Origin of the sequence: Ruegeria arenilitoris, assembly GCF_013030985.1 — a bacterium.
Lineage (GTDB): Bacteria > Pseudomonadota > Alphaproteobacteria > Rhodobacterales > Rhodobacteraceae > Ruegeria > Ruegeria arenilitoris_B.
The window spans coordinates 221,063-278,733 of the sequence record NZ_WPYP01000006.1; the positions used below are offsets into that span (position 1 = coordinate 221,063).

Annotated in this window: 51 protein-coding genes and 1 pseudogene (2 of these 52 running past the window's edge); 19 read left to right on the top strand and 33 right to left on the bottom strand. The window is 59.3% G+C overall.

All coding sequences use genetic code 11. From position 1 onward, the window contains the following. On the bottom strand, positions 1-762 hold the 5' portion of the coding sequence (gene ppk2 / locus GOX88_RS14020; protein ID WP_254436232.1) for a polyphosphate kinase 2. It extends 156 nt beyond the left edge of the window; only the first 762 of its 918 coding nucleotides appear in the window; the start codon lies at positions 760-762; the stop codon falls past the left edge of the window. Positions 763-1,045: 283 nt separating this feature from the next. Here ppk2 and GOX88_RS23765 point away from each other — a divergent pair, with 283 nt between their 5' ends. Then, positions 1,046-1,885 carry a CPBP family intramembrane glutamic endopeptidase gene (locus tag GOX88_RS23765; RefSeq protein WP_170402917.1) on the top strand — a complete coding sequence of 280 codons (840 nt, stop codon included), beginning with the start codon at positions 1,046-1,048 and terminating at the stop codon, positions 1,883-1,885. A 3-nt stretch (positions 1,886-1,888) separates the two neighbouring features. Here GOX88_RS23765 and GOX88_RS14030 read toward each other — a convergent pair whose 3' ends face one another. After that, complete coding sequence (locus GOX88_RS14030) at positions 1,889-2,347, bottom strand: Lrp/AsnC family transcriptional regulator (RefSeq protein WP_170327260.1); 459 nt, start codon at positions 2,345-2,347, stop codon at positions 1,889-1,891. A gap of 138 nt (positions 2,348-2,485) precedes the next feature. Here GOX88_RS14030 and ald point away from each other — a divergent pair, with 138 nt between their 5' ends. Continuing rightward, positions 2,486-3,601, top strand: coding sequence for an alanine dehydrogenase (gene ald / locus GOX88_RS14035; RefSeq protein WP_170402920.1), 1,116 nt, complete (start codon positions 2,486-2,488; stop codon positions 3,599-3,601). A 192-nt stretch (positions 3,602-3,793) separates the two neighbouring features. On the opposite strand, the gene GOX88_RS14040 is transcribed toward ald, so the two are convergent. From GOX88_RS14040 to GOX88_RS14080, 9 genes are all read right to left on the bottom strand, one after another. After that, the gene (locus GOX88_RS14040) at positions 3,794-4,600 is read right to left on the bottom strand and encodes a mechanosensitive ion channel family protein (RefSeq protein WP_170402923.1); all 807 of its coding nucleotides are present in this window, start codon (positions 4,598-4,600) and stop codon (positions 3,794-3,796) included. A 176-nt stretch (positions 4,601-4,776) separates the two neighbouring features. Then, positions 4,777-5,226: a YtoQ family protein gene (locus tag GOX88_RS14045; protein WP_170402925.1), complete on the bottom strand. Its 450-nt coding sequence runs from the start codon at positions 5,224-5,226 to the stop codon at positions 4,777-4,779. Positions 5,227-5,330: 104 nt separating this feature from the next. Continuing rightward, positions 5,331-7,727, bottom strand: coding sequence for a phenylalanine--tRNA ligase subunit beta (gene pheT / locus GOX88_RS14050; RefSeq protein WP_170402928.1), 2,397 nt, complete (start codon positions 7,725-7,727; stop codon positions 5,331-5,333). 78 nt (positions 7,728-7,805) lie between these two features. Next, complete coding sequence (locus GOX88_RS14055) at positions 7,806-8,600, bottom strand: alpha/beta hydrolase family esterase (protein WP_170402931.1); 795 nt, start codon at positions 8,598-8,600, stop codon at positions 7,806-7,808. Positions 8,601-9,341: 741 nt separating this feature from the next. After that, positions 9,342-10,415 (bottom strand): phenylalanine--tRNA ligase subunit alpha, encoded by a 1,074-nt coding sequence (gene pheS / locus GOX88_RS14060; RefSeq protein ID WP_170402934.1) that lies wholly within the window; start codon positions 10,413-10,415, stop codon positions 9,342-9,344. A 70-nt stretch (positions 10,416-10,485) separates the two neighbouring features. Then, positions 10,486-11,856: a glutamate--cysteine ligase gene (locus tag GOX88_RS14065; protein WP_170402936.1), complete on the bottom strand. Its 1,371-nt coding sequence runs from the start codon at positions 11,854-11,856 to the stop codon at positions 10,486-10,488. A gap of 65 nt (positions 11,857-11,921) precedes the next feature. Further along, the gene (locus tag GOX88_RS14070; protein WP_170402938.1) at positions 11,922-12,449 is read right to left on the bottom strand and encodes a hypothetical protein; all 528 of its coding nucleotides are present in this window, start codon (positions 12,447-12,449) and stop codon (positions 11,922-11,924) included. After that, the gene (locus tag GOX88_RS14075) at positions 12,446-13,294 is read right to left on the bottom strand and encodes a GNAT family N-acetyltransferase (protein ID WP_254443334.1); all 849 of its coding nucleotides are present in this window, start codon (positions 13,292-13,294) and stop codon (positions 12,446-12,448) included. Before GOX88_RS14075 ends, GOX88_RS14070 begins: the two co-directional genes overlap by 4 nt. Next, positions 13,291-14,016, bottom strand: coding sequence for a 16S rRNA (uracil(1498)-N(3))-methyltransferase (locus GOX88_RS14080; RefSeq protein ID WP_170327272.1), 726 nt, complete (start codon positions 14,014-14,016; stop codon positions 13,291-13,293). Before GOX88_RS14080 ends, GOX88_RS14075 begins: the two co-directional genes overlap by 4 nt. 12 nt (positions 14,017-14,028) lie before the next feature. Here GOX88_RS14080 and ubiA point away from each other — a divergent pair, with 12 nt between their 5' ends. The 3 genes from ubiA to GOX88_RS14095 all read left to right on the top strand — a co-directional run bounded on the left by ubiA (position 14,029) and on the right by GOX88_RS14095 (position 17,294). Further along, positions 14,029-14,991, top strand: coding sequence for a 4-hydroxybenzoate octaprenyltransferase (ubiA, locus tag GOX88_RS14085; RefSeq protein WP_170402941.1), 963 nt, complete (start codon positions 14,029-14,031; stop codon positions 14,989-14,991). 64 nt (positions 14,992-15,055) lie between these two features. Then, complete coding sequence (locus tag GOX88_RS14090; RefSeq protein WP_170402944.1) at positions 15,056-16,972, top strand: OmpA family protein; 1,917 nt, start codon at positions 15,056-15,058, stop codon at positions 16,970-16,972. Position 16,973: 1 nt separating this feature from the next. Further along, positions 16,974-17,294, top strand: a complete 321-nt coding sequence (locus GOX88_RS14095) for a hypothetical protein (protein ID WP_170327275.1) — start codon at positions 16,974-16,976, stop codon at positions 17,292-17,294. On the opposite strand, the gene GOX88_RS14100 is transcribed toward GOX88_RS14095, so the two are convergent. The 4 genes from GOX88_RS14100 to pgsA form a co-directional block, all read right to left on the bottom strand. After that, positions 17,291-17,899 (bottom strand): hypothetical protein, encoded by a 609-nt coding sequence (locus GOX88_RS14100; RefSeq protein WP_170430568.1) that lies wholly within the window; start codon positions 17,897-17,899, stop codon positions 17,291-17,293. The genes GOX88_RS14095 and GOX88_RS14100 overlap by 4 nt on opposite strands. Before the next feature lie 139 nt (positions 17,900-18,038). Next, on the bottom strand, positions 18,039-18,482 hold the full coding sequence (locus GOX88_RS14105; RefSeq protein ID WP_170402950.1) for a molybdenum cofactor biosynthesis protein MoaE: 444 nt from the start codon (positions 18,480-18,482) through the stop codon (positions 18,039-18,041). A gap of 1 nt (position 18,483) precedes the next feature. Beyond that, positions 18,484-18,729 (bottom strand): molybdopterin converting factor subunit 1, encoded by a 246-nt coding sequence (gene moaD, locus GOX88_RS14110; RefSeq protein ID WP_010443581.1) that lies wholly within the window; start codon positions 18,727-18,729, stop codon positions 18,484-18,486. Between the two features lie 3 nt (positions 18,730-18,732). After that, entirely contained in the window at positions 18,733-19,401 is a 669-nt protein-coding gene (pgsA, locus tag GOX88_RS14115; protein WP_170402954.1) for a CDP-diacylglycerol--glycerol-3-phosphate 3-phosphatidyltransferase, read from the bottom strand. Positions 19,402-19,584: 183 nt separating this feature from the next. Here pgsA and GOX88_RS14120 point away from each other — a divergent pair, with 183 nt between their 5' ends. Beyond that, complete coding sequence (locus GOX88_RS14120; RefSeq protein WP_170402957.1) at positions 19,585-20,469, top strand: DMT family transporter; 885 nt, start codon at positions 19,585-19,587, stop codon at positions 20,467-20,469. Here the strand turns inward: GOX88_RS14120 and uvrC are convergent. The 6 genes and pseudogenes from uvrC to GOX88_RS14150 form a co-directional block, all read right to left on the bottom strand. Beyond that, on the bottom strand, positions 20,466-22,340 hold the full coding sequence (gene uvrC, locus GOX88_RS14125; protein ID WP_170402959.1) for an excinuclease ABC subunit UvrC: 1,875 nt from the start codon (positions 22,338-22,340) through the stop codon (positions 20,466-20,468). The two genes, GOX88_RS14120 and uvrC, sit on opposite strands and share 4 nt — an antisense overlap. Before the next feature lie 290 nt (positions 22,341-22,630). Continuing rightward, positions 22,631-23,413 (bottom strand): annotated as a pseudogene (locus tag GOX88_RS14130) (SDR family oxidoreductase); the annotation flags it as partial. Positions 23,414-23,431: 18 nt separating this feature from the next. Further along, entirely contained in the window at positions 23,432-24,394 is a 963-nt protein-coding gene (locus tag GOX88_RS14135; RefSeq protein WP_170402965.1) for a calcium/sodium antiporter, read from the bottom strand. Positions 24,395-24,562: 168 nt separating this feature from the next. Next, positions 24,563-25,360: a S49 family peptidase gene (locus GOX88_RS14140; RefSeq protein WP_170402968.1), complete on the bottom strand. Its 798-nt coding sequence runs from the start codon at positions 25,358-25,360 to the stop codon at positions 24,563-24,565. Between the two features lie 113 nt (positions 25,361-25,473). After that, entirely contained in the window at positions 25,474-26,235 is a 762-nt protein-coding gene (locus GOX88_RS14145; RefSeq protein WP_170402971.1) for an ABC transporter permease, read from the bottom strand. After that, the gene (locus tag GOX88_RS14150; protein WP_170402973.1) at positions 26,232-27,161 is read right to left on the bottom strand and encodes an ABC transporter ATP-binding protein; all 930 of its coding nucleotides are present in this window, start codon (positions 27,159-27,161) and stop codon (positions 26,232-26,234) included. The genes GOX88_RS14145 and GOX88_RS14150 overlap by 4 nt, the downstream gene beginning before the upstream one ends. Positions 27,162-27,315: 154 nt before the next feature. On the opposite strand from GOX88_RS14150, the gene GOX88_RS14155 reads away from it, so the two are divergent. Continuing rightward, positions 27,316-28,425: a CaiB/BaiF CoA transferase family protein gene (locus tag GOX88_RS14155; RefSeq protein ID WP_170402975.1), complete on the top strand. Its 1,110-nt coding sequence runs from the start codon at positions 27,316-27,318 to the stop codon at positions 28,423-28,425. A gap of 61 nt (positions 28,426-28,486) precedes the next feature. Here the strand turns inward: GOX88_RS14155 and hemE are convergent, their stop codons facing one another. Continuing rightward, positions 28,487-29,521: a uroporphyrinogen decarboxylase gene (gene hemE / locus GOX88_RS14160; RefSeq protein ID WP_170402978.1), complete on the bottom strand. Its 1,035-nt coding sequence runs from the start codon at positions 29,519-29,521 to the stop codon at positions 28,487-28,489. Positions 29,522-29,629: 108 nt separating this feature from the next. Between hemE and hemC the strand changes: the two genes are divergently transcribed. Next, positions 29,630-30,589, top strand: a complete 960-nt coding sequence (gene hemC / locus GOX88_RS14165; RefSeq protein ID WP_170402982.1) for a hydroxymethylbilane synthase — start codon at positions 29,630-29,632, stop codon at positions 30,587-30,589. Positions 30,590-30,812: 223 nt separating this feature from the next. Here the strand turns inward: hemC and GOX88_RS14170 are convergent, their stop codons facing one another. From GOX88_RS14170 to GOX88_RS14200, 7 genes are all read right to left on the bottom strand, one after another. Then, positions 30,813-32,090 (bottom strand): aspartate aminotransferase family protein, encoded by a 1,278-nt coding sequence (locus GOX88_RS14170; protein ID WP_170402985.1) that lies wholly within the window; start codon positions 32,088-32,090, stop codon positions 30,813-30,815. A 1-nt stretch (position 32,091) separates the two neighbouring features. Then, positions 32,092-33,195, bottom strand: a complete 1,104-nt coding sequence (locus GOX88_RS14175) for a mandelate racemase/muconate lactonizing enzyme family protein (protein ID WP_170402988.1) — start codon at positions 33,193-33,195, stop codon at positions 32,092-32,094. A gap of 112 nt (positions 33,196-33,307) precedes the next feature. Next, on the bottom strand, positions 33,308-34,423 hold the full coding sequence (locus GOX88_RS14180) for a mandelate racemase/muconate lactonizing enzyme family protein (RefSeq protein WP_170402991.1): 1,116 nt from the start codon (positions 34,421-34,423) through the stop codon (positions 33,308-33,310). After that, positions 34,420-35,526, bottom strand: a complete 1,107-nt coding sequence (locus GOX88_RS14185) for a mandelate racemase/muconate lactonizing enzyme family protein (protein WP_170402994.1) — start codon at positions 35,524-35,526, stop codon at positions 34,420-34,422. The genes GOX88_RS14180 and GOX88_RS14185 overlap by 4 nt, the downstream gene beginning before the upstream one ends. Further along, positions 35,523-36,101, bottom strand: coding sequence for a dimethylsulfonioproprionate lyase family protein (locus GOX88_RS14190; protein ID WP_170402997.1), 579 nt, complete (start codon positions 36,099-36,101; stop codon positions 35,523-35,525). The genes GOX88_RS14185 and GOX88_RS14190 overlap by 4 nt, the downstream gene beginning before the upstream one ends. After that, positions 36,098-37,180, bottom strand: coding sequence for an alcohol dehydrogenase family protein (locus GOX88_RS14195; RefSeq protein ID WP_254443335.1), 1,083 nt, complete (start codon positions 37,178-37,180; stop codon positions 36,098-36,100). Before GOX88_RS14195 ends, GOX88_RS14190 begins: the two co-directional genes overlap by 4 nt. Further along, positions 37,180-39,633 carry an FAD-dependent oxidoreductase gene (locus GOX88_RS14200; RefSeq protein ID WP_170403000.1) on the bottom strand — a complete coding sequence of 818 codons (2,454 nt, stop codon included), beginning with the start codon at positions 39,631-39,633 and terminating at the stop codon, positions 37,180-37,182. The genes GOX88_RS14195 and GOX88_RS14200 overlap by 1 nt, the downstream gene beginning before the upstream one ends. 68 nt (positions 39,634-39,701) lie before the next feature. On the opposite strand from GOX88_RS14200, the gene GOX88_RS14205 reads away from it, so the two are divergent. Genes GOX88_RS14205 through GOX88_RS14225 form a run of 5 tightly spaced genes read left to right on the top strand, consistent with a single transcriptional unit; the run spans position 39,702 to position 43,671 of the window. After that, on the top strand, positions 39,702-40,589 hold the full coding sequence (locus tag GOX88_RS14205) for a MurR/RpiR family transcriptional regulator (protein WP_170403003.1): 888 nt from the start codon (positions 39,702-39,704) through the stop codon (positions 40,587-40,589). Next, positions 40,586-41,674, top strand: a complete 1,089-nt coding sequence (locus GOX88_RS14210) for an aromatic ring-hydroxylating oxygenase subunit alpha (protein ID WP_170403006.1) — start codon at positions 40,586-40,588, stop codon at positions 41,672-41,674. Before GOX88_RS14205 ends, GOX88_RS14210 begins: the two co-directional genes overlap by 4 nt. A 19-nt stretch (positions 41,675-41,693) precedes the next feature. Beyond that, complete coding sequence (locus tag GOX88_RS14215) at positions 41,694-42,512, top strand: hypothetical protein (RefSeq protein ID WP_170403009.1); 819 nt, start codon at positions 41,694-41,696, stop codon at positions 42,510-42,512. A 17-nt stretch (positions 42,513-42,529) separates the two neighbouring features. Beyond that, positions 42,530-43,270 carry a sulfotransferase family protein gene (locus tag GOX88_RS14220; protein WP_170403011.1) on the top strand — a complete coding sequence of 247 codons (741 nt, stop codon included), beginning with the start codon at positions 42,530-42,532 and terminating at the stop codon, positions 43,268-43,270. 17 nt (positions 43,271-43,287) lie between these two features. Beyond that, positions 43,288-43,671 (top strand): carboxymuconolactone decarboxylase family protein, encoded by a 384-nt coding sequence (locus GOX88_RS14225; protein WP_170403013.1) that lies wholly within the window; start codon positions 43,288-43,290, stop codon positions 43,669-43,671. A 92-nt stretch (positions 43,672-43,763) separates the two neighbouring features. Here GOX88_RS14225 and GOX88_RS14230 read toward each other — a convergent pair whose 3' ends face one another. Then, the gene (locus GOX88_RS14230; protein WP_170403016.1) at positions 43,764-44,732 is read right to left on the bottom strand and encodes a formylglycine-generating enzyme family protein; all 969 of its coding nucleotides are present in this window, start codon (positions 44,730-44,732) and stop codon (positions 43,764-43,766) included. Between the two features lie 262 nt (positions 44,733-44,994). Between GOX88_RS14230 and GOX88_RS14235 the strand changes: the two genes are divergently transcribed. From GOX88_RS14235 to GOX88_RS14250, 4 genes are all read left to right on the top strand, one after another. After that, positions 44,995-45,465, top strand: a complete 471-nt coding sequence (locus GOX88_RS14235) for an aminoacyl-tRNA deacylase (RefSeq protein WP_170403018.1) — start codon at positions 44,995-44,997, stop codon at positions 45,463-45,465. A gap of 219 nt (positions 45,466-45,684) precedes the next feature. Continuing rightward, entirely contained in the window at positions 45,685-48,996 is a 3,312-nt protein-coding gene (locus tag GOX88_RS14240; RefSeq protein WP_170403020.1) for an ATP-binding protein, read from the top strand. Positions 48,997-49,088: 92 nt separating this feature from the next. Continuing rightward, on the top strand, positions 49,089-50,618 hold the full coding sequence (locus GOX88_RS14245) for a DUF1963 domain-containing protein (RefSeq protein ID WP_170403022.1): 1,530 nt from the start codon (positions 49,089-49,091) through the stop codon (positions 50,616-50,618). Between the two features lie 543 nt (positions 50,619-51,161). Then, a complete protein-coding gene (locus GOX88_RS14250) occupies positions 51,162-51,308 on the top strand; it encodes a hypothetical protein (RefSeq protein WP_217354236.1) in 147 nt (48 codons plus the stop codon). Positions 51,309-51,496: 188 nt separating this feature from the next. Here GOX88_RS14250 and GOX88_RS14255 read toward each other — a convergent pair whose 3' ends face one another. The 3 genes from GOX88_RS14255 to GOX88_RS14265 form a co-directional block, all read right to left on the bottom strand. Beyond that, positions 51,497-53,953 (bottom strand): hypothetical protein, encoded by a 2,457-nt coding sequence (locus GOX88_RS14255; RefSeq protein WP_170403027.1) that lies wholly within the window; start codon positions 53,951-53,953, stop codon positions 51,497-51,499. After that, entirely contained in the window at positions 53,953-54,636 is a 684-nt protein-coding gene (locus GOX88_RS14260; RefSeq protein ID WP_170403030.1) for a hypothetical protein, read from the bottom strand. Before GOX88_RS14260 ends, GOX88_RS14255 begins: the two co-directional genes overlap by 1 nt. Positions 54,637-55,198: 562 nt before the next feature. After that, a complete protein-coding gene (locus GOX88_RS14265; protein ID WP_170403033.1) occupies positions 55,199-55,552 on the bottom strand; it encodes a hypothetical protein in 354 nt (117 codons plus the stop codon). Positions 55,553-56,073: 521 nt separating this feature from the next. On the opposite strand from GOX88_RS14265, the gene GOX88_RS14270 reads away from it, so the two are divergent. Together GOX88_RS14270 and GOX88_RS14275 are read left to right on the top strand one after the other, a co-directional pair. Further along, entirely contained in the window at positions 56,074-56,451 is a 378-nt protein-coding gene (locus GOX88_RS14270) for a hypothetical protein (protein WP_170403036.1), read from the top strand. Positions 56,452-56,479: 28 nt separating this feature from the next. After that, positions 56,480-57,671, top strand: the 5' portion of a protein-coding gene (locus GOX88_RS14275; RefSeq protein WP_170403039.1) for a hypothetical protein. The gene runs 527 nt beyond the window's last position; only the first 1,192 of its 1,719 coding nucleotides appear in the window; the start codon lies at positions 56,480-56,482; its stop codon lies off the right edge, out of view.

Sequence of the window (57,671 nt, forward strand, 5' to 3'; positions counted from 1 at the left end):
CTTGTCGTTGCCTTCGACAATGTACCACGGCGCCTCGGCAATGTTGGTGCGGAACAACATGTCTTCTTTGGCCTTGGTGTAGGCCTCCCAGCGGATACGCGATTCCAGATCCATCGGCGACAGCTTCCACTGTTTCATCGGATCGTGAATGCGCATGAGGAATCGCAACTGCTGTTCCTCGTCAGTGATCGAGAACCAGTATTTCAACAGGATGATCCCGGACCGCACCAGCATCCGTTCAAATTCCGGAACGTCTTGAAAGAACTGTTCGACCTGGTCTTCGCTGGCAAAGCCCATCACCCGCTCGACCCCGGCGCGGTTGTACCATGAGCGGTCGAACAGAACGATTTCGCCCGCCGCAGGCAGGTGCGGAACGTAGCGCTGGAAATACCACTGGCTTTGTTCACGACGGCTGGGCGCAGGCAGAGCAACCACACGGGCCACCCGTGGGTTCAGGCGCTGGGTGATGCGCTTGATCACCCCCCCTTTGCCCGCACTGTCGCGGCCTTCGAACAGGATACAGACCTTGGCCCCGGTGTGTTGCACCCAATCCTGAACTCTGATCAGTTCAGCCTGCAATCGCAGCAGGTTTCGAAAATAGACTTTGCGATCCAGCATGTTCGGATGCTGATCTTTATAGATCTTGCGGACTTCCATCGAGAGCATAGGCTCGCTGAACTCAATCTCGAAATCTTCGTCCAGCGTGTCTTCCAACTCGGCTTCCAGCCAGTCTTTGGGGGCATCATTGTTTTCGTAAGCCAAGGTCATATCCTTATCGTCTATCGGGTCCGGACCGTACAGGGCGCGTGTAACCGCCTGATGTCATCAGAGAAATTGATGAAACCCTCGCCAATCATGCGCTGCGGACGCTGATACATGCAACGCAGGCGGGCGTTCGGCCTTTCCCTATTTGAACGCGCAAGCGGTGGGATACAAGCGTCAGAATTGACGCATTGCCAACGGGTTGGTGTAAAGCTGCCGTTTCCACCCTTGCCACGGACCACAATCCAACGGCAAAAATGGCCCGTCAAAGCATGAGACCACCGTGGCGCATTTTCTGTCCCTTCTGCCCGCTATTTGGCCCTGGTTCATCCTGATTGCCGCGCAAACGGGCGCGGTGTCAGGTCGACGGGGGCTGGGCCTGACCTTGCTGGCCATGCTCGGATGCATCGCTCTGGCACTTGGACTGGTCACGCCGCTGGCGGTGGGAATTGCAAGCCTTGGATTGCTGGGGGCTGCAGGGTTGCGACACATGTCCGGGCCTGTGGCTCTGGCGGGTCATCTGGCGCTGATCCTGTGGTGTCTTGCTTTGGGGGCGCATCTGGTTCCCGGGTTTCACAACCTGCTGGTGCTGGATCAGGTGCAGGCCGGGGCGGACAGCACCGTCTTCACCATGTATCTGAATCTGGACAAACCGCTGGTTCTGTTCGCGGTTCTGCTGGCCTGGCCCGGCATGATCCAAGGTGCAAAGCCGACAAAAGCCGCGCCACTGGTGGTCGGCCTGTTGCTGCTGCCCGCGCTGTTCCTGCTGGGGCTTGCCATAGGCGCGGTCCGGCCCGAGATCGGCCTGCCCCCGTGGTGGTTGGTTTTTGCGTTATCAAACCTGTTTTTAACCTGCCTGACCGAAGAGGCGTTCTTCCGCGGTTATCTGCAATCGATCATAACCTCAAAATCCGGGGCCACCTTCGGGATCGCAGCGGCCAGCCTGTTATTCGGTCTGGCACATGCGGGTGGAGGCCCGGCGCTGGTGGTGTTCGCGTCGGTCCTCGGGGCGGCCTGCGGGTTAGGCTACTTTGCGACCGGGCGACTTTGGGTCCCGGTTCTGATGCATTTCGGTTTCAACGCCTTGCATCTGGCCCTGTTCACCTATCCCGGCCCGGTCTGAACATCACACCGGCAAGGCAGTGGTCTTGAACACCGTGCGCAACGCGAATGAGCTTTGCATCTGAGCCACCCCCGGCAAGCGTGACAGGTACTGGCGATGGATGCGGGCAAAATCCTCGGTGTTTTCGGCGACGACCTTCAGGATGTAATCCGCCGTGCCTGCCATCAGATGACATTCCAGCACGTCGGGAATACGGGCCACGGCCTTTTCGAACGCGTCCAAAAGTTCTTCGGCTTGCCCCTGCAACGTGATCTCGACAAACACCGTCGTCGGCACATTCATCTTGCGCGCGTCCAGCAGCGCCACATAGTTGCGGATATACCCGTCAGCCTCCAGCCGTTGCACCCGCCGGTGGCAGGCGGATGGAGACAGATTCACCTGCTCGGACAGTTCGGCGTTCGACATGCGGCCGTCTCGCTGAAGGGCCGCCAAAATCTTTCTATCCGTCGTATCTACGCTCATCGACGCAATTCCTTTGCACAGATTTGGCAATCTAGCGGAAATTCTCCCAAAGAAAAGCCAATTCGCGGGCAGAGTTTCACAGAAATTGCGCACCGGAATGCCCATTATTTAAGCAGTTTATGAATGGAGGAGCAAAAAATGAAAATCGGTTGCCCCAAGGAAATCAAACCCCAGGAATTCCGCGTCGGCATGACACCCAATGCCGCGCAAGAGGCCGTTGCACGCGGCCATGAGGTCCTGATCGAAACCAATGCCGGGATCGGCTCGGGCTTTGACAATGACGCCTATATCGCCGCAGGCGCGCGGATCATCGACACAGCCGAAGAGGTGTTCGCCACCGCCGACATGATCGTCAAGGTCAAGGAACCGCAAGCGGTCGAGCGCAAGATGCTGCGCGAAGGTCAGCTGCTGTTTACCTATCTGCACCTGGCACCGGACCCGGATCAGACCCACGATCTGCTGGAGTCGGGCTGCACCGCGATTGCCTATGAAACCGTGACCGATGCAAATGGCGGCCTGCCCCTGCTGGCGCCGATGTCCGAGGTTGCCGGTCGTCTGGCACCTCAGGTCGGCTCGTGGACTCTGCAAAAGGCAAATGGCGGCCGCGGCGTTCTGATGGGTGGTGTTCCTGGTGTGGGCCCAGCCAAGGTAATCGTGATCGGCGGTGGTGTTGTTGGTACGCATGCAGCCAAGATTGCCGCCGGCATGGGCGCAGATGTCACTGTTCTGGATCGCTCGCTGCCGCGGCTGCGGTATCTGGATGATGTCTTTGGCGACACATTCAACAACCAGTACTCGACCGCTGGCGCCACCGCTGAACTGATCCAAACCGCCGATATGGTGATCGGTGCGGTTCTGATCCCCGGCGCAGCTGCCCCCAAGCTGATCAGCCGCGAGCAACTGTCGACCATGAAGCCCGGTGCGGTTCTGGTAGACGTGGCGATCGACCAAGGCGGCTGCTTTGAGACGTCAAAAGCCACCACCCACGCGGACCCGATCTATGACGTGGACGGCATCATGCATTATTGCGTGGCCAACATGCCGGGCGCGGTTGCGCGCACCTCGACCATCGCACTGGGGAACGCGACGATGCCGTTCATGCTGTCGCTGGCAAGCAAGGGCTGGAAACAGGCCTGCAAGGACGATGCTCACCTGCTGGCAGGTCTGAACGTCCACGCCGGTAAGCTGACCTACGAAGCCGTAGGCACCGCCCTCAACATCGACGTTGTCGATCCGACAACACTGCTGAACTAGGAGAACTCCCACCTCTAAATGCGTCCTTTTCCAAAGGGCGCTTTACAGGGTGGAGCATAGCGCCGCGCTGATCGCGCGGCGCTGTTGATTCTGACCCAACGGTCTCAAAAACGAAACAGCGCCGCGCGATCAGCGCGGCGCCGGGCCCAACCGGAGGAGGGCATTTCAATGCCCGATCGACGGGCGGGAGGCTTACGCCTCTTTGTGGATCTCCACCGAATGCGGATACGGGATCGACACGCCTTTGGCGTCGAACGCCTCTTTCACCGCCTTGGTGATTTCGAACTTCACGTCCCAATAATCCGCTGCAGCACACCACAGGCGCGCCGTCAGATCGACCGAACTGTCGCCCAGGTTGGTCACGCGCACCCAAGGCTCTGGATCGCTGTGAATCCGCCCGTCCGCCTTGGCGACGTCCAGAATGATCTTCATCGCCTCGTCTGCGCTGTCGCCATAATCGATGCCAAACACCAGATCGACACGCCGCGTGTCATGGGCCGAGTAGTTGGTGATGATCGAACCCCAGCTTTGACCATTGGGCACGATGATCTGCACATTGTCCGGTGTCACCAGTTCGGTGGTAAACAGGTTCAGGTCCTTCACCGTCCCCGCTGTGCCACCGATATCGACGTACTGGCCCAGCTTGTAGGGACGGAACACCACCAGCATAACCCCGGCAGCCAGATCGCTGAGCGTCCCTTGCAGCGCCAGACCGATCGCCAGCGATGCGGCACCCAGAATGGCGACGATACTGGTGGCCTCGATCCCGAAAATCCCCAGAACAGCGACCAGAACCATCGCAAGGATGGCCCATTTGACCAGGCTGGCCATGAAATTGCCCAGCGTCGGATCAATATGCGGCGTCGCGTTGATCCGACGGCGCACCATCCCGCCAATAGCCCCGGCCACGATCCAGCCCAGGATCAGCACAACCAGCGCTTTAACCGCATTTATTATAAGCGGCGCATACGCGTTCACCTGTGTTACGACCTCATCCACGCGACTTTCCTTTCCACAACTAAGAAACCCGCGTCTTTCGCGCGGGATTTGCCGAAGTTTTAGCGAAAACCGGGCCTTGGTCTAGGTGTCAGTTTCCCCGGTTTTCCCCGTTGAGCGGCAAGGCCATAATGATCGCCCGCTCGCGCGGACTGACTATCGCCCAGGTTGTTCCGCGCCTAACCGGGCAGCTTCCCGGTCAGCACATAGCGCAGCACCTCAACCACCTGGCTCGGCTGCTCGGCGACTGCAAGTGCTGCGGCGTCGACCTCTTTCAGCGCGTGCTGGTGGTCCGGGCCGTGAAGCACGATCAGAGACTTGCCAAGCGCCGCCGCATAACCCGCATCGAAAGCAGCGTTCCACTGCTTGTACTTCTCACCAAACCGGACAACGACCACATCCGCATCGGCAATGCCCTTGCGGGTGCGGATCGCATTGACCATCGCGCCCTTGTGGTCGTGCCAATACTTGTTCGGCTCCGCCCCCAGAATGGCCACGCCGCAATCATCGCTGGCGTCGTGATCGGTGACGGGGCTGTTGAAGGTGATATCCAGCCCCTGCGCGCCGTCGATAATCTGTTCGCGCCAGTCGGTGTGAATTTCGCCAGAGAGGTAAACGTTCAGGCCCATGACAATCTCCGCTTTTGTTCCCAAGCCTACTTATGACGCAATCCGGGAAAGCCCAACGAAAAACGCGCCCGAAGGCGCGTTGATTTCTTTCCTGAACCAGAGCGTCAGCCGCGCAGAACGCCGCCGGTGGCCTTGGTGACCTTGGCGATGATCTTTTCGGCCACCGCTTCGATATCTTTTTCCTTCAACGTCGTGTCCGTCGGTTGCAGACGCACGGTGATGGCCAGAGATTTCTTGCCCTCTCCCAGACTTCCACCGATGAACTCATCAAAAACGCGAACGTCTTCGATCAACGCCTTGTCGGCACCCGCTGCGGCGTTCACCAGCGTCAGTGCCTCGACACTCTCATCGACGACAAAGGCAAAATCACGCTCGACCGCTTGCAGATCGCGCAGTTCAAGCGCGGCGCGGGTGGCGCCGGATTTACGGGGCAGAGGTACCTCGTCCGGCCAGATGGTAAACGCCATTGCCGGGCCCTTGATGTCCATCGCCTGCAGGATACGCGGGTGCAGTTCGCCGAACACGCCCAGCACCTTTTTCGGCCCCAGACAAATCTTGCCATGACGGCCCGGGTGCCACCAGGCATCCCCGTCGCGCAGGATCTGAACCTTGGCGGGCGCACCGATGGCAGCCAGCACAGCCTCGGCATCGGCCTTGGCGTCAAACACATCAACCGAGCGCGAGGCCCCGTGCACATCCTTGGGACCATTGCGACCGACCAACAGGCCGGAGATCTGGGTTTTCTGATCGCCGGGCTCGCCATCATGGAATACCGGACCGACCTCGAACAGGGCCACATCCGCGTAACCGCGTGCCTGGTTGCGGGCGGCGGCCTGCAGCAGACCGGGCAACAGATCGGGGCGCATGTGGCTCATCTCGGATGAGATCGGGTTTTCCAGCTGAGTTGCCGCATCCCCACCACCGAACAACGCCGCCGAGGCTTGGTCGATGAAGGTATAGGACACGCATTCGTTATACCCCAGCGCCGCGCAGGTACGGCGCGCCATGGACTGACGACGCTGCGTCGGGGTCATCACCGGTTTCGGGATACCCTCGGAAATCCGCGGCAGCGGCTTGCCCTGCAGCTTGGTCAGGGATGCAATCCGGGCGACCTCTTCCACCAGATCGGCCTCACCCATGACATCCGGGCGCCAGCTGGGCACGTGGGCCATCTCACCCTCCAGACGGAAACCCAGTCGGGTCAGGGTCTGGCGCTGTTCGCTTTCGGGAATGTCCATGCCGACCAGAGACTGCACACGCTCGGCATCCAGCTTATAGGCGCGCGCGTGGTTCGGGGCTTTGCCCGCCTCCACCACTTTCGACACCTCGCCACCGCAGATATCCAGGATCATCTGCGTCGCCTGCTCCAGCCCTTCCAGAGTGTATTCAGGGTCCACACCGCGTTCGAACCGATAGCGCGCATCCGAGTTGATTTTCAGCGCACGGCCGGTCAGCGCGATCTGCACATGATCCCAGAACGCGCTTTCGAGGAACACGTTCACCGTTTCCTCGGTACAGCCGGTTTCCTCACCGCCCATGATACCGGCGATGGATTCCGGGCCCTTGTCGTCCGAGATCACCATCATGCCGGGTTGCAGGGTGTATTCTTTCTCATCCAGCGCCACCAGCGTCTCGCCGCCCTTGGCGCGGTGAACGCGCAGGTTGCCCTGCACTTTGTCCGCATCAAATACGTGCAGCGGGCGGTTCTGGTCGAAGGTCATGTAGTTGGTGATATCCACCAGCGCCGAGATCGGACGCAGACCGATTGCCTTCAGCTGATCCTGCAACCATTGCGGGCTGGGGCCGTTCTTGACGCCCTTGATCAGACGACCGGTGAAATGCGGCGCACCGTCCAGTGTGTCCTCGTCGATGGTCACCTTGATCGGGCTTTCGAAATCGCCCGGCACCGGCACGTAGTCACGCTCTTTCAACGTGCCAACGCCCCGCGCAGCCAGATCGCGCGCGATGCCCGCCACACCCAGCGCATCAGGACGGTTCGGGGTGATCGCAATCTCGATCATCGGGTCGACCTTGGACGGTTCATTCTCGGCCAGCCAGTCGATGAACTTGTCACCTACCTCGCCCGAGGGCAGCTCGATGATGCCGTCATGTTCGTCCGACAGCTCCAGCTCACGCTCAGACGCCATCATGCCAAAGCTCTCAACGCCACGGATCTTGCCGACGCTGATGGTCAGGTCCAGACCGGGGATATACATGCCTGGTTTGCAAACCACGACGGTGATGCCCTCACGCGCGTTCGGCGCACCGCAGATGATCTGCAGCTCACCCTCATTGGTGTCCACCTTGCAGACACGCAGCTTGTCGGCGTCGGGGTGTTTCTCGGCATGTTTCACATAGCCCAGCGTAAAATCCGCCAGCCGGTCCGCCGGGTTCACGATCTCTTCGACCTCAAGCCCGAGATCGGTCAGCGCCTCGGCGATCTCATCAACCGAAGCGTCAGTGTCGAGGTGGTCTTTCAGCCAGGACAGAGTGAATTTCATTGCACGGGGCCTTTTTTGGCAGATATCCAGTCGGCACAGGCAATGGCAAAGATTGCGCCGGGGTGCAAGCGCTGCGCGTCACGGATAGGTGGGGGTGCGGCCCAAAAGCTCGTCCAATTGCCAGCCGATCCAGCCATGGGGGATGAAATGCCCGCCCGGATGGGTGTCCAGCACCACCTGCCCCTGCGCGCAATCGGTCCATTCCACACGGCTGAGCGTCAGGAACGGCTTCACGCTCCAATCCCCGCGCGGGGTGGCGCCGTTGCAGTTGTACTTCTCGCGCCACAGCGCAACCGGATAGGTCGTATCGCCGCCCGGCCCAAAGGGGAAATCCATCACCGTGTCGTCCAACCCGTGCACATGGCGCACCTCGCGCGGGGCTTCGGGGCAGGCTTCGGTCTGGCGGATGCTGCCCGCAACGGCCAGCAGCGCGGCTGTGTCATTGCCGGACTGGCAGACATAGCGCCACGCCATCGCGCCGCCGAAGGAATAACCCGAGACATATATGCGTTTCGGATCAATCGGATAGCGCTTGGCCACATCTTCCAAAACCCGGTCGGCAAATGGCACATCGCCGGTATCCGCCGACCAGAAATCCCAGCTTTTGCCCAGCCCGTTCGGGGCCACCAGCAACACGCCGCGCAGCTTGGTCGCCCCAGCGATGCGTTCATGGTTCACCACCACGGTGCCCTGCCGGGACCAGCCGTGGAAATGCAGCAACACGGGCAGAGGGCTTTGCCCGTCCCAGCCCTCGGGTTCCAGCACATGATAAGAACGGTCGCCCAAGGGGCAGGCGGCATCGCCATGACACTCCCGCGCAGCCAGCGCCGGAGAGGCCATCAGCATCAGAAAGAAAATCAGTCGGTACATCATAGGCCGGAGCCTACCGCCCCCACGCCCGCTGTCACTTAACAACCCCGTGGGGGCATGTAACAAGCCGCGCTGTCTCCAGACCGCGGGGTGGCGATCCTCGGGTTGTAGTGGGCAGTTTATCTTGGCCAAGCCCATGCATCGTTCAAACGGAGTGCCTGCGGAGACAAATCGCCAGCCCGTGCGGGCGGTTTGGCGATAGCGCGGCGGCCTACGGCCTGTGCTCCGCGCTACAAACTATGAATCCATAGCGTGGACGGGCACCACGTCCAACTTACTTGAAGCTGTCTTTAATACGGTTCGGGAGGTCACGGAGCCTCTTCTGGCATGTTGAAGAAGTCAGCTCCCCTGCTTCATAAGGTAAGTGTACTGCAACGACTTGAAACCCGCCTATTCTTTGGCGACTTAGGTTACAGAAGTTGACAGAAATCTCACCTGACTCTCTCGCCATTTCATCAGCGTGCGGTGCGATTTGCTGCGACCAATGCTCTGATTCTTCAAGAACGCTAGAGAGAGCATTGACATTTAGGCAGTCAAAAGTCCTGCCATCACTCCCGGCAAAAAAGACAACTTGGTTCGATGAAAACCCGTCGGGGAACGCACTTCGGATCTCCGCAACTGTGTCCTGCCAAAGCTCGGAACATAGGCGGTCTTTTTCGACTTGCTCTGCTGTGGACAGGCTTGGGGTTGTACCAAGAACAAGCCCGAAAACCAGTTGAGCGGCATACCTCAACGAGTTTTGGTTCACCGCGACAAACCACCATGCAGGTTCGGCATATCCAGCGCTGCGAACCCGTAGTGCCGTAGCCAGCGCAGGTCGCTGTCAAAGAAGGCCCGCAAATCCGGAATACCGTATTTCAGCATCGCCAGACGGTCGATGCCGATGCCAAAGGCAAAGCCCTGATAGACCTCGGGGTCGATGCCACCGGCGGCGATCACCTTGGGGTGGACCATGCCCGAGCCCAGAATCTCCATCCAGTCGTTGCCCTCGCCGATCTTCAGCTGACCGTTATCCCACGAACAGCGGATATCGACCTCGGCCGACGGCTCGGTGAAGGGGAAATGCGAGGCGCGGAAGCGCAGTTCGACATCGTCGACCTCGAAAAACGCCTTCACAAACTCTTCCAGAACCCATTTCAGGTTCGCCATCGAGATGTCCTTGTCGATGGCCAGCCCCTCGACCTGATGGAACATCGGCGTGTGGGTTTGGTCATAGTCGGCGCGGTAGACGCCGCCGGGACAAATGACGCGGATCGGCGCGCCCTGTTTCTCCATCGAGCGGATTTGCACCGGCGAGGTGTGCGTCCGCAGCACGTGCGGCGGGCGATTGTCGCCCTCGGCGCGGTGCATGTAGAATGTGTCCATCTCGGCCCGTGCGGGGTGGTGGCCAGGGATGTTCAGGGCATCGAAGTTGTACCAGTCGTCTTCGATCCGCGGCCCTTCGGCCACCGAGAAACCCAGTTCGGCAAAAATCGCAGTCAGTTCTTCGGTCGCCTGGCTGATCGGGTGGATCGAGCCCTGACGGCGCGCGCGGGTCGGCAGGGTGACGTCCAGCCATTCGGTGCGCAGACGCTCATCCAGTGCGGCATCGGCCAACGCGGATTTCTTGGCAGAGAGCGCCGAGTTGATCTCATCCTTCAGGGCGTTCAGCGCGGGGCCTGCGACCTGGCGTTCCTCGGGGGTCATCTTGCCCAGCTCGCGCATCTTCAGCGCGACCTCGCCTTTTTTGCCCACGGCGGCGACGCGGATCGCCTCAAGCGCGTTTTCGTCGCCAGCCTCGGCGATTTGGCCCAGATATTTTGCCTTAAGATCGTCCATGACGCCCTCTGAATTTGGTCGGGAACCTGCTATCGGGCCAGCCCCGCGAATGCAAGCCGGACTGAACGGATCAGTAGCTGTATTCCGGGAACACCCGTGTCAGATCGCCATTCCAGTCGCCATTGTAGTGTTCCAGCAACTCATCGGCCGGAACTTTGCCGGTCTCAAGGCTGTCTTTCAGCGCGTTCAGGAAATGCGTTTCATCGGGCACCAGACCCCCGGCACCGGGGAAGGCGCGGGATTTCAGGCCAGCTTCTGAGATCGCAACCACTTCACGCGCCAGATCGTGCATGTTGATGGTGCCGACCTGCGCCTGCAGCCCGTCTTTCGCGGCTTCGATGCGCAGGGCTTCGCGCGTTTCCGCATCCCAGCCTTTGACCAGATCCCAGGCCGCATCCAGCGCGCCTTGGTCGTAGGTCAGGCCAACCCAGAAGGCGGGCAGCGCGCACAGGCGACGCCACGGGCCGCCATCAGCGCCACGCATCTCCATGAATTTCTTGATCCGCGCCTCGGGGAAGGCGGTGGTCAGGTGGTCGGCCCAGTCGGACAGGGTCGGCGTCTCACCCGGCAGCGCGGGCAGTTTGCCTTGCAGAAAGTCGCGGAAGGACATGCCCAGCGCGTCGATGTACTGGCCGTCGCGATAAACGAAATACATCGGCACATCGAGCGCGTATTGCACGTAACGCTCGAACCCAAAGCCTTCCTCGAACACGAAAGGCAGCATCCCGGTACGCGCATCGTCCAGATGCCGCCAGATATAGCTGCGCCAGCTTTTCTGGCCGTTCACCTTGCCCTCAAAGAACGGAGAGTTCGCAAACAGCGCCGTCGCCACCGGCTGAAGGGCCAGTGCCACGCGCAGTTTTTGCACCATGTCAGCCTCGGACCCGAAGTCGATATTGACCTGAACGGTGCAGGTGCGCCGCATCATGGCGCGGCCCATGGTGCCGACCTTCTCCATATAGTCGTTCATCAGCCGATAGCGGCCCTTGGGCATCAACGGCATCTCGTCATGGGTCCAGATCGGGGCCGCGCCCAGACCGATGAAGCCAACGCCAATCTCGTCGGCGATATCCTTCACCTCGCGCAGGTGGGTGTTCACCTCATCGCAGGTCTCGTGGATCGTCTCCAGCGGAGCCCCCGACAGTTCCAGCGCGCCGCCCGGTTCAAGGCTGACATTGGCGCCGTCCTTTTCCAGACCGATCAGCTTGTCACCTTCGCGCACTTCGGCCCAGCCGTGGCGGTCACGCAAGCCTTCCAGAACGGCCACAATGGATCGCGTTCCTTCAAACGGCAGCGGTTTCAGGGTGTCTTTGCAATAGCCGAACTTCTCGTGCTCGGTCCCGATACGCCAATCCTGCTTAGGCTTGCAGCCAGATTCCAGATATTCGGCCAGTTGCTCATGGCGTTCGATCGGCCCGCCGCCGGACTGGGGGATGGACATGAATCGCGCTCCGATCCTGATGTGTCTGTCTAGTTGGTCAGTCGTGGGGGCAAACCGCGCCAGTGTCAATGCAGCCTAAGATGTGCCGGGCGGGAGGGCGTCCGTTCCCAGATCACCACAGGATGGGCCGCGCCCCCGTTCAGTTCCGCCAGCATCTGTTCGGTTTTCAGCCCCGGCAGGGCCGAGAAGACATCGAACAAAGCTTCGGCCCCTTCGGCATTCACAGGAATGTGAAGCAATGGTTGACCCGGTTGTTCCAATACCCAATGCGCAGGCGACGCGGTCGGGTCCAGCGCCAGACGTTCGATTTCCCGCGTAGCAACCATGCCACCGTCCAATGGACCCAGATAGGTGATCTGACCTTCGTCGATGGTCACCACGCCGGGGCCACCAACACCGGTGCGGAAGCGGGCACGCTGAATGCCGATCACGGCCAACGCCACCGATACGACCACCAACACCCAGCCCATCCATCCCAGCAACCCGCCGGGGCCGCTGATCCAGCTGAGGCCGACGAGCAGCACAAGCCCGGCCACCAGCACCTCGCGCCAGCGCCACAGAGTCAGTTTGGCTTCGGGTCGGATGAAACTCATGCCGGGTCCTCGGGGTTTGTGAACAGGATCAGCGAAAACTGCCCTGCGGGTTTGAATCCAATACCCATATAGGCACGCGCCGCGGAATCAGAAGCCGCGAACAGAACCGCGCGGGACGCCCCGCCGTTGCGCGCCTCGATCAGATGCAACGCGACGGCCAGCCGGGCATAACCGCGCCCGCGAAGGTCGGGCGGAGTATAGACCCCTCCGATCTGTACGACCTCGGGCAGGCGGGCGTTGAACCCGGTCATGGCAACGGGCTGATCGTCGATCAGCAGAACCCGGTGCGAGTTGCGCTGCACATAGGCTGCAATGTCCTTTTTTGCCTGCACCCGCGCGCGTTCGGGGGCGAAATCCATCGCTTCGACAAGATAACTTTCGCGCCAGGTTTCGGGAATGGAACGGTCAACATCACCCAACGGAACTAACGTTGCCCCGGACATGTCCGGCAGGACAAGGTCATCCAATTGCAGGGTAAAGCCAGGCTCATCGCTGTTCAGGGTGGCGGGTCTGTCTTCCCAGCCCGCCAGCTGCATGATCCGGCGGGCCTGTGTCGCCTCGGATGCGACTCCAAACAGCTTGTGACCCCGGATCAGGGCAATTGCTGCGGCAAGCTCGGCATCCGAGCAATCGGGGCATTGCGCCAGCACCATGCCTTCGTTGGTGATGGCAAAAATGGCGCGCGGGCCATCGCCCAACACCCAGATGTTCAGGGATCGCGGATCATCGCCGCGCAAGCCGAAATCGCGCAGATTGGCCAGTGGGAACATCGAGGTCTGGATGTGCTGCGACAGGAACGTATCGATCTTTGGCAGATCCGCATCCGTCGCGAGTCTCCAATTCAAGACCAATCCCCCAGCGCCTGCTGCCACATGGTCAGCGATGCCACTGCCGCCGTATCCGCGCGCAGGATACGCGGACCAAGGCTGACCACATGTGCATAGGGCAGCGCCGTCAGTCGTGCGCGCTCTCGGTCCGAGAAACCGCCCTCGGGGCCGATCAGAATCGCCCAGGGCAGACCCTTTTCGTTTGCTGCCAGACGCAGGGCCGAGCCGACCTCGGCCTCGTTGCAGAACATCAGTTGGCGGCCTTCGGGCCACGCGTCCAGAACGCGGTCCAGCCGTTGCAGATCGGCGACCTCGGGCACGAAGGTGCCGCCGCATTGCTCGGCGGCCTCGACAGCGTGGGCCTGCAGGCGATCCTGCCTGATGCGTTCGGAATTGGTGAATTCGGTCTGCACCGGCATGATCCGCGCAGCGCCCATTTCTGCCGCTTTTTCAACGATGAAATCGGTGCGTGCCTTTTTGATCGGCGCGAACAGGAACCACAGGTCGGGCGGCAGTTGCAGAGGTTTGGTCTGTTCCACACAGCTCAGAACACCGCCGCGTTTGCCCGCCTCGGCCACCTCGGCCAGCCATTCTCCGTCCTTGCCGTTGAACAGGGCCACCTGCCCGCCCACGGCCAGACGCATGACACCGAACAGGTAATGTGCCTGCTCGCGCGTCAAATCTACCGATTGCCCCTGACCCAGAGGGTGCTCTACATACAGTCTGATCTTTGCACTCATGAGACGTTACATATGCAAGGCAACGCCCCAACACCAGACGGTCAGGTCGCAGATGCGGTCAGTGGCAACTGGGTCGACACACACGCGCCCGCTTTCGCCCGCCCCTACCTGCGCCTCAGCCGCGCGGACCGGCCCATCGGCACGTGGCTGCTGCTGATTCCCTGCTGGTGGGGCCTGGCGCTGGCCATCCTCAGCGATGGCACCCCGAGGTGGGAGGATTTGTGGATCGCCGTCGGCTGCGCCATCGGCGCCTTCCTGATGCGCGGCGCGGGGTGTACGTGGAATGACATCACCGACCGCAAGTACGACGGACAGGTGGAACGCACCCGGTCGCGCCCGATTCCCTCAGGTCAGGTCAGCGTGCGTCAGGCGGTGATCTGGATGGGGCTGCAATGCCTGATGGCACTGGGGATTTTGCTGAGCTTCAACCAGGCCGCCATCGCCATGGGCGTGCTGTCGCTGTTGCCGGTGACGATCTACCCCTTTGCCAAGCGATTCACATGGTGGCCACAGGTGTTTCTGGGGCTGGCCTTCAACTGGGGCATCCTGCTGGCTTGGGCGGCGCATACGGGCACGGTCGGCGTTCCCGCGATCACGCTCTATCTGGCCGGGATCGCCTGGACGCTGTTCTATGACACGATCTATGCCCACCAGGACGCCGAGGATGACGAACTGATCGGCATCAAATCCACCGCCCGGCTGTTTGGCACCGATACTGCGCGCTGGCTGAAATACTTCCTTGTGGCAACGGTCTTTCTGATGGGGCTGGCCATCATCGACGGGGCGCAGGCGCAGGCATCGGTGCTGGCTCTGGCCGTTGCCCTGGGCGGGCCGTGGGCAATGGGCTGGCATATGGCGTGGCAATTGCGCGGGCTGGATATCGAGGACAACGCGAAACTGCTGCAACTGTTTCGCGCCAACCGGGACACTGGCCTTATTCCGCTGATCTTCTTCTGCATTGCGCTGCTGCTCTGATTGCACCTGACCGCGCGGCTCTGTAAGAGTTCGCACAATCGCTTGAGGAGTCGATAAGCCGCACATGCGTTTGCCCTATTTCTTTGCCGTTGCCCTTATCTTCCTCGTCTCGGCGGGCCTGTGCCTGCTGGCCGCCAGCTTTGCGGTGACCAAGGTCGAAGAGACGTCCGAGTTCGCCGTACGCCGGGCGCTGGACCTGAAAGGGCATGACTGGGCCGAAGTGCATTCCGACGGTTTGCGCGTCGTTCTAACGGGCACAGCCACGGATGAGGCCACGCGGTTTAACGCACTGACGGCGGCGGGCACCGAAGTAGATACCTCGCGCGTGATCGACGAAATGGAGGTCGCACCCACAACCGAGCTGGCCGCGCCCCGGTTTTCTGCCGAGATCCTGCGCAACGACAGCGGCATTTCGGTGATCGGCCTGATCCCGGCCAGCGAAAACCGCGAAGCGTTGATGGAACGGCTGAGTGATCTGGACGGCGGCGCCCCGGTATCGGACCTGATGGAAACCGCAGATTATCCCAAGCCCAAAGGGTGGGACGCCGCAATCGCCTATGCCGTTGATGCTTTGAAGCGCCTGCCGCGTGCCAAAATCTCGGCCAGCCCCGGCCTGGTCAAGATCACAGCGATTGCCGACAGCCAACAGGAAAAGGAAAAGCTGGAACAGGACCTGACCCGTACAGCCCCCCCGAGCCTTCGGATCGGCCTGTCGATCTCGGCCCCGCGCCCGGTGATCACACCCTTTACCCTGCGCTTTCTGATCGACGCAGATGGTGGCCAGTTCGATGCCTGCTCGGCCCAGGACGAAAAGGCCCGGGACGCGATCATCACCGCCGCGCAAGAGGCGGGCCTGGCAGGCACCTATAGCTGCACTATCGGTCTGGGCGTGCCTTCGCCCCGCTGGTCCGAGGCTGCTGTTCTGAGCATCAACGCGCTGTCCAATCTGGGCGGTGGGTCAGTGACCATGTCGGATGCGGATATCACACTGGCCGCTGCAGAAGGCACCGATGCCGCGGTGTTCGACCGCGTGGTGGGCGAGCTTGAGAACGCCCTGCCCCCGGTCTTTGCCCTGCATGCCATCCTGCCGGAACCGGAAGTTGAGGGCGAGGAAGGACCGCCCGAATTCACTGCCACGCGCAGTCCCGAAGGGCTGGTGCAGATTCGCGGGCGTCTGGGCGACGACACCCAGCGCGACATGGTCGACAGCTATGCCCGAGCCGCCTTTGGCTCGGAACAGGTTCACACTGCAACACGCATCGCGCCCGAAGGGCTGCCGATGGGATGGCCGGTGCGCGTTCTGACCGGACTTGAGGCGCTGGCTCAACTGCATAACGGTGCGCTGACCGTCACACCGGACGATCTGGTCCTGAACGGCATCAGCCACGACCCCGACACGCGGGCCCAAATTGCAGGGTTGCTGTCCGAGAAACTGGGCGATGCACAGGAATTCACCCTGTCCATCACCTATCAGGAACCGCCCGAGCCCGCCGACAAGCTGCCCGACCCTGAGATGTGCGAGGAACGCATCGCCGAAGTTCAGGCCGGCACCAAGATCGCCTTCGAGCCCGGTTCGGCCACCGTCGCCGCCGACTCGCGCGATACGGTGAACCAGATTGCCGACATCCTGCGCGAATGTGGCCCGATCCGGCTGGAGATTCAGGGCCATACCGACAGTCAGGGCCGCGAAGAGATGAATCAACAGCTCAGCCAGGCGCGGGCACAATCCATCCTGAACGAGCTGCGCGGGCGCCGCGTGCCCACTGCCAGCTATACCGCCATGGGCTATGGGGAATCGCAACCAATCGCCGACAACGACACAGAAGAAGGCCGCGAGGAAAATCGCCGGATCGAGTTCCGCCTGATCCGCCCCGAACCGGTGGAAAACACCGAGACCGGGCTGGACGCGATCGAGGCCGAGACCATCGAGGCCGAACAGACGGACACACCCGCCTCAGATGCGGATGCAGGGGACCAGTAAGTTGAACAGAATCGAATTCATCATCGCCACCGCCATTATCCTGTTCGCGGCCTTTTGCATGGGCTGGTTCGCCAACTGGCTGGCGCACCGCCTGTCCCGCGTCCGCCAAAGCGACGTGGCCGATCTGGACCGCATGAGCCAGGAATTGCACGAGGCTGAAGAAACCCGCGATCAGGCGATCACTTACCTGCAACAGCGCGAGGCCGAGCTGACCAACCAGCTGACCCAAGCCGAGGCCGAACTCGCCGCCGCCATGGACGGCTTGCGCGCCGCGCGGCAAGAAGCCGAAGAGTTGCGCGGCCGCATCAACAACGCGGATTAATTGCGTGCCTCAAAGACACACACGTGATTCTTGAGTGTGCTTTCGGGAAATTTGCTTTTGACTTTATTGATGGCTTCAACCATTCGGCCATCGCCGAACCCACCCAGCAACATAAGGTATTTGTCCGTCACTCTGCGACTGAACAACTCGTCGGACTCAAATACGACATCTTCATAGGCGAAATCTTCGCGCGACAGCGTGTTGTTCATCTCCTGCCGGACAACCGCGTGGAAACTTTCAAAAGCCTCTAAGAAGGCAGAATAGTCAGCAATGCCTATTTTGGCGCCTAAAGCGCTCAATGCCCGACGCGCATATTGATCATAGGGTGAAAACTCCAACGGATTCGCGCAAAACAGAAACTTGGACACCATCGAACACGGCTTCCCAGTCGTTCCCCTTATCTTGCGAAACGCCTCTAGCTCACTAACAAAATCTCCGTCCGCGACGTTTACGCGGGTGCTGTATTTTTTGGTTAACTCGGCCAAACCATCCAAAACCGGGCCCCGATTGTCCGTTTTGACAGTACGCGCAAGCTGCCAGACTTTCAGAAACCTCGCGAAGCTATCAAGGTCAATGTTAGCATCAGATCTAATCTGATCGCTCACCGCTTTCTCTTGAACAAACCATGAGCGACTCGCTTCGAAACAAGCCAGTTTCAATCGGTTCTTAGGATTGTAAAATTTCAAAAAATACTCTCCAAAAATAGCACGATGCCCTGACTTTAACTAAACAAACCAGCGACCCTTACCAGCGGGTTAGTGCGTCTTCGTCCTCATCTTTGGCGGCAACCCATTCTTCACCGGTTTTGGTGATTTCTTTCTTCCAGAACGGCGCGCGGGATTTCAGGTAGTCCATCAGGTATTCTGCCGCCTCGAAGGCGTCCTTGCGGTGCGGCGCGGCCGTGGCCACCATCATGATCCGATCCCCCGGGGCCAAACGCCCGTGGCGGTGGATCACCAGCACATCCCCCAGCGACCAGCGTGATTGCGCCTCTTCGGCGATCTCGGTCAGGGCGCGTTCGGTCATGCCGGGGTAATGCTCGATCTCCATCACATCCAGATCGCCGGATGCCAGATCGCGCACGACGCCGGTAAACGTCACAATCGCGCCGTTGGCCGCGTTGCCCGCCGCGAATGCGTTGGCCTCGGCCCCCAGGTCAAACGCTTCTTCCTGAACTGCGATGCGCATCTTAGCCACCGGTCATCGGCGGGAAGAACGCGACCTCGCGCACACCGGCCAGCGAGGCGTCAAAGTCCGACAGTTCCTGATCCAACGCCACCCGCAGCGCGGACAGATCGGCAAAGGCTGCCGCATAACGGTCTTCACGCGCGCTGAGTTCGGCCACCAGATCGGAGACCGTCGCGGCCTGTGTTTCGACCTTCTCTTTCGGCAGGCCGATGCGTTCGCGCACCCAGGCGAAATACAGAACGTCCATCGGTTAGCTCTCCTTCAGATGGGGCATGGCTTTACGTAGGTAGTCATAGCCGGTGATCAATGTCAGCGTCGCAGCGATCCACAACAGCCACAATCCGATGCGGCCCGACCAGAACATCCCTTCCAGATGCCAGCGGATGTGGTTGAAGTCCTCGACCTGCCCAGTCAGAACCTGATCAATGACCGTAGGGTCCATCCCAAAGGTGGCCATGACAAAATTATGCTCGAAGATCCCCTGCGAGAACAAAACCGCGATGGCAATCATCTGCGCGGTCGTCTTCCACTTGGCCAGCTTGGTCACCTTCAGCGTGCCCGCCGTATCGCCAAGATATTCACGCAGGCCCGAGACGAAAACCTCGCGGAACAGAATCACAGTGGCAGGCAGCACCAGCCACGGCGTCCAATGTTCGGTCGAATAGCCCACAAGGATCATCAGCGCGATCACCACCATTGCCTTGTCGGCAATCGGGTCCATCATCGCGCCGATCTTGGTTTCCTGTTTCCAGGCACGGGCCAGGTAGCCGTCGAACCAGTCGGTTATTGCCGCTGTCAAAAACAGGATCAGCGCGAACCAGTCCGCATAGGGTCGAGTAAAATACAGAAACATCACGGCCAGACCGGGAGCCGCAACAAGGCGCAGCACCGTCAGGATATTGGGCAGGTTCCACTTCATGGACCGACCCTACATCGCCGGTCCGGGACAGAAAAGACGGGCTGGCAAAAAACTGGCCCGATCACAGGCAGTTGCGGGGCCAAAAGGCAAAGGGTCGCAACCGGGAACTCTCAGTCAGATACAGCTTGGCGCGCGGCGTCTTTGCGGTCAGATTGGCGGACGGCTCAGGAGCGACCGCACAGCATGACCGCACATATTCAAACCGACCCCCGATCCAACCTGATCGGCAGCGCCTGGATGATCGCCGGCATGGCGCTTTTCGCGCTGGAGGATGCGCTGTTGAAGGGCGCGTCCGCCGCGTTGCCGATCTGGCAGATTCTGATCCTGTTCGGGGCGGGTGGAACGGTGATCTTTGCAGCGGTGGCGCTGTTGCGTGGCACCAACCTGTTTCACCGAGACGTGCTGTCGCGCCCGATGAAAGTGCGGGTGCTGTTCGAGATTCTGGGGCGGCTGTTCTATGTGCTGGCGATCACGCTGACGCCCCTGTCCGCCGCCACGGTGATCTTGCAAGCCACGCCACTGGTCGTCGTCGCGGGCGCGGCGTTGTTCTTTGGCGAGGCGGTCGGCTGGCGACGCTGGAGCGCCATTCTGATCGGTCTGATCGGCGTGGTGATCATCATCCAACCGACCGGAGACAGTTTCTCGGCCCTGTCCATCCTTGCAGTGCTGGGCATGTTGGGCTTTGCCGGGCGGGATCTGGCCAGCCGTGCTGCACCTGCAACGCTTGGGACCGAGGTACTGGGGTTCTATGGCTTTCTCTGCATCGTGGTCGCGGGTCTGGCCTATCGGTTCTGGGAGGGCGCGCCGATGGCGTCGCTGGACCTACACACAAGCCTGCATGTGGGTGGCGCGATCCTGATGGGCACGGCAGCTTACGCCGCGCTGATGAAAGCCATGCGGACCGGAGAAGTCTCGGCCGTCACCCCGTTCCGCTATTCCCGGTTGCTGTTTGGTGTCGGCTTGGGCGTGGTGATGTTTGGCGAGCAGCTGGATCAGACCATGTGGATCGGAAGCGCGCTGATCGTGGCCTCGGGGCTGTATATCCTGTGGCGCGGACGAAAGGCCTAGCCCTTGTCGTGAAAGAAGTCATAGACCTTTTGCGCCAACCCGGCTGAGATTCCATCCACGGCTTTCAAGTCCGCCAGATTGGCGCGGCTGACCGCCTTGGCGCTGCCGAAATGGGTCAGCAAGGCCCGTTTGCGCGCCGCCCCGACGCCGGGGATTTCGTCCAGCGGGGTCGCCCCCACGGCCTTGGCCCGTTTCGCACGGTGCGTGCCAATGGCGAACCGGTGCGCCTCGTCCCGCAGGCGCTGGATGAAATACAGCACGGGATCGTTGCGTTTCAACGCAAAGGCGCGCTGACCGATGCGGTGGAACTCTTCCTTGCCGTGGTCGCGGTCGACACCTTTGGCAACGCCGACCATCGGGATGTCTTCGACACCATGTTCAACCATGATCTCATGCACCGCACTCACCTGTCCGGCGCCGCCGTCGATCAGCAGAAGGTCGGGCCACATGCCCTTTTCGCGATCCGGGTCTTCTTTCTGCAAGCGCGTGAAGCGGCGGGTCAGAACTTCTTTCATCATCCCGAAGTCGTCACCCGGTGTCAGATCATCCCCGCGAATGTTGAACTTGCGATAGGCGTTCTTCATGAACCCCTCGGGGCCCGCGACGATCATGCCGCCCACCGCATTTGTGCCCTGAATATGAGAGTTGTCGTAGACCTCGATCCGGCCCGGCGGGTTTTCCAGGTCAAACGCCTCGGCCACACCGCGCAGCAGCTTGGCCTGCGTTGCGCTTTCCGACATGCGGCGGGCCAGCGACTCGCGCGCATTGCGCAGGGCTCCGGCAACCAGTTCCTGTTTCTCGCCGCGTTGAGGAACTAGGATTTCCACCTTGCGGCCCGCCTTTTCAGACAGAGCCTCCTGCATCAGATCGGCGTTCTCGATCCCATCCGACAGGATCAACTGACGCGGCGGTTCCTTGTTGTCGTAAAACTGGCCAAGGAACGCCTCCATAACCTCAGCCGGGGACACATCGGCCCCAACCCGAGGGTAGAAATCCTTGTTCCCCCAGTTCTGGTTCGCGCGGATGAAAAACACCTGCACACAGGCCTGCCCGCTGTCCATGTAAAGGCCGATCACATCCGCCTCGGCCACGCCGCGCGGGTTGATGCCTTGCGAGGTCTGCACCTGCGTCAGCGCCCGAATACGGTCGCGCAGACCGGCGGCACGTTCGAACTCCATTGCCTCGGAGGCGGCCATCATCTGCTCGGCCAGCTCCTCCTGCACCTTGGTTGAACGCCCCGACAGGAACCGTTTCGCATCCCTGACGCTTTCGCGGTAATCATCCTCGGAAATCAGCCCGACACATGGACCGGAACAGCGTTTGATTTGGTAAAGTAGACAGGGCCGTGTGCGGCTGTCGAACATGGAATCCGAGCAGTTGCGCAGCAGGAACGCCTTTTGCAGCTGGTTCAGCGTCCGGTTCACAGCACCTGCGCTGGCGAAGGGACCGAAATAGGCGCCCTTCTCTTTCTTCGCCCCACGATGCTTCTTGATCTGCGGGAACGCATGATCCTTGGCGACAAGAATATTCGGAAAACTCTTATCGTCCCGCAACAGCACGTTGTACTTGGGCTTGAGCTGCTTGATCAGGTTCTGCTCCAGAAGCAGCGCCTCGGTCTCGGTCCGCGTGGTCAGGAACATCATCGAAGCGGTCGAGGCGATCATCTTCTCGATCCGCCCGGAATGGCCCGGGCGCGTATAGTTCGACACCCGCGCCTTCAGGTTCCGCGCCTTGCCCACGTAAAGAACTCGGCTGTCGGAATCTAGCATCCGATACACACCGGGCGAGCTGTCCAGCGTTTTCACGTAACGCTGGATACAAGCATAGCCGGTGGGCTGAATGTCCGGATTCGATTCGTTCTGGATCGTCATGGGCCTGAGATATGATTCCCTGACCATGGCTGCAATCTTGAGGGCCCCAGATCAAGAGAAAACAAATCCACGGTTTCTGTGGATAACTATGCAGATAAGTTTCCGGGAGAGGCGAAATCCCCTTGCATACTTGGAGATTCATTAAGTTGCACAAAAATTAGGCACATTACTAAGGCGTTGTTTTTAATTAACTTTATTTTGTGCACAAGGCAAGTATATGAAAAAAAAGACATTTTTGTAACGGGCAGGTAACGGAAGTGCGAGCAGTGCAAAACTTGCAGCGATTATGTCTATTCTACGCCCAAAACATCTGGGGTTTGCCAGCCCAGATGCTGCCCTCCATCCACGCACAATAGCTGCCCGGTAACCGCGTGCGCGTCCAGAAAATACCCCAAGGCAGCAGTGATATCCGAGGGGTTCGCCCCGCGCTCCAAAACCGTGTTGGCGCGTTGTGCCCTAAAGTGGTCTTCGGATTGCCGATGCCCCTGAATCGTCGGACCGGGGCCAATCGCGTTGACGCGGATCGCAGGGGTCAGCGCCTGCGCGGAAGTCCGGGTCAGCGCCCACAGGCCCATCTTGGCGATGGTGTAGGACATGAACTCGGGCGTCAGTTTGCGCACCCGCATGTCGACCATATTGACGATCAGACCGGTGGCGACGGGCTCGCCCGCCTCATCCGTAGCGGGCGTCAGACCCTGTTCCGCCATCGCCTGCGTCAGCACGAAGGGCGCACGCAGGTTGCTGTCCATATGCCGGTCCCAGCTTTGCCGAGTGGCCGTGCGGATATTGTCGTATTCAAAGATCGAGGCGTTGTTGACCAGACAGGTGATCGGCCCGCCCAGCAATTCTGCCGCACGGGGCAGCAGCGCGCTGACCTGTGCCTCGTCCAGCAAATCGGCCTGCAAAGCCACCGCCTTGCGACCCAGGGCCTGAACCTCGGCTACGGTCTCTTGCGCGGGTTGCTCCGAGGTCGCGTAATGCACGGCGACGTCATAGCCGCGGCGCGCCAGATACAGCGCCATGGCCCGTCCAAGGCGAATTCCGGCACCGGTCACTAACGCTCGGGTCATGGACGCTTCCTCTTGATCAAATCACGCCAGCAACACGACGACGTAGACTGCATATAGCAGGGTCAACACGAAACCCCAGGTGCGTGTGATGTCCTGTTTGAAAAACACGAACGGGGCCAGCAGCAGCGAGGCACCCAGCATCACCCACAGGTCGAACCGCAGGAATTCCGGATCTACGGGAATCGGTCCGACCAGGGTAGCAATCCCGACAATGGCCAGCAGGTTGAACATGTTCGACCCGATCACATTGCCCAGCGCCACATCCGCCTGCCGCCGCAGCGCCGCCATCACTGTTGTCGCCAGTTCCGGCAAAGATGTCCCGACCGCAACCAGCGTCAAGCCGATCACTGTTTCGCTGACGCCGTAGGTGAGGGCGATGACCGTGGCATATTCGACCAGAAGATGCGCGCCCATTGGCAGGCCGATCAGGCCCAGCACCAGATAGACCGAGATCTTCCAGTAGGCCATGTTGGGGTCGGCCTCTTCCAGACCGTCCAGTTCCTCATCCTCGGCGCAGGCTTGTCCGCAGGCTTTGCGGTGGGCGTGCGCCTCGCGGAAGGCGTTCCACAGGATCAGAGCCAATGCCGCCAGCAGGATAGCGCCGCTGACCAAGGTGAACACGCCGCAGAAGGCCAGACCGATGAACAGCACCGAGGCCAGCAGCATGAAGACATAGTTCCTGCGGCTGTTGCATTCGCTGGTGTGCAACGTCGACAGCAAGGCCGGTACGCCCAGAACCAACAGGATATTCGCCGTATTCGACCCAACCACGTTACCCAGTGCAATGCCCGGCGCGTTTTCCTTGATCGCGCTGATGGCAATCAAAAGCTCGGGCGCCGAGGTGCCAAAGGCCACGATCGTCAGGCTGACGATCAGCGCGGGCACGCCCATGCGCAGGCTCAGGTTCACCGCGCCGCGCACCAGCGCGTCGCCTGCCAGCAGCAGGATCAGCAGACCGAGGCCGGATAACAGCCATGCCGTCATGTACGGCCTCCTTTTTCGCAGGCACACGGGCCTTTGCCGATCCTGAACCGTCCACAGCGCGGGCATCTTGAGGATTGCAACCGCTTCTGCCCCGGAAAGCGCAGCTTGCCGAACATCGCCAGGACTCCCATGGCGATCAGGAAAAGGGTGACAATCTTGATAATCACGTCACAAACCGAAACGCGCGTAGGCGGCGCGCTCCTCAAGCCCGGCGATGGCATCCTGCGCCAGTGATGCGCCAAACCGCGACCAGATCGGTTTGCGCAGCCCATAGCGGCGGAACTTGACCTTGTCGCCAAAGCGTTCCTGCATATTGGGTTTCAAATGCGCGATACCGTCGATCAGACCCAGCTCCTGCGCCCGTCGCGCCAGCCAGATTTCACCGGTGAACAGGTCCTGGCTTTCGTCCAGCTTGCCGCTGCGCCGAGTTTTGACATGGGTGATGAAATTTTCGTGGATATCAGCCAGCAGTCCTTCCAGCCGGGCGACATCCTCTTTCTTTTCAGGCGAAAACGGGTCGAGCATGGATTTCGACTCGCCCGCCGTATGCACGCGCCGTTCGATCCCCTGACGTTTCAGCAGCACATGCGCGCCAAAGCTCGACGATATCACCCCGATCGAACCCAGAACCGAGCTGTCATCGGCATAAATCTCATCCGCAGCGGCGGCCAGCCAATAGCCACCCGAGGCTGCCACGTCCTCGACAAAGGCGATGACAGGAACATCCAGTTCCTCGGACAAGCGCCGGATACGCGCGCCGATCAACGAGCTTTGCACCGGTGAGCCACCCGGCGAGTTGACCTCGAGCGCGACGGCGGCAGGTTTTCCCTTGCGAAAGGCTTTTTCAAGCACGGGGGCCAGCGCGGTGTCGGACATCGATCCACGTCCGGCCATCCCGATGGCACCGGACAGGCGCACAACGGCCACGCAGGGTTGCTTTTTGAGAAACGGCAGGCTGAGTTTCATGGATGCCGATGTAGAGTGCACCCAACCGGTAAACAAGGGACCGTTTGGCCGATAGTGGTGACGTGAACACATTTCCCAAGGTCAGTGGGCAAAAATGCAACGCCCGACACAGCCTAGCTGCGAATGCGCCAACCGGTTTTGAAGATCCAGCCGATGATGCCCAGGCACAGGCCGGTAAAGGCCAAGATGGCCAGCAGGCTGAACCCGATCGGGACATCCGCCAACCCGTAGAACGACCACCGAAAGCCCGAAATCAGATAGACCACAGGATTGAACAACGTGATGGTCTGCCATACTGGCGGCAGCATGGACACGGAATAGAAAGTCCCGCCCAGAAAGATCAGCGGCGTCACCACCAGTTGCGGCACCAGCGACATCTGTTCAAAGTTGCTGGCCCAGATGCCTATGATGAACCCCAGCAGCGAAAAACTGAGGCAGGTCAGGATCAGAAACACCGCCATCGCAAACGGGTGTTCGATGCGTAAATCCACGAAAAATGAGGCCGTTACGAGGATGACCAATCCCACGAACAGCGCCTTGGTCGCCGCTGCTCCGACATATCCGATCACGATCTCGATAAAGTTCACCGGGGCGGAGAGCAGTTCGTAAATCGTGCCCAGAAACTTGGGGAAATAGATACCGAAAGACGCATTGGAAATCGCCAGCATCACCACCGACAGCATGATCAGCCCCGGCACGATGAAGGCACCGTAGGACACCCCTTCGACCTCTTGAATACGGCTGCCGATGGCGGTGCCGAAGACCACGAAATACAACGAGGTCGACAGGACCGGAGACAGAAAGCTCTGCGCCAATGTGCGGAAGAACCGGGCCATTTCGAACCGGTAGATGGCGGCGATAGCGGACCAGTTCATGCGGGCTCTCCGGACACAAGATTAACAAATATCTCTTCCAGACTCGACTGGCGGGTTTGCACGTCGCGCAACACCAGCCCCGCCTGTGCCACGTCATTCAGCAACGTGGTGATGCCGGTGCGGTCGGCATGGGTGTCATATGTATAGACCAGCGCATCTCCATTTCCGTTCAGCACCAGATTATGCTCCGCCAGACTGCCTGGGATGGCCTGGATCGGTTCAGTCAACATCACCTCGAGCTGTTTTTTGCCCATCTGCGCCATCAGCGTGTCCTTGTCCTGCACCAGCAGCAACTCACCCTTGTCGATGACGCCAATCCGGTCGGCGATGGCCTCGGCCTCTTCGATATAGTGGGTGGTCAGGATGATAGTGACGCCGGCCCGTTTCAGCTCGGCCACGATCTCCCACATATCCTTGCGCAGTTCGACATCGACGCCGGCGGTGGGTTCGTCCAGAAACAGAACACGCGGTTCATGCGACAGTGCCTTGGCGATCAGCACCCGGCGCTTCATGCCCCCCGACAGTTCCTTGATCGCGTTCTTACGCTTGTCCCAAAGGGACAGCTTGCGCAGAATCTCTTCGATCCGCGCGTCATTGCGGCCCAGCCCGAACAACCCGCGCGACAGCCTCACCGTGTTCCAAACCTTTTCGAACGGCTCCAGCGCGATTTCCTGCGGCACCAGACCAATCATCCGGCGCGCGGCGCGAAACTCGGCCTGAATGTCATGACCACCCACCGTCACCGACCCCGAGGTGGGCGTGGTGATCCCGCAGATGGTCGAGATCAGCGTCGTCTTGCCTGCGCCATTCGGCCCCAACAGCGCCAGAATTTCCCCCTGCTCGATGTCCAGTGACACGCCTTTCAGCGCCTCAAAGCCGTCGGCGTAGGATTTGCGCAAATCCTTGATCGAAAGAATGGTCGTCATGCAAGTTCCCCGTTCTGGCGGCGACCCTACCCCGGCCCACCGGCACAGAACAGGCCAATTTCGCACAACGTTCTGCGCTTTTTTGCGGGTTTGACCTCTGGCCTTGCAATTTGCCAGCGTTCCCGAAACCCTGCCTTTAATCGAAGGGGGGACTATGCTGAACGGTATTCGGATCATTGAAATCGAGGGGCTGGGCCCTGCCCCTTTTGCCGCCATGCTGCTGGCGGATATGGGCGCCGATGTAATCACCATCCACCGCAAGGGACAGGCTGCAACGCCTGGGATGCCCGAACGCTCGATCCTCGACCGCGGCAAACGGTCGATTGATCTGGACCTGAAGGACCCAAGCGATCTGGAGATCGCCAAACGCCTGATTGCCTCGGCCGATGCGCTGATCGAAGGTTTCCGCCCCGGCGTTATGGAAAAACTCGGCCTCGGTCCGGAACCCTGCCACCAGATGAACCCTGGGCTGGTCTACGGCCGGATGACAGGCTGGGGCCAGGACAGCCCCCTTTCGGACACAGCCGGGCATGACCTGAACTACATCGCTCTGTCCGGTGCGCTTTGGTATGCCTCTCCGCCCGGCCAGCCACCGCAAACCCCGGCCACCCTGGTCGGCGACATTGGCGGAGGCGCCATGTATCTGGTCGCGGGCCTTCTGGCCGGGCTGCTGAATGCGCAGAGAACGGGCCAGGGCACCGTGGTCGATGCCGCCATCTATGACGGTTCAGCCCATATGATGAACCTGCTCATGAGCCTGAACCAATCCGGCAACCTGTCGGAAACCCGCGGCCAAAGCCTGCTGGACGGCCCCCATTGGAGCCGTACCTACATCTGTTCCGATGACGGCTTTGTGACGGTTCAATGCCTCGAACCCAAATTCTACGCACTGTTTCTGCAGAAAATGGGCTTGTCGGATGACCGTGACTTCCAATTGCAATTCGATCCGGCGACCTGGCCCGCACTCACCCAACGCTTGTCTGACATCTTCGCCGGCAAACCGCGTGACCACTGGGCGGATCTCTTCAAAGGCACCGACGCCTGCGTCGCGCCGGTCCTCAGCCCGACCGAAGCACAAGCACACCCAATGAACGGCGCCCGCCAGACATGGCGCAAAACAGATGGCACCCTACAAGCCGCCGCTGCACCCAGATTCTCGACCTCAGAATGGCAGCCCGAACCCAGCCCTGCCCGCGGAGAACACCGTCAGGACATCCTGAACGAACTCAACGCACAGCGGACACCCGCCTCTTCATCTGGCTAGAAATACCTCGGGGGATGAATTGGCCGCAGGCCAAGAAGGGGGCTGCCCCCCCTTCCTTTGCTTACCGCCCGCGCACCGTGTCGATCATCAACTGCACGTTTTCCGGATCCGCATCCGGCGTGATCCCGTGACCGAGGTTGAAGATATGCGGTCCCTTCGAGAACGCCTCGACAATGCGCCGCGTCTCATCCACTAGGGCCTGCCCGCCGGTCACCATATGCGACGACGCCAGATTGCCCTGAACGCAACCATCCGCCTGTACATGCTCGGCCGCCCATTCCGGCGACACCGAGTTGTCCAGCGCCACACAATCCACGCCGGTTGCCTTGGCGAAACCGATATATCCGTCACCCGCCTCACGTGGGAAGCCGATCACCGGGATACCGGGGTGGCGTTCCTTGATGGCTTGCGTGATCACCCGGCAGGGCTCGACCGCATATTTCCGGAAGGCATCGCCTTTCAGCGACCCGGCCCAACTGTCGAAGATCTTGACCACCTCGGCCCCGGCCTCGATCTGGGCCGACAGGTATTCGATCGTCGCCAGCGTGATCCGCTCCAGCAGCGCCTCGAACAGGGCGGTGTTTTCCTCGCGCAGCGCATGGGCGGGACCCTGATCCGGCGTGCCACGCCCGGCGATCATATAGGTCGCAACCGTCCACGGCGCCCCCGCGAATCCAATCAGGGTGGTCTCGGACGGCAACTCCCGCGACAGGATGCGCACCGTCTCATAGACCGGCGAAAGGGTCTCATGAATGGCGTCAACCGGTTTCAGCGCGTCGAATTCCGACTGCTGCGTGATGGTCGACAGGCGCGGGCCTTCTCCGGTGACGAACCACAAATCCGCGCCCAGCGCCTGCGGTACCAGCAGGATGTCGGCAAACAGAATCGCCGCGTCGAACCCATAGCGGCGGATCGGCTGCAGCGTCACCTCAGCCGCCAGTTCCGGGTTGTAGCACAGCGAAAGGAAATCCCCTGCCTGCGCCCGTGTCGCCCGGTATTCCGGCAGATACCGCCCGGCCTGGCGCATCATCCAGATCGGCGGCACATCCTGTACCTCGCCCGCCAGCGCCCGCAGCAGTTTCTTTGTCTCGGCCATCTTTTGCCCCCAATCATCCGGTTTGCCGCAACGGGTCTTCCTTCGGCGGCAATTTGTCAAGCCATGCCCCCATTGTCAGGGCAATGTGACGCGACTAAAGCTGTGCGCATGACACTGACCCTGCCCTCCCCCGACTCACCGCTCAAGATCGGCACCCGTGGCTCACCCCTGGCGCTGGCACAAGCCTATGAAACCCGGCAACGGCTGGGAACGGCATTCGACCTGCCCGAAGAGGCGTTTGAGATTGTGGTGATCAAGACCACCGGTGACAACCGCGCCATGATCGACGCGGACCGCCCGCTGAAAGAGATCGGCAACAAGGGCCTGTTCACCAAGGAAATCGAAGAGGCGATGCTGCAGGGCGATATCGACATCGCCGTGCACTCCACCAAGGACATGCCGGTAGAACAGCCTGAGGGTCTGGTGCTGGACACCTTCCTGCCGCGCGAGGATGTGCGCGATGCGTTCATTTCACCCAGCCTGAACTCGATCCACGACCTGCCGCAGGGCGCGGTGGTCGGTACGTCATCGCTGCGCCGCCGCGCGCAACTGCTGAACCGGCGGCCTGATCTGAACGTGGTTGAATTTCGCGGCAATGTTCAGACCCGCCTGAAGAAACTGGCCGACGGCGTGGCAGATTGCACCTTTCTGGCCATGGCCGGCATCCGCCGTCTGAACATGGAGGACGTCCCGGCCACGGCAATCGCGCCCGAAGACATGCTGCCCGCCATCGCGCAGGGCACGATCGGCATCGAACGCCGCAGCGACGATTCCCGTGCTGCGGGTATGCTTGAGGCGATCCACCACGCCGAAACCGGCCAGCGCCTTGCTGCGGAACGCGCCTTGCTGGCGGCGCTGGATGGCTCGTGCGAAACCCCCATCGCCGGACTGGCCGAGATACTGGACGGTCAGCTGCGTCTGCGCGGCGAAGTTCTGCGCCCCGACGGGTCCGAGGCAATATCCGAGGACATCACCGGCGCGATTTCCGACGGCGCCGAGATGGGCCGCGCCATGGCTCAGACCCTTCTGGAACAGGCCGGGCCGGGCTTTTTCGACTGGAGAAGCTAGGAAATTTGTTGAATGTGAACTACTTCACTGTAACCGGGGCGAAAATCAGGCAAACAAGTATCAGACTGGTTGTATTGCTGGTTCGGTCTCGAATATGTCGAAAAGTTTTTGTTCAGTATACTTGATTAAGTGGTATTCGAGGGGGCGAGACTAAACGAGTTACCAGTTGGTAAGGGCCGCTGTCACATTATGACAGCGGCCCGTTTTATTCCGGGGCAGCATCTCAGACCGCGCTGATCGCCTGCACGGCCTGATTAACCGCTGAACGGGTCTGTTCCAGATCCGCTTTAGTCACCGCCAGCGACGGATAGAGCTTGCCCGGGGATTTGAAAATCCCATGCGCGCGCAACGTATCGTTGTAAAGGGTATTGCGGCTGGGGTCGTCATGTTGGGCGCTGCGGTAATCGCGGCAGGCGGCATTGGTAAAGTAGATGTCGAACAGCGTCTCATCCCCGACGACCTGATGCGCAATACCGGCTTCGGTCAGGGCCTCCACCTGCATCCGCTGCAATTCCGCCCCGGTTGCGCGGAGCTGATCATAAACGCCGTCACGTCGCAGAACTTCCATTGTTTTCAGACCCGCGACCGAGGCCACCGGGTTGCCTGACAGGGTGCCTAGCTGCATCAGCCAGCCCTCCTCGCCCACTTTTGCCTTGTTGAAATGCTTCATGATTTCGGCGCTGGCGCCCAGCGCGGCCAGAGGGAAGCCACCACCGATGATCTTGCCCAGCGTACAGATATCGGGCGTCACCCCGTATCTTTCCTGCGCGCCGCCATAGGCCAGCCGGAACCCTGTGACGATCTCATCAAAGATCAGCAGAACATCATGCTTGTCGCACAAGTCGCGCAGCCCCTGCAGATAGCCGGGCAGCGGTGGAATGATCCTCTGCAGCGGTTCCACCATGATCGCGGCGATGTCGTCATGTTCGTCCAGTAGCGCCGCGACAGCCTCAAGGTCGTTATAGGGCGCGATCAGCATCTGTTCGGCCACGCTGTCGGGAATACCGGCGCTGTCCGGCACCGCCTGAGGGAAGTTGACCCGACGGCTGGGGGCAAGGCTCATCTGCGCCTCGGCGCTCATACCGTGATAGCCGCCTTCGAATTTAAGGATCTTGTTGCGCCCGGTATAGGCGCGGGCCAGACGGATAGCATACATGTCCGCCTCACCGCCCGAGGCGACAAAGCGGACCTGTTCGCAGCAGGGCACGGCCTCGACGATGGCCTCGGCCAGCTCGATGCCCTTGGAATTGTTGGCAAAGAAGGTCATGCCCTTGGGCAGTTGCTCCAGCACGGCCTCCATCACCTCGAGGTGGCCATGACCCAGCAGCATGGGGCCAGAGCCGATCAGGTAGTCGATATATTCATTGCCGTCCTCGTCCCAGACATGGCTGCCTTCGCCGCGGGCGATGATGATACCGGGGTCAAAATTGCCAAATCCCCCGGCGGGCAGAACCTCATTCGCGCGGGTGATCCATTCGGATTGAGTATTGATCTTCAGCATCTCACACGATCTCCAATATCGGGGAACCAAGGATTTCGGGGTCAGGGGTCACACCTAACCCCGGACCTTCGGGCGGGGCAATCCGACCCTCTTCACGGTTTGGTGCGTGCGGGCATATGCGCGGTGCAACATAGGACGACAAATCGCAGGTGTTCAGCAGCGATCCGTGCGGGGTCGAGGCCGCAAAGTGCAGCGAGGCGGCGGTGACGATGTCCGAGCCCCAGGTGCATTCGGCACAAATCTCAGCGCCCAGGTGCACGGCCAGGTCCCGCGCCCGCCGCATGGCCGACAGCCCGCCGAATTTCGACAGTTTCAGCGCGACGGCATCCATACAGCCAAGCTCATGCGCGCGCAGCAGCGAGGCCAGATCGTGGGCGTTCTCGTCGATCTTCATCGGCAAGCCTGTGGCCTGCCGGACGGCTGCACAATCTTCGAGCGTTTTGCAGGGCTGTTCCAGCATCACGTCCAGATGTGCCACAGCCCGTCCTGTCCGCGTGGCCTGCAGGCGCGACGCGCCACAGTTCCAGTCGCCATAGACCAGCGGCCCCGGTCCCACGGCCTCGCGCACCTTGATCAGGCGTTCGGCATCGGCCTGCCAGTCGCCTTCCACGCCCAGCTTGACCTGAAACTGCCGGATGCCGGTCTGGTAAGCGGTCTGGGCGATGCGGGCCATCTCATCCGGGGCGATGCAGGTGATCGAGTGGTAGAGTGGCATGTCTTTCCGCGTCCGCCCACCCAGCAACGCATAGATCGGCTGGCCGGTGGCCTGCCCGAAGAGATCCCACAGGGCGATATCAACGATGGACTTGGCATAGCGGTGCCCCTGCAGGAACCCGTCCAGCTTGCGCATTGGCGCGTCGGCACCAAACGGCGAGATGCCCAGGATTTCCGGCCCCATTTCCGTAATCGCACCCGGCACGCCACCTGCATAGGCGGGCAGGTAATGCGGGATCGGGCAGACCTCGCCCCAGCCTTTCAGGCCGGTATCCGTTTCAAGACACAGCACATGAGTGGTCACGGTTGCGCAGGTCTTACCCTCAGCCATGTGGTAGGTTGCATGGCTGGTCAGGTCGACGGACCAGAGGGTTATCTTGTTGATCTTCATTCGACCCGTCCTTTGCGTTTTTCGGGGGGTGTGCTGTCAGAGGGGCCAGCCCCTCTCTTGGCCTGCGGCCAATTCACTCCCCGGGATATTTTTGGCCAGATGAAGAGGCGGATCATCGCGGGGCCTCGTAGGTTGCGATTGGTTTTCCCAAAGTATGTTCGTCCGGATGCACGCCCAGACCCGGCGTTTCCGGCAGATGCAGGTGGCCGTCGATATTGCGTGGTCCGCGACCGCCAGCGATATCGACGGTGATCATGTCCTGACAGGCCCAGATGGCGTGGCAGTTTTCGTCCGGGATGGTGGCGGCCAGATGCAGCGCCTCAGTATCGGCCAGAACCGTACCTCCAGTCGCCATCACGAACATGTCGATCCCATGCGCCAGCGCGGTATCCCGCATCCGCGCGGCTTTGGTCAGTCCGCCCACGCGATTCAGCTTGATCCCGAATATCTCGGCAATACCGTCGCGGGCAATACGGGCGGCGTCCTGCAGGGTCACGAGGCTTTCGTCGACAGACACGGGTGAGGCATGGCGGCCCGAAATCGCGGCGATATCGTCCAGCGTTTCGCCGGGTTGTTCGAACATGACATTCAGGTCCTCACAGGCGCTCAGCACGCGCAAGGCTTGTTGCCGGGTCCAGCCGCGATTGACGTCGTAGAGGATGACCTCTCCCGGTCGCCGGATGCTTTCGACGTCGCGGACGCGGGCGATGTCGCGTTCAACATCGCCACCGATCTTCACCGAATGGGCGATGTAGCCGCGGCTGCGATAGCGTTCCATCACCTCGCGGGTTTCCTCGACGGTCTTGGCCCCGACCGAGGAGGCAATCGGGCGCGGTGTACGGGAACCGCCGCCCATCAGATCGGCAATCGGCAGACCCGCTGCCTGACCGGCGATATCCCAGCAGGCCATGTCGATCGGGCTTTTGGCATAAAGGTGTCCAGGCAGCGCAAGGTCCATGGCGCGCTCCACATCCAGCACCTTGCGCGGATCGATGCCGAGGAGGAACGGTGCCATCGTTTCAATCCCGGCGCGGATGCCCGGCCCGTGCGCGGGCACATAAGTGTGGCCCCACGGCGTGCCCTCGCCCCAGCCGGTCAGCCCTGCATCGGTTTCGATCTTCACCAGCGTCGCGTCGAGCGTTTCGAATTTCAGCCGTCCGGCGGACAGCCAATAGGGATGCTCCAGCGGCAGATCGACCTGGAAGACTGTGATGGCCTTGATCTTCATAGGGCAAACTCCGCCATTGGCACGCCGAGGCTTTCGAAATCGGGGGTCACGCCCAGCCCGGGCGAATCAGAGGCGTAGAGCTTACCATCCCGTGACACTGGCCCGCCGATGCCGGTGGACCGGGTGTTATAGTTCATCAGATCGGTGGTGTTCTGCAGAAACTCCTCGGGGGTCGAGGCCGCGAAATGCGCGACGACCGAAGTGGTTATCTCTCCGCCCCAGGTGTCCTCACTGACCACCGGGATGCGGTTTTCCACCAGATAGTCCCGCACCCGCCGCGCCTTGCTGAGCCCGCCGAGGTTCGAGATTTTCAGACAGCAGATCTCGGCCCCGCGATCGGCGACGATCCGTTGGGCCATGTGGATGCCGGTGACGCATTCATCCAGCTTCATCGGTTGTTCGGCCACGCGGCGCACCTGCTGGCATTCCTCATAGGTGCGGCAGGGCTGTTCCAGAATGAAATCCAGATCACGCGTTGCCCGCGCCACCCGGATCGCATTGTCCACGCGCCAGCCCTGATTGGCGTCGGCCATCGCTTTTTCACCCGGTTGCAGCAAAGGCACCGAGGTGCGAATGCGATCGATGTCAGTGACCCAGTCGCCACCGACCTTGATCTGAAACTGGCGATAGCCCTGATCGCGGTAACCATTCATCTCGGCCACCGTCTCATCCACCGCCTTTTGTGGCGCCACCCGGTACATCGGGGCACCATCGGTCAGTTTACCGCCCAGCAGCATCCAGACAGGCTGATGACAGGCTTGTCCCAGAATGTCCCAGCACGCTGCGTCGAACGGAGCCTTGGCGTATCCGTGCCCCTGCACCTGATGGTCCATCAACTGTTCGATGCGCGCCACCTGTCGGGGGTCCTCGCCCAACAGCTTTGGCGCCACCAGCCGCGCCAGCGCCGCCACGCCTTCGGAATGGGCAACCATGTAGTTCTCACCGCAGGGCGTGAACTCGCCACACCCCTGCAGCCCGGCGTCGGTATCGATGACAACAACCGAGGCGATGGCCGTTTCAGTCGCATTGCCTGCGCCCCAGACATAGGCCCCGCCCACATAGGGCAGGCCGGTCTGGTAGATGCGGATGCGGGTGATCTTCATGCGGCATCCATCCGTGGCAGATCGTCCATGCCTTCGCCTCGCCAGAGGACAAAGGTCAGGATCGGCTGGTCGGTCGTGGTCATCGCGTGGCTTTGCCAGCTTTCATGGTGGCGTGTCTGGTTCGGCCCTACAAAGCTGTCATCGCCAGCGACCCGGAACACGGCCCCTCCGGCCAGCGTCAGATACAGCTCCTCGGCCTGATGGCTGTGCCAGTCATAGTGCAGGCCCGCCCCCCAATAGGCCACGTAGCCCCGCAATTGAGTCGAGTGGAAATGACCGGTCGGGCCGAACAGTTCGTAATACCCATAGCGATTGAGGAAATCTGCGCCGACTTCATCCTCGGTATAGGTCAGCTTCCAATGGGCCAGATGTGCGGCGGCCTTGATCGCGTCGGACAAGGTTTTGGTAGTTTCGCTGCCGCCTGCATCGAAATTGCGCACCAGATCGACTGCGGGAATAGGGCTCGATTGTAGTTGGGTTGCCGTCAGGTCCGTGGGCCATGCCCCGAAGGCTGAAAGATCGGGATGCGCCTGATGCAGCTGTCGTGCGGCCTCTAATACGTCGTCCAGTGTCACGGGATCACCACAATATTTCCGGTGTGCTTTTTGGCGATGAAGGCAGCTTGCGCCTCGCGCAGCTCCTCCAGCGGATAGGTTGCGGCAAGGGCAGGTTTGATCTCACCGGCCTCGATGTATTTCACGAGATTTCGCATCACCTGCGGGTCGATCACGGTCGAGCCGGTGAAGGTCAGATCGCGCAGGTAGAAGGTCCGCAGGTCGAAATCGACCATTGGCCCGGCAATTGCACCGGAACAGGTGTACCGCCCGCCGCGTTCCAGAATGTCGATCAGGTTCGGCCAGTAGGGACCGCCGACCACATCCGCGACCACTGTGACCTTTTCATCGCCCAGCGCGGCGCGCAGGTTTTCGGGTGCCCGAGGCAGGATCAGGTCAGGGCCAAGCTCCGCCACATCGGCGTGCTTTGCCTCGGACGCCAACGCGATCACACGGGCGCCACGCCGTTTGGCCAGCTGCACCAGCGCGCCGCCGACACCGCCCGAGGCTCCGGGGACCAGAACTGTGTCGCTGACGGTCACGTTGGCGCGGGTCAGCATCCCTTCGGCAGTGGAATAGGAACAGGAAAAGGTCGCCAGTTCCGCATCCGACAGGCCAGATGTGATCGGCACCGCGTTCGCGGCCAGCGTGGTGGCGTATTCAGCAAAGCCTCCGTCCCGTTCCGAGCCGAAATAGCCGGTCTTGTCCATATTGCCGGGATCGGTCGGATCGCGCAGCCAGCCATCGGTGATGACGCGTTCGCCGATGCGGGCGCTGTCGACGCCCTCACCCACGGCTACGATTTCTCCGCAGATATCGGCCCCCTGAATGCGGGGGAACGTGATCGGGGCACCGCCCCATGTCGGGTCGTCCTCGCCCACCTCTTCAAACGCACCTCCGGTTGTCGCGTCGGTGACGGTTTTCGAGTACCAGCCTGAACGCGTATTGACGTCGGTGTTGTTCAGGCCACAGGCAGCCACCTTGATCAGCACCTCTCCGGCGGCGGGTTCCGGGCGCGGCCAGTTTTCGTGCAGCACCATCTGTTCGAGGCCGCCGTGCCCCATTGTGACCATGGCTCTCATTGTATCTGGCAGAGTCATCACGCAACCTCCAAAACGGCGTCTGTGCGGGGCAGCAGGCTTTGCGGATCATAGGCTGGTTCTCCCAGCACACGCGCCGCGCGAGGCTTGCCGTGGATTACCACCTGTAATTCGGTGCCGGGTGTTGCAGCCTCGGGCTTGATATAGGCAAAGGCCAGGATTTTGCCGACCGTATGCCCGTAGACCACCGAAGCGGTAGACCCTACGACACGTTCGTCCAGCATCACCGCTTCACCACCGTGGCCGTCAATCTCGCCGTCCGGCTCGATCTCCAGATAGGCGCAGATCCACGGCAGGTCGGTGTTCAGCGTTTTGTCCTTGCCCAGATAGTCCTTGTCAGTGCGGGCAAAGCGCAGCACGTCAGCCTCGGCCAGAGTGACCTCGTTGGTCAGCTCGCCCGCTCCTTTGAAGCCCTTTTCCATCCGCATCACGTTCATGGCAAAGCTGCCATAGTCTGTGATGCCGTGTGGCTCCCCGGCAGCCCAAAGCGCGTTGTAGACGTCAAGGCAGGCGGCGTTGGGCATGTGCAGCTCCCAACCCAGCTCACCAGCATAGGACATACGGAAGGCCCAGACCTTGTGACCCGCAACGTCGATCTCTTGCGCAGACAACCAGCGGAAACCGGCATTGGTCAAATCGGAATCGATGCATTGCGCCAGCACGTCTCGCGACCGGGGGCCATTCAGGGACAGGGCCGACCAATCGGAGGACAGAGCCGTGATCTGCACATCCTCATCCGCGCGCTGTTGCGTCAGATGATCCAGCAGGCGTTGCTCGAAGAAGGCGGCGCAGACCAGATAGAACCGGTCGTCTGCCATACGGACAATTGTCGTCTCCAACTCGATCCGGCCACGGCGATTCAGCATATGGGTCAGCGTGATCGAGCCGACCTTTTGCGGCATCCGGTTGGCGGTCAACCGATCCAGCAGGGCATAGGCTTCCGGACCAGAAACCTCGACCTTGGTAAAGGCGGTGACATCCATGATGCCGACGCTTTCGCGCACTGCCTTGACCTCGGCGGCGACCATGTCGTCAGCGGGTGTACGGCGGAAAGAGTAGTGATCGCGCTGTTCCACACCGTCCCGCGCGAACCAGCGGGGGCGTTCGAAACCGTAGACCTCTTCAAACACCGCGCCCTTGGAATTCAGCAGCTCATACAGCGGCGATGGCTTGATCGGACGCCCTTCCAGACGGTTGAAATGCGGGAAGGGGATTTCGTGGCGCAGGCAATAGTCTTCCTCGGCCTTGATCACCTGCCAATCCTTGGTGGCATAGCTGCCGAACCGGCGCGGGTCGAACTCGCGCATTGAAATGTCAGCCGCCCCATGCACCATCCAGCGCGCCAGCTCACGTGTCAGGCCCGGCCCCCAGCCGATTCCGATCTGCGTCCCGCAGCAGCACCAGTAATTCCGCACACCCGGCGCGGGCCCGATCAGTGGATTGCCGTCCGGCGGATGTGAAATCGCCCCATGCACGTCGCGCTGAATGCCCAGTTCGGCAAAGATCGGCATCCGGTTCAAGCTTTCCTCGAGCCACGGCATTACCCGGTCGTAATCCGCATCGAACAGCCAGTTCTCGTATTCCCACGGGCAATGATCATGCCAGACCGAGTTCGGGTTCTCTTTCTCGTAAATCCCGATCAGCCCGCGCTGCTGCTCCATCCGGATATAGCCCGAGACTTTACGGTCATCGCGGATCACCGGCAGTTCCTTGTACAGGTTCTGAAACTCAGGCACCGGCTCGGTCACGAAATAATGGTGGGTCATTGAGGTCATCGGCAGTTGCAGGCCTGACCATTCGCCCATCTGGCGGGCATAGGTGCCACCCGCATTCACCACATGCTCGCAGGTGATGGTGCCCGTCTCGGTCTCAACCACCCACTCGCCAGTGTCGGCCTGCGTGATATTGGTGGCGCGACAATTGCGGAAGATGCGCACGCCCTTCTGACGTGCGCCTGCAGCCATCGCCATGGTCACGTTGGTCGGGTCCACGTGGCCGTCATCTGGCGTGTGCAGCGCGCCCAAAACGCCTTCCAGATTGTAGAAAGGATGCAGTTCGGCCACCTTCTCGGGTCCAACCAGTTCTATGTTGAAGCCCAGCGAGCGACCGACCGAGAGGGTGTGGCGCAGCCAGTCCATCTCATCCTCGGTATAGGCCAGACGGAACGACCCGCAGCCATGCCATGTTACCGGTTGGCCGGTCTCGGCCTCCAACTGACCGGAGTACAGACCGATGTTATAATCGACGCATTTTCCCAGCCCAAAGCTTGAGGTCGAATGCGTGATCTGGCCCGCCGCATGCCAGGTGCTGCCACTGGTCAGCTCGGCCTTTTCCAGCAGAACGGTGTCTTCGCCCCATCCCTCATGCGCCAGATGATAGGCCAGACCGACCCCCATAACGCCACCTCCGACGATGACCACACGAGCGTGGGTGGGCAGATTCTTCTCGGACATGATTTTTCCTCTTCCCGAGTCGCGTTTCTGCTCGACAGGCTAATTCCACAAATGTACCATCGTCAATCATGAATGACACAAATGTATCATCAATCGTTCTCGACCGCCTCAGTCAGGAGTGGGACGCCCTCACCCCCGAGGCGCAGAAAGCCGCGCGTTACGTGCTGGAAAACCCAACGGATGTTGGGGTTTCGACCGTGCGCGAGATTGCCGAGGCCGCCAAGGTCAAGCCCAACACTTTCGTGCGCATGGCGCGGCAAGTGGGGTTCGAAGGCTATGAGGATTTCCGCGCCCCGTTCCGGGATGCGATTCGGCAAGGCGGCGTGTCGTTCCCAGACCGCGCCCGCTGGCTGCAGGATATTGGCAAGTCCGGAGAGCTGGGCGGCCTATACGCCGATATGGTCGGCGCCGCGATCCGCAACATCGAGGACACCTTTGCCGGGATCGACGCCGCGCGCCTGAAGGCGGCGGCCGAGGATATCTGGAACTGCCGCCAGATTTTCACGCTGGGCGTGGGCGTCAACAACGCCAACGCGCGCAACTTTACCTATCTGGCCTCGACCGGGATGAAGCAGTTCCACGCCATCCCCCGCCCCGGTTCGACCCCGGTAGATGATCTGGCCTGGGCCGATGAACAGGACGTGCTGATCGCCATCACCTGCCACCCCTACCGGACCGAGGTGATCGACGCGATCAAACTGGCCCGGCAACAGGGCCTGACCGTCGTCGGCATCTCGGACAGCCCGGCCAGTCCGGTCATCCTGAACGCGCAGCACGGCTTTGTCGTGGCTGCCGACACACCACAATTCTTCCCGTCCTCCGTCTCGACCATCGCGGTGCTGGAAACTCTGCTGTCCTTCGTGATTGCGGTTTCCAGTGACGAAATCGTCGAACGGGTGGAGCGGTTTCACCAACGCAGACACCAACTTGGCCTCTACGCGGAGGAGCCCGAATGAACGCACCCCTGACCCACTCATTGGATGCACGGTATTACACTGACCCAGCGATCTTCGAGCAGGAAATGCAGGGGCTTCTGTCCCGAACGTGGCAATTCGCAGGTCACGTCGCACAGGTTCGGGAAACAGGGGATTACTTCGCGTTTGAGATCGCCGGACAGAGCCTGTTCTGCATCCGTGGCCGCGACGGAGAAATTCGCACTTTCTACAACGTCTGCCAGCACCGCGCGCATGAGATGGTCACAGGTGCAGGCAACACCCGCGTCGTCGTCTGCCCCTATCACGCATGGACCTATGAACTGTCAGGCCAATTGCGCGCCGGCCCGAACATCAAGTCCGTACCCGGTTTCGACCGCAGTGCGATCTGCCTGACCTCGGTCCGCACCGAGGTGTTCAACGGCTTCATCTTCGTCAACCTCGACGATGATGCCGCCCCAATGGACGAATGGTACCCCGGCGTTCGAGAGGAAATTCGCGCTTTTGTTCCGCATATCGACGATCTGGAACCGCTGGAATGGGTTGAGATACCGGAACGCTGCAACTGGAAGGTCAGTATCGAGAATTACTCGGAATGCTATCATTGCCCCACCAACCACCCGACTTTTGCCGAGGGTGTCGTCAAGCCCGAGACGTATGACATTCAGCCTGACGCCGGCGGCGGTTACGTTCTGCGGCACATGACCGAGTGCCAAAGCCTCGACAAGATGACCTACCCCATCGACATGTCGGTGCCCCATGCGGGCGACTATCAGTCGTGGTTCCTGTGGCCGATGTTCTCGTTCCAGTGCTATCCCGGCAACGTGCTGAACACCTATCACTGGCGTGCCAGCGACTCTGATCACTGTACTGTCTGGCGCGGCTGGTTCACCGAGGGCGGATCTGAGAGCGCTGTGATCCGGCAACTGGCCGTGCAGGATCGCGAAACCACGGTCGAGGAAGACATCCGGCTGGTCGAAAGCGTCCATCGCGGCCTCAAATCCCGCGGCTACCGCCCCGGCCCTCTGGTGCTGGACCCTGGCTGCGGGGTGATGTCGGAACACTCGATTGCACGGCTGCAACACTGGATGCGCGAGGCGGTGGATTAATGATCGTGGTGATCCGCCCATGCTGATGCCCGAAAAGTGGCGGCCGGAGTACAAGCTGTTCCCGCATCAGGTGGGCTTCACCTGCCCGCCCTTCGACTTTGACGCGGCGCCGTCGGATTTCCTGCGCATGTGCCCTGAAACGGTCGGCGTGCATGGGTGGATGCTGCATGTGCCGGACTATGTGCACGGGCTGGACCAGCGAAAGCAGAACTTCGGAATGCTCGAGGATTTCGTCCACTGCATGTCCCGCAACGGTGTCGATGTGTGCGGGCAGGTCGGGTCAAACTGGGTCCATGCCTGCGGACTGGGGGTCGAGGGCGTCCGTCAGCATTGCGCGGATCTGTCCGACAAATACGGCACACAGTTTCACATGGCCGGTTACGCCATGGTCGAGGCGTTGCAAGAAATGAATGTAGAAAAGGTCGCGCTGAACGCGGCCTATCACTGGCCGGAATGGTGGCAAGGCACAGTGGGTTTCCTGCGTGAGGCCGGGTTCGACGTGCTCTATGCGGGCAATTTTCACGATCAGGGGTGGTTCGCCAGTCAGGAAGAGGTGAACAGCTATCGCTGGGTCTTTGACGGTGACCTGGCGCTCAAGAGTTTCGAATACGTCGCCGAGCAGGCACCGCACGCCGATGCGATCCTGATCAACGGGATGTGCAATTTCCGAACCGGTCCGAATGGTCTGCCACAGCGTCCGCTGCATCTGGCCGATACGCTGGAAGCCGCCCTCGGCAAGCCGGTGATCGGCCATGACATCGCGCTTTATTGGCGCATCTTCAAATCGCTTGGCCTGTCACCGGCAACACCGCATGGCCAGCTTTTGAAACGGCTCTAGCCCGGAGGTCCAATCCCATGCACAAAATCCTCGCGCTCTGGGCGGTGCCCCGGTCCACTTCAACGGCCTTTGAATGGATGATGCGACAGCGTGGTGATCTGGAATGCTTGCACGAACCATTCGGCGAAGCCTGGTATCAGGGCGAAGACCCGCTGTGGCACCGGTTCCAGCCCGGCGATGTGACGACGCCGGGCCTGACGCTGGACAGCGTGTGGCAGGACATTCTGGCGCGTGCGGAAAGGAGGCCGGTCTTCCTCAAGGACTTTCCGCATTACATCAACCACATGTGGGATGCAGAGTTCCTGTCGCACTTCGATCATGCCTTCCTGATCCGCGACCCGGCAAAAACCATCACCTCAATGTACAAACGCTGGCCCGATTTCGCCGAGGGTGAGGTCGGCTTTCCCGAACAACGCGCCCTGTTCGACTTGCTGACAGCGTTGAACGGCACCCCGCCGCCGGTTATCGACAGCGACGACCTGCTTGAAGACCCACACGCCATGACGCAAGCGTTCTGCGACGCCGTTGGCATCCCTTTTATCGAAGGCGCCCTCAGTTGGGAGGCGGGCGGTGATCCTTCGGCTCACAGCTGGTGGGACGGCGGGTCTTTCCACGCCAACCTTGCGAACTCGACCGGCCTTGCGCCACAGCCCCGCAAGTATATCGAAATCGACGATGCGCCGGACCGGGTGAAACAGGTGCATCGCCGGATGAAACCGCACTATGATCACCTCTACAAACACCGCTTGACGCGCTGAAGCACCGGAGACCCCACATGGCAGATATTTTCGACGAAGACCTTTTCCTCAAAGGGCTGGAACAACGCAAAGGCACGCTGGGCGCCGAATACGTGGAAAAGAACCTCGCGGCTGCGGATGATTTCACCCGCCCGTTTCAGGAGGCGATGACCGCCTGGTGCTGGGGCTTTGGCTGGGGCGACGACGTGATCGACGCGAAAACCCGGTCGATGATGAATCTGGCGATGATTGGGGCGCTTGGAAAGATGCACGAGTGGGAGATTCACTGCAAAGGCGCGCTGAACAACGGCGTGACCAAAGAAGAAGTCCGCGCCATCATCCATGTGATCGGCATCTATTGCGGCGTACCTCAGGCGCTGGAGTGCTTTCGGGTGGCACGAAAAGTGATTGAGGCGGGGTAGGTCCTAAGGACGCTCGCAGCAGGACCAGCATCGGTGACTTCACGGCCGTTAAACTCAGGCTAATTGCCGAACTGGTGATCAGCCTGTTCCGGTCACTTCATTTGCCGAACAACACGAAAGCCGGAATACTGGCTCCGATGGTCTTCGGACCCCGATCCTCTGGAGGCCACGCGAACAGAGTCCATACCCGTGTTGAATGCGCCACCACGGGAAACGCGCTTACAACTCTCTGTTTCACTTTGGAGCAGCCATTCGCTGGATGTGGGCCAACCAGCGTACTTTTCAGTGTAGCACGAACGTGTCTGTTCAATAACGTTGCCGGACATATGTCGAACGCCCCAGGCGTTAGCCGCATACAACTCGTCCACCGGGACAGGAACCATCCGCGAGAGTAAATCGGGACGGGGAAATCCACTTAACCGCTCGGTTCCGAGGCCGTAAAAGTTTGCCTGATCTGACGTTAGTTCATCCCCTTGTGCGAAACGCGTCTGAGTACCCGCACGCGCTGCATATTCCCACTCGGCCTCTGTCGGTAACCGGTAGGCATCAACCCCAACCTTGCCGTTGAGCCATTCAACATATGCCAGAGTGTCCCAATAAGACACATCAATAACTGGGTGGCTGCCGTAAACAGGAGTTTCGATACGTTTTCCGGCGTCATTGATATCTATGATGGTGTTTTCGGGAACATGCTCACCACACCCGCCATCGTTGACGCAAGCCATCCACTGATCGTAAGTGATTTCGTTGCGCCCTATGGCGATGGGAATATCAATCTCAACACGATGCAGAGGACGTTCATCCGCACCAATGGCCGGGTGCCCGACCTCAACCATAGCCAGCTTGCCATCAAGCATGACCAATCCGTTTATCGAGTCGCCGATTGGACCACCCATTTGGAACTCACCAAGGGGCAAGACGATCATCTCAGGGCAGACGTCGCATTCCTGAAACATCTCCAGTTCGTTTACCTGTGTGCCATCAGCGATCAGGTACTGCGCTTGGGTTGTTGTCGCGATGGCTCCCAACAGAATACAGATGCCCGGAAACCCGTACTTCATGAAAATAGCTCCTTGGCTCAAATACCTGATGATATCTGGAACTGACGGTCGATAAACAGGTTATCCAACACTTCAGAATTTCTTGGTTTTCAAACAGCATGTTGTCAAGGCGGGCCGTTTTACTACGCTGGATTTGCGCGTCCTACCCCCTTGCCCGATCCGACCAATCGGCGCACAATATGGGTTCACACACAATTGCGCCCTAGTTGCGCGCCATGACACGTTTCGCGACCGGGACGCCTTCGATGATACGGAGGGCTAAATGACCATTGCGACTCGTCTAAAACATCATCTGGATGCCCAAGGGCTTCCGTTTGACATCGTTCCCCATCCTTATGCCGCGACCGCTGCTGAGTGCGCCGAAGCGGCGCATGTTCCCGGCGACCATCTTGCCAAATCGGTTCTGATCCACATGGAGGAAGGACCTCTGCTTGCAGTTCTGCCCAGCAATCACCGGGTTGACCTGACCGCACTGCAATCGATGATGAACCGCCGTCTTGGCTTGGCACCGGAATCCGAAATGGATGGTCTTTTCGATGACTGTGCGCTCGGCGCGGTGCCGCCTGTGGGCGAAGCTTATGATTTGCCGACTGTTGTCGACAACAGCCTGACCGGGTTGGACAAAATCTGGTTCGAGGCAGGTGACCACAAAACCCTGGTCGAGATGCGCGGCAAGGATTTCGATACATTGATGAAAGATGCGCCTCATGGAGCATTCTGCTGTATGCACTAAGGACCCGGTGAACTCTGGCTGGCTGGTATCGGGCCCAACCCAGTAAATGGTGATAACCCCCTTGACCAAAACCGCATCGGAGTACTTCATTGAGAAAGAAGTACTCCGTACTTCGACAGGACCTATGGGGTATCCTGGAAAGACCAAATAAACAGGGGGATGCGTGCTGGCTGGATGCAGGCAAGGGCTCTGCTGAAGCAGCAAGCAAGACGATCAATAATGTCCAATATCGCGGTCTGGCTGGACAACCACGGTTTGTCCAAATACGCCAGAGCCTTTGAAGAGCACGAAATCGAACTCGGTGATCTGACAGAGTTGACCGACGCAGACCTTGTCACGATCGGGCTTCCTCTGGGTCCGAGACGGCGTTTTATGAAAGCTGTTCGTGCCAGTGCGGACGGTGGGCGTCGCCCGCAAAACACGGCACTCGGCCCCGCCATTGTGGCGGAGCGACGGCAACTGACCGTCATGTTTATCGATCTGGTCGGGTCCACCGAAATTGCCCAGCGTGTCGATCCAGAAGATCTGGCCGAAGTCCTGCGGCTGTTCAAAGAAACATGTGCGGCGTCCGTTGCCGCCTTTGATGGTCACATCGCAAGTTATTACGGCGACGGGATCATGGTCTTTTTCGGATTTCCCCATGCCCACGAAGATGATCCGGAACGCGCGGTTCGTGCGGGCTTGCGGATCATTAAGGAAATCCCGGACATCCAGACCCACGCGAAACTGAACGTCCGAATAGGGATCGCGACCGGGCTGGTTGTGGTCGGCGATTTGCGCGGCGAAAAGATGTTTGAGGACGGTACAGCGATGGGCGAGACGCCAAATCTGGCCGCACGTCTTCAGGCAATGGCCGACCCCGGCACACTGATTATCGCCCCCAGCACACATCAGCTGGCAGGGGACGCTTTCGAATATGTTTTACGCGGCGCATTCAAACTCAAGGGGTTCGCCAAAGAGGTCGAAGCCTGGCAAGTGACCGGAACACGGGAAACCGTCAGTCGGTTCATGGCGCTGGACGATGTGCAATTGAAGCCCTTGGTCGGTCGCGCGGCTGAATATGGGACGCTGAACGAAAAGTGGAAACTGGCCAGCGCTGGTCAGGGACAGGTTGTGCTGGTGTCGGGTGAGCCGGGCATTGGCAAGTCCCGGCTGGTTGAAGAACTGCGCCAAAATGCTTCGGGGGCGTCGCACGCTCAAACCCGGTATCAGTGTTCACCTTATCATTTTGCGAGTGCGTTTTATCCGGTCATACGTCAGTTCGAGATCGTAGCAGAACTTCGCCCCGACGATTCAGACGAAACAAAGCTCAAAAAGATATCCTCGGTCCTGGGGGATACGTCCGACCATGTATTGAAGCTGGCCGCGTCTTTGCTCTCTGTTCCCTTCGAAGACCGGTTGGGACCACTGGATTTGACACCGCAGAAAATCATGGATCAAACGCTGGGGATGTTGCTGAAGATTCTGGCTTCAATGGCTGCGGAAAAACCGGTGCTTCTTTTGTTTGAAGACGCGCATTGGGTTGATCCGACGACCAAGTTGCTGCTGGATCAGATCGTGGATCGGATCAAAGACCTTCCTGTGCTGGTCGTGATGACATTCCGGCCCGAGTTCGACCCGGGCTGGGCACTGCAATCGAACCTTACAAAAGTTGTCTTGAGGCAACTGGATTTCCACCAGGTCAAAAGGATTGTGGACGAAGTTGCCCTGGGTCAGCGCATCTCGGATGAGATATATGAGGTGATCGCCGCCAGATCTGATGGCGTACCGCTTTACGTCGAAGAGGTGACAAAAGACCTGTTGGAATCAGGCGCTTTGATGGAAGACCACGCAGCCCAACCGGTTGGTGCATCTTCTCCGGCAAGCCCTGTTCCCAGCACATTGCATGATGCGCTGATGGCGCGCCTCGACCGACTGAGTTCGGCCAAGGAAGTGGCTCAGATCGGCGCGGTCATCGGCCCTCAGTTTTCCTATCCTCTGATCGCCGAAGTCTCGCGCTTTGGCGAAAAGGCGTTGCGTTCGGGTTTGGATCTTCTGGTTGACGCAGGCATTGTCACAACTGCCGCGACAGACGGTCTGGAAACCTTCAGCTATCGTCATGCCCTTATTCGCGATACTGCCTACAACAGCCTTTTGAAAAGCGAACGGCGGGTCCTGCACGCGCGCGTCGCTGAGACGCTCAATCAGGAAGCCCTTCACATAGGGGATGCCAGCCCGGAAATTTTGGCCCATCACTACACGATGGCCGGGATGAGCAAGCAGGCAATCGACTGCCGCCACCTTGCGGGCCAGCGTGCGGTTCAACGTTCGGCCAACATTGAGGCGAACACACAGCTTTCCCTGGCAATCGAGCAGTTGCGAGAGCAAAGCCAGAGCGACGCCCGTGACCGAAAAGAAATTGAAATACAGATTCTCAGAGCCGGTGTTCTGCGCTCAACGGCCGGAATAGCCGCCGATGAAACCGGCTCAGTCTACGAACGAATTCGGGACCTGTGTGAACGCGTCGAAGAAACCGGGCACCTGTTCCCGGTATTGAACGGTTTGTATTCATTTCATTTGGTCCGTGCCGAATATGATCTGGCCAGGAACGTTGCCGGAGAATTGCTGAAATTGGCGGGAACGACCGGTGAAACGCAGCATCAGATGGTGGCGCATCGGGCAATGGGGGCGGTGCTGTTTCACATTGGTGAACTGAACCCGGCCTACGCGCATTTGAAGCAAGCGCTCGACCTCTACAGCCGGGAACGGGATGGGCATCTGGCTTTTATCTATGGATCGGATCATGCAGCGATCACCTCGTGTTTCCTGAGCCTGGCCATATGGATGCGCGGCGCGCCGGACAAGGCACTGGAGGTTCAAAAGCAAGCGGTCGCTGCCGCCCGAGAACTTGAACATGCCCATAGCATCGCACAATCCCTGACCTATCTGTGCATGCTGCACCTTCTGCGCCGAGAACCTAATCAGGTCATTGAAGCTGTGACCCAACTTGAGGAACTGGCCTCTAAACACTCCTTTACATTCATGTCTGTGACTGCAGTCCTCTGGCGCAGCTGGGTGGATGCCTTTGTTTCACCCGCCCCGACTACGATCCGCGCGTTACGAAACGCGGCGGAGGCCTGGTGGGCCAGCGGCGCTGGAAATTACAGGCCTTTCTTCCTGACTTTGATTGCCGAAGTCACTCTTGAATCAGGCGATCAGGACGGTGCCCTGGATTTGCTGGCCGAAGCGCGCGAACACCAAAACCTGACGAATGAGGGCTGGGCCCAAGCTGAAACGGACCGGGTCTACGCGCTGGCAGTTTCCGGGGATGGTCCCGCCGAAGCAGAGTTTCGTACGGCTCTGAAAACTGCGCAGCAACAGCACGCGAGGATGTTCGAACTCCGAACTGCGGTGGACTACTTTAGACAGTGCAAAGAAAGCGCATCGCCTTCCGCCGCACTTAGCACTGTCTTGAAAACGGTCACAGGAGGAGAGCATACGAGCGACGTAACCGATGCTCGGGCACTGCTTGATGAGGTAACGGCGGGCTAAATGCCAAATGCTCAGAGGCTCATCCAGCCTCTGGATTTCTTCCCCTGGTTGAAACAAGGTTGCCGTACTGTTTCGACAATCAGGCAGGGACCATGCAGCGCCTTAATCAACTCATCCAATATGTTGCGCCTATCGTTGGGCTTGTCGGCATCACAATGATCATCATCGGGGTAAGAGGTACGCCGCAGAATTGGGCGCTGGTCCAGCAAAGCTTGCCCCTTTTGATTTTGGCGCTTGTCTTCCGGCCAAGGCCAGGCCATCCGATGCACGAACTGATGGGTATGCGGGGTAGCAGCCGCAACAAACCTTCTGAAAAGGCTGAGGACACGCCTGAAGCCAAAGAGGCCAAAGCCTTTCTCGCCGAGTTTCTCGAACACAACCTCGCCGTTCTGGAACACGAACCGGGCGAATTGCCCCACCATGCCGCGCCGGTGAAATTGGTTCCGCTGCTGCCCGGCGCCAAAGAGCAGGGCCGAAGCTGGATCGGAGGGTCACCCATGCTGCCGGAAGCTATGGAATGGCCCCAGGCCAATGGCCGCCCGATGCTGTTTGTCGCGCAAATCGCGCTTGATGAACTGCCCGATGGCATCTGGGGCGACCTCGGTCCACGCGACGGGTGGTTGGCATTTTTTATGCCGTCCGAGGGGCGGATTGATGATGACTCCCGCGTCTTTCACCTGACCGGCCCCGTCGCGACACGGGCTTGGCCCGAAGTGCCCCACCCCTTCTATTTCGGTACCCGCGGTGACGAAGCACGAGAAGCGCTGGCCGCAGTGGGTTTTCCTGTAGCGCCGCATCCACCACGCTTTCCGGTAGCCGTCCGCCCCCATGACGGATCGCCCCCAAGCGTTCGCTCGAACAGTTCAGATGACAGCCAGCGTTTCACCATTCAAAGGGAATACGATCCGCGTTCTTTGATTTTTCGTCCGTTCGATACCACGAGTGCGCGCGGCTTTGTTGCCAGTTTGCTTTCAGGCCAGCGTCAGGCGCTGGACAGTTTGGGTAGAAACACTGAACGCATGAAGCGCGAGCTGCAACAGAGCGAGAACGACGAAAGCCAGGCAAGAACGCAGGCAAGCCTTGCGGCCGCACAGGAGGAGCGCGCGTCGCGTGATGCCGCCATTGCCGCGTTGGAGGATATCCATAGCAGGCTGTTAGCCGAACCGGATGCAGCGATGGACACGATCGCGGTGGATGATTTGATTGCAGAGCTCGACGGGCTTGAAGTTCGGCGGCCCCGGAAACGCGATGACGGGGTCGAATGGTTACCCCACTTAGTGATCGACGAGTTTTGGGCGCGCTCTGTCAGCATGAAGGTTTTCGAGATGCAGGTTCAGGAGGCCATGCGCACGCACCCCGGCGACGTGTCCGACGCTACCCGCGCTCGATATGAAACGCTTTGGCGTTTTGACCAGGAAAACGAATACGCCACAATGGGCGGTCCGGTACATCACGGCTTTACCTACTCGCGCGCCCGCAATCCCGTGTTCCTGTTGGAGGTTCCATCAAGCGATCTGGTCGGTTGGATGTTTGGCGATGTTGCAAGCCTTGGCATGTTCATAGACCCGGAAGATATGAAAGCGGGTCGCTGGGACAAGGCGTGGGGCGATATCCTCAACTAAAGACAGAAGCGGAGCGCTCGTCAGAGTACTGGTATGGTCGGATACGTTGGTTACTATCGGCTCTAGCCGCCGTTGGCGCCTTCAGGTCAAGCGCCGGCTTTGCCCACTTCGCGACAACAGTGAACAACAGCACAGGTTGAATACGGGCTTCCCCTTTATCCTGCGCGGTTTGCCGCACTGAATGCAGGGTGGACCATATTGGCTGGCAGTATGATGCAGGCCGGCGTTCGGGTTAGCCTGTCAGCCGGCTGTACTTAGCCAGAATTCTGGAGTGCCGGTCGCACATTGGCAGCGATTTGTCCGTGAGAATTTGCCAGACAACTTGGGTCTCGTCATCCGTCAACATCGGGACATCCATGCAGCGTTGCCAGCAGTACAACGTCACAGGCATGTTAGCGGTTCCCTGAACTAATATTTCGACACCATAGACTCACCTGGCACCTGGATCCGAACATCTGACATTCAGCACCCGCGCACGACAGAGCTTGATTGCAACCAAAGGCCCATGCCTTTGTGGACGACAACAAACGCACTGGATTTGTGATGGCAGCTAATTTTCTGCGCCTGAACGGGCTTTCGTTTCGTCCAGACCCGGTTCAGGGTGTCAGGATGATGGAAGATCTGGCTTCCGGGGATGTTTCGAAAAGTCAGGTCTCAGATTGGATCGGAGAACACGCCCGGCCATTGTGAGCTTGGCGTGCTGCAAGCAATCTGACTTGCTCGCCTTAGCGTCCGAATAACAGGATGGCGTCGAAGAGGTCTTTTTGGGCCTCTGTACAATACCTCTTGTGCGATCCTGGCAGGTCGCACCCGGAACCCTTCACAAGAGGAGTTGGAAAGGTCGACCCGGCAAGCGGGTTCGGGTCGACCAACTGGTATCAGTAGGGGTCAGGCAGGTGGCACTGGTCGGTGCCATTCAGCCTTTTACCCAGAATGCACCCGGCCGCGTAGCCGGTGTAGACGCCAAACTTGGAGCCAAGCTTATTGTCATACTCATCAACAGCCAGCACGATCTCATCGTCTGCTTTGGTCAAGACCCCGCCGATGAAGTAGCGGCTGCGATCTCCGAAAATCAGGCGATCCTTACCTTCCAGATCAAGATCGGGGCTTTCGCAGATCACCTCCATGGCAGGAATTCCCGGAGATTTCTTGCCGTGACCTTCAAAGACAAACGATTTCTTGAGGTCATCCTCTGAGAAGTTGATTTTTGTCAGCTTCTCCTGGCACGCAGCAACCCGTAGACCGAAAACGTAAGCCTTCTGCTTGTCGCGCAGGCTGTCCATTCCCTGGGAGCAAACCCAGGGATCCGAATCCAAGTGCTTGCAATAGAAGACCAGATGCTCGGGCGCGGCTGCACCCAGATCTGCAACCGTTGAGTATTCCCCCAGACCCGGCAGATCCTTGATTTCCTGAGCTTCGAAGAATTCGGTCACGACCGGCCTAAGATCAGCGGTCAACGAATCCTGCTTGGACATTGTATCCTCGAACAAGGCCTTCATGGCCTCATCCGCGCGCTCAGGATCATAATGCAGACCAGACTTGTCGTTTACCCGGGCCATCAGCAATTCCTGGAATTGCTTCATGCCGTCCATCGAAACCGGAATGCCGTCCAGCTCTTGCCGAAAACCCTGCATCTTGGCCATGACCTTGTCGGCTTTGTCTGCCCACTCACGCTCTTTTGCGATCTCTTCACCCTTGGCACATGCGTCTTTCAACGCGTCCCCGCGGGCAGACTGGCAAAGAACCGATACCTGACCAACACCGGCGTCCCCGGCATTTTCGTATCGTGCGATCACAAACTCAGAGAATTCCGCCTCTTTGCTGACAATCGCGTTGTCCAGCTTCGCAAGTGCATCCTGCATTACCGCACGAACCGCGGGATCGCGCTCGGAATTGATGTCAGGCAGGTTTGAAGACACGGACAATTGGGCGATCTGATCCTCTGATACCTCCAGCGCGGAAATACGGTCGATTTCTCGCTGGAAAGGAAGTTCCGCCACACTCAGGCGCAACCCGTCGTAGGACTCCATGCATTTGCCGTGAAATTCCTCATCACCCACGATCTTGTGGGCCAGCAGGAAACGGCACCCGTTAAATGCGTTCTGACCTGCAAGTATTTTTGGCTCCAGATAGGTTGCAAGGGCCGCATCAAAGTCTGCTGTTGCCACATCGATATAGGCGATCTCTGCGGGAACCGCGATTGCCTTGAAAAGCGTGGTGTTTTGATAGCGTTGGTTCTGAACAGCGTTCGAGTAATCAAAAACCCTGTCCTCGTAGATCGCTTTGAGCGACGGGTCCTGATCCTTCAGATAATCGACATAGGCCATCATTTCCGAAAGAACCTGCCGGTCCTTCTGAACGTTCCGTATGCCTTTCTGAATGCGGTTCGCAATATTGGTCCAGCCGCAGGCACCGAGTTCCGATATGGCTTCGTTCAGCATGTCATTGGTCCAGAACGAAGTCGGCACACCTACACGGTTGGCGTATTGGTAGAAACTGAATTCGCCAGCATGAGCGTCCGCAACAAACTGACAATGATCAATATCTGCGCCATGAGGCCCCTGAACAGGGTGTCCGGCCGCCATCATTTTTGCCTGAACGGCAGTACCAACACGCGAAACCAATGTATCGGTCAAAGAGCCGGAACGCCCGAATTCAACCATGTTGCGGCGATCCCGCCCAATTGGTTCTTCCTTGGTGTAAGGCAGCAATTCTGCCAAAGCCGCCGCGACATCCTCCTGGGTCTCGTAGGGCATATTTGAGAACGCATCCACCTTGGCGGCGACATAGCGCTCCAGGAACCCGTCCTGAGGGCGCACCAGCTCTCTGAGCTTGGCTTCAACTTCCCCCTGTTCTGTTGGCGGGAACAGGAAGGACGGGGGCCGCCGCAACATCAACTCGGCCCAACGTGCAACATCTTCGTCCGTGGGAGTTTCAAGCGCATTCAGCGTGTTCAGCTCTTCGAACTCATCAAACAGTTGCTGCTTGGTCGTTTTGAAGATGACGTTCGGCACGCACCAGTTCTCGAGGTCCGTGAACCAGAGATTGTCATTGGTCTTTTTGTCGATCCACATACTTCCGCGGAGTTTGCCCAAACGCAGAGGCGCTTTGCCATCCTTCCCGATAGGTGAAGAATACTCCCAGCTTTGCTGTCGAGTGGGTTCGTTCTGGGTGATGATCATCTTGATCTCATTACCCGTGTCGGTGACCTCGGCCACATATCCCCAAGTCTCTTTGGCATGACACGAGATCGACCCTGCATACATGTCCTGAGCCGCGCTTGCAGAGGCGAAAGACATGCCGCCAATCAAGGCAAAAACAGATGCGTATTTCATCAGGCACCTCCATCATTTTCGGTGACAACGCGCCATCCGTCAGATGACTTCACGACAAAAATCGACGCGGTGGATGGATTTTGGACGCCGGGAATATCCTCAAAAGCGTTCTTTTCGATCCAGGATGGTGTTTCGAATGTCCACGAGAAATCGACGGTGGCTGCATTCTCATTGTTGCCGTTCTGATCGTAGGTGAAGCGTTGAATCTCGCCAAACACTGGCTTGCCCAGACAGATCTCTGACGCATCCTCTGACCAGAAATCAATCTTTGAGCCTTTTTCGGTCAACTCGACCGCATCGACCCGGCGACTGCTCCAGCCAGATTTGACCTCAAGCTCGGCCTGCGAAACCAGACCTTGCTTGAACATCCCTTCAAGCAGCGCAACGTTGGTCACCATCGGCAGGCCATTATTGCTGTTTTCCGAAAGCCCAATCGATGCCAGTCCACCGAAAAGCGATCCAGCCAAGTCATCTCCCGCGTGGCCGGCGCGAAGCACGCCTTCACCCCAGGCAATCGCCGAAAAACTCTCGATTGAGCTCACGGGCATTGGAAATGTCGGAATGTCGTATTCGTAGTCAACACCGAGGCAAAGCTTGCCCCATCCAGATATTTCTTTCGACACGATTTCCTTGAAATCATCTTCCGGCCCCTTGCAGCCTGCAAGCGCAAGGGTGGCGGTCATGCAAATTGCTGCATACCGTAAAGTTTTATTCCCCATTGGACTAAATTTTCTCCTTACTTCCAAGTTTATCGGTGGTCCTTTGGCAACGGAAAAGAATGGGGGTCTGCTGCTGTGTGTGTCGTTGTCAAAATTGACCACACCTTCCTTTTGTCACCAAAAACCAATAACCTTATCAACCGGTTGATCCGACATCATCAATTCGGGTCTTTTCGGCTTGGCAGAATAGCGGAGTCAGCAACGACAGCTCTTCCCGGCGAAAGCTCATATGTTGCCAGGACCAAATCGAGACTTTTCACAGCTATCCGGATTTATAACCAATGATTGAATATCCACCGACAAAATCCCCTCTTGATTGATAATCGAATAACTCAACTGAACGCTATCTGGAAGTCCATTTGGGCGGCCCATTGCCGATGATTCACTTTGCCGCACGCCACGGGTGGTATCGACCAGGTGTGGTTCTTCACACACTGGTCAGTGGCCTTCTGATCTGCTGGAAGCGTCACAATTGACGATCACTGACGCAACACTCTCAAGCACTTTGCCCCAAATGCAATCTTGGTCATTCGATGCGTGGAGTCGTGGGAACCGCTGCTTCGGAACCGCCGCTAAACGATTTAGACGAACTGTTGGACGGCCAAGACTTGGCTTTGAAACCAGCCAACTGGATCAAGTCCACCATCATTTCAGGCGTTAGCTGATCCACTTGAACCATGCGAATTTGGGCAATTTTGCTTTGCACCGGTGCTGCACTTGGGCTCACCCGTTGGTCAAAGGCCGCCGCAACTCTCTCAATCGCATACTCGATCTGTTCGGTCGGGCGACACTCTTCAAAGAAATCCATCAAGTAGTACAAGGCGGTTTCTGGATCGGAGAGGTGGGAATCTAGGACTTCGTCGATGGAGTAGGTTTTCACTTTTTTGCACTTTCTTGGTTCCCAACCAACCTTTCGCCCTGCTTTGCCGCCTATCATAGGATTGTGTCGCGGGACGGAAGCACGGCTTGTCTGACGCGAAACAGACAGTTTACGAGAATTTCCTTGCCGCGACCGTTTCTACTTGAGATTGTGCCGCTAAAAGACAATGATCACAAAAGGCTACACAGTTAGTCAAAGCGAAAAAGAACACGGATAGTGACGAATATTGAACACTGCTCATCCTCTCGGACAACGAATACACCCCTACAATTTGTGAACCAGAATTGACCTGCACAGTAGATCCTGCGTGGAAATAGCGCTGTCGCAATGCCGCCGATCCATGCCGTTGGGGTTCACCAGATCACCACCCGACCCGCTGAATTGAAGACAAATGCAGGGACTTACTGCGCCGTTAGCAGTTTACCAAGTGTTCTGTCTTCAAATCGAACACCGGTGGATTTGTTCGTCACACGACAGGTCCCAACCAATCTCGCAAAAACAGCCCCCAAGGAGCTCAGAAATTGACTGCTATAGGCAAAACCATTCCGGTCGCAGCGCTTGCTATCGCAACTTTGGTATCGGCATGCTCAGAAGAAGTTACCAATCAAAAAATTGAAGAATGGAAGCGAGATGGCAGCGTAGACTTCACCGTCGGTGAACTTCTTTCCGGAGTCATTCCGCAACAGGAAACTGCGCCCGCCAAGACAACGCAATCTGCGCCCCGCAGAACAGCGTCCGTGGTGCCGACCACTTCAAAGCCCATACCGACATCTGCCCCTTCTGCGCCTGCCCCTATCCTTACACAGGTCAATCAGGCACCGGTGAGCACGGCAAAGCGCCAGGTGGACCTCGATGAGGAGACCAACGACGACAAGGTCGAAATCAATCTGATCGAGTGACAAGGCAGAAGACGGTTTAAGGTTTAATATGCAGGATATACCAGGTTCCGAAAAAGAGCTTTCGCAGGCTCTCATAGATTTCAAGGAACGAACTGAGCGTTGGGAGAGTGAGAGAAAAGCTCGCTTGTTGGAAAGCGGTTCCGAAGAAGACATAAAGCAACTTGCGAAGCAAATTCAGCGGAAGGTAAAGGATGATCAGAAGCTGAAAGCCGGAATTCCTCTGAATGCACTGGGCGTTCAGAAGAAGGCCATCTTCCTGTTCGTTCTGACCGCCGCCTACCTGCTTTTCGAACTTGCCTTCAACGCCCGGCTTCTGGACGTCATCGGTACTTCGGTTAACGAATCCGACATCGACCACATTGAGATGTGGGGACGCATGATCTCGGGATGCGCCCTGACCCTCGGTTTCTGGTCGTTGGCAATCCGCGCCTACAAACCCTTCCGGTCCTCGCTGTTGGCAATGACACTGGTCGCGGCTGCCTGCTTTGCCGCCAGCTACTTCATTCAGGAACGTATTCTCCATACGATCTCGGAAACGTCGACAGCAGCCCAAAAACGCGCCGCGGCAAGCCTTGTATTGATCACACGCTCCATTCACTCGCATGACGTCGACCTGAAGGGAATTGATCTGGAAGGGATCGACACACAAAGCCCCGAAGCCAAAACCTTTCTGGCAATGTTCCCGGCCATGGCGATCTACACGGACAATGTGGAACAGAAGACCGAGCGCGAAGTCCGCCAGTTGTTGCGACGTCAGGTGATCGACGACATGGGTGGCTTCAACCACGTATTCAAACAGGTCTACCTTGAGAGCGAAGTGGCGATAAACAAAAGCTTCAACTCATATGCAGAAGGCGCCAAAAAGTACCACGATGTGATCGCCACGATTCCACGTGAACAGCAGGAAGCATACCGAAAATACAGAAACGGCCTCGGCCGGCAAACGCCATACACACTTCCAAGATACGCCTACCCCCAGGTTCGCAATAAAGTGTACGCCAGTGGTGTGCCTGTTCCCAGAAGATGGGATCCCCGCGACAAAGCAACGTTTTACCGTGTGATCGACGAGAAGATCCGCAGACAAGCCAACAATAGGTACAACTCGGAAATTCAATACAGACTTGGCGCAGTCATTGGGCCCAATCTGAACTATAGCCAGTTTGTCGCCAGTACACCGATACAACGCAAATGGCGCACGATGATATCAATGAACTATCAGA

What these genes read in the sequence shown, in the direction of transcription:
- GOX88_RS14030 (WP_170327260.1), bottom strand. Translation starts at nt 2,347, where the DNA reads ATGAGCGTAGATACGACGGATAGAAAGATTTTGGCGGCCCTTCAGCGA.
- ald (WP_170402920.1), top strand. Translation starts at nt 2,486, where the DNA reads ATGAAAATCGGTTGCCCCAAGGAAATCAAACCCCAGGAATTCCGCGTC.
- GOX88_RS14045 (WP_170402925.1), bottom strand. Translation starts at nt 5,226, where the DNA reads ATGGGCCTGAACGTTTACCTCTCTGGCGAAATTCACACCGACTGGCGC.
- pheT (WP_170402928.1), bottom strand. Translation starts at nt 7,727, where the DNA reads ATGAAATTCACTCTGTCCTGGCTGAAAGACCACCTCGACACTGACGCT.
- GOX88_RS14055 (WP_170402931.1), bottom strand. Translation starts at nt 8,600, where the DNA reads ATGATGTACCGACTGATTTTCTTTCTGATGCTGATGGCCTCTCCGGCG.
- pheS (WP_170402934.1), bottom strand. Translation starts at nt 10,415, where the DNA reads ATGGACGATCTTAAGGCAAAATATCTGGGCCAAATCGCCGAGGCTGGC.
- GOX88_RS14065 (WP_170402936.1), bottom strand. Translation starts at nt 11,856, where the DNA reads ATGTCCATCCCCCAGTCCGGCGGCGGGCCGATCGAACGCCATGAGCAA.
- GOX88_RS14070 (WP_170402938.1), bottom strand. Translation starts at nt 12,449, where the DNA reads ATGAGTTTCATCCGACCCGAAGCCAAACTGACTCTGTGGCGCTGGCGC.
- GOX88_RS14080 (WP_170327272.1), bottom strand. Translation starts at nt 14,016, where the DNA reads ATGAGTGCAAAGATCAGACTGTATGTAGAGCACCCTCTGGGTCAGGGG.
- ubiA (WP_170402941.1), top strand. Translation starts at nt 14,029, where the DNA reads ATGCAAGGCAACGCCCCAACACCAGACGGTCAGGTCGCAGATGCGGTC.
- GOX88_RS14090 (WP_170402944.1), top strand. Translation starts at nt 15,056, where the DNA reads ATGCGTTTGCCCTATTTCTTTGCCGTTGCCCTTATCTTCCTCGTCTCG.
- GOX88_RS14105 (WP_170402950.1), bottom strand. Translation starts at nt 18,482, where the DNA reads ATGCGCATCGCAGTTCAGGAAGAAGCGTTTGACCTGGGGGCCGAGGCC.
- moaD (WP_010443581.1), bottom strand. Translation starts at nt 18,729, where the DNA reads ATGGACGTTCTGTATTTCGCCTGGGTGCGCGAACGCATCGGCCTGCCG.
- pgsA (WP_170402954.1), bottom strand. Translation starts at nt 19,401, where the DNA reads ATGAAGTGGAACCTGCCCAATATCCTGACGGTGCTGCGCCTTGTTGCG.
- GOX88_RS14120 (WP_170402957.1), top strand. Translation starts at nt 19,585, where the DNA reads ATGACCGCACATATTCAAACCGACCCCCGATCCAACCTGATCGGCAGC.
- uvrC (WP_170402959.1), bottom strand. Translation starts at nt 22,340, where the DNA reads ATGACGATCCAGAACGAATCGAATCCGGACATTCAGCCCACCGGCTAT.
- GOX88_RS14135 (WP_170402965.1), bottom strand. Translation starts at nt 24,394, where the DNA reads ATGACGGCATGGCTGTTATCCGGCCTCGGTCTGCTGATCCTGCTGCTG.
- GOX88_RS14140 (WP_170402968.1), bottom strand. Translation starts at nt 25,360, where the DNA reads ATGAAACTCAGCCTGCCGTTTCTCAAAAAGCAACCCTGCGTGGCCGTT.
- GOX88_RS14145 (WP_170402971.1), bottom strand. Translation starts at nt 26,235, where the DNA reads ATGAACTGGTCCGCTATCGCCGCCATCTACCGGTTCGAAATGGCCCGG.
- GOX88_RS14150 (WP_170402973.1), bottom strand. Translation starts at nt 27,161, where the DNA reads ATGACGACCATTCTTTCGATCAAGGATTTGCGCAAATCCTACGCCGAC.
- GOX88_RS14155 (WP_170402975.1), top strand. Translation starts at nt 27,316, where the DNA reads ATGCTGAACGGTATTCGGATCATTGAAATCGAGGGGCTGGGCCCTGCC.
- hemE (WP_170402978.1), bottom strand. Translation starts at nt 29,521, where the DNA reads ATGGCCGAGACAAAGAAACTGCTGCGGGCGCTGGCGGGCGAGGTACAG.
- hemC (WP_170402982.1), top strand. Translation starts at nt 29,630, where the DNA reads ATGACACTGACCCTGCCCTCCCCCGACTCACCGCTCAAGATCGGCACC.
- GOX88_RS14170 (WP_170402985.1), bottom strand. Translation starts at nt 32,090, where the DNA reads ATGCTGAAGATCAATACTCAATCCGAATGGATCACCCGCGCGAATGAG.
- GOX88_RS14175 (WP_170402988.1), bottom strand. Translation starts at nt 33,195, where the DNA reads ATGAAGATCAACAAGATAACCCTCTGGTCCGTCGACCTGACCAGCCAT.
- GOX88_RS14180 (WP_170402991.1), bottom strand. Translation starts at nt 34,423, where the DNA reads ATGAAGATCAAGGCCATCACAGTCTTCCAGGTCGATCTGCCGCTGGAG.
- GOX88_RS14185 (WP_170402994.1), bottom strand. Translation starts at nt 35,526, where the DNA reads ATGAAGATCACCCGCATCCGCATCTACCAGACCGGCCTGCCCTATGTG.
- GOX88_RS14195 (WP_254443335.1), bottom strand. Translation starts at nt 37,180, where the DNA reads ATGACTCTGCCAGATACAATGAGAGCCATGGTCACAATGGGGCACGGC.
- GOX88_RS14200 (WP_170403000.1), bottom strand. Translation starts at nt 39,633, where the DNA reads ATGTCCGAGAAGAATCTGCCCACCCACGCTCGTGTGGTCATCGTCGGA.
- GOX88_RS14205 (WP_170403003.1), top strand. Translation starts at nt 39,702, where the DNA reads ATGAATGACACAAATGTATCATCAATCGTTCTCGACCGCCTCAGTCAG.
- GOX88_RS14210 (WP_170403006.1), top strand. Translation starts at nt 40,586, where the DNA reads ATGAACGCACCCCTGACCCACTCATTGGATGCACGGTATTACACTGAC.
- GOX88_RS14215 (WP_170403009.1), top strand. Translation starts at nt 41,694, where the DNA reads ATGCTGATGCCCGAAAAGTGGCGGCCGGAGTACAAGCTGTTCCCGCAT.
- GOX88_RS14220 (WP_170403011.1), top strand. Translation starts at nt 42,530, where the DNA reads ATGCACAAAATCCTCGCGCTCTGGGCGGTGCCCCGGTCCACTTCAACG.
- GOX88_RS14225 (WP_170403013.1), top strand. Translation starts at nt 43,288, where the DNA reads ATGGCAGATATTTTCGACGAAGACCTTTTCCTCAAAGGGCTGGAACAA.
- GOX88_RS14230 (WP_170403016.1), bottom strand. Translation starts at nt 44,732, where the DNA reads ATGAAGTACGGGTTTCCGGGCATCTGTATTCTGTTGGGAGCCATCGCG.
- GOX88_RS14235 (WP_170403018.1), top strand. Translation starts at nt 44,995, where the DNA reads ATGACCATTGCGACTCGTCTAAAACATCATCTGGATGCCCAAGGGCTT.
- GOX88_RS14240 (WP_170403020.1), top strand. Translation starts at nt 45,685, where the DNA reads ATGTCCAATATCGCGGTCTGGCTGGACAACCACGGTTTGTCCAAATAC.
- GOX88_RS14245 (WP_170403022.1), top strand. Translation starts at nt 49,089, where the DNA reads ATGCAGCGCCTTAATCAACTCATCCAATATGTTGCGCCTATCGTTGGG.
- GOX88_RS14250 (WP_217354236.1), top strand. Translation starts at nt 51,162, where the DNA reads ATGGCAGCTAATTTTCTGCGCCTGAACGGGCTTTCGTTTCGTCCAGAC.
- GOX88_RS14255 (WP_170403027.1), bottom strand. Translation starts at nt 53,953, where the DNA reads ATGAAATACGCATCTGTTTTTGCCTTGATTGGCGGCATGTCTTTCGCC.
- GOX88_RS14260 (WP_170403030.1), bottom strand. Translation starts at nt 54,636, where the DNA reads ATGACCGCCACCCTTGCGCTTGCAGGCTGCAAGGGGCCGGAAGATGAT.